The sequence below is a fragment of the Pseudomonas sp. W2Oct36 genome, assembly GCF_041060465.1.
In the GTDB taxonomy this organism is placed as follows: Bacteria; Pseudomonadota; Gammaproteobacteria; order Pseudomonadales; family Pseudomonadaceae; genus Aquipseudomonas; species Aquipseudomonas graminis_B.
The window spans coordinates 1-49,297 of the sequence record NZ_JAUERW010000027.1; the positions used below are offsets into that span (position 1 = coordinate 1).

Below are 49,297 nucleotides of genomic sequence, written 5' to 3' on the forward strand. Positions count from 1 at the left end.
AAGTTTTCAAAGTTTCCTGATCAACTTCAACCACTTGCGCTTCGTTCGACTTGGCGTCTCACGTCAGCGGGAGGCGAATTCTACAGCGTTACAACCTGCTGTCAACTGCCTTTTTCACCGCTGTCGATTCAAGCATCTGAACCGAAGCACTCCTCGCTGCTTACTTCGTCCAACCCTTTGATTATCAAGGAGTTTTCCGTTTCGTCTGCGCCGGAAGTGGGGCGAATTATAGACAGATCCAGAGGGGCGTCAACACCTAATTTGAACTTTTAATAAAAAAGCTAAAACTCCAATGAATTCCTGTACTTCCTTCTGTTTATATAGAGACCAGCCAATCAGACCCGCCAGAGCATCAGCTCTTAAACAACACCCGCTTCGCGCAGTTTCATCACATCAGCGTCTAATAAGCCCAGTACGCCGGTGAGAACCTCCCACGTATGCTCTCCCAACAACGGCGGCGCACGCCGATATTCAACAGGCGTCGCTGATAAACGGATAGGGCTGGCGACTTGAGGAACCGTCCCGCCCAACGCATGCGGCAAGTCCACCTGCAAACCGCGGAACTGCACCTGCGGATCTGCGAATACCTGAGCGACATCATTAATAGGCCCACACGGTACGCCAGCCCCTTCCAACGCCATGACCCATTCGGCCGTAGTCTTGAAGACGGTGGCCTGCCGAATCAGCGGGATCAGCTCGGCGCGATGCGCCACGCGCTGCTTATTAGTCGCAAATCGCGGATCGACGGCCCACTGCGGTTGCCCCGCCACTTCTGCGAATTTGCGGAACTGGCTGTCGTTCCCAACCGTGAGAATGAAATCGCCGTCGGCAGTGGGAAAATCCTGGTAGGGCACGATGTTCGGATGAGCATTACCCAGTCGCCTTGGGGAGACGCCTGTCGTCAGGTAATTCATCGCCTGATTCGCGAGGCAGGCGACCTGCACATCCAGCAATGCCATATCGATGTGCTGACCAACCCCTCCCTGATCCCGATGCGCCAGAGCAGCAAGAATCGCGGAGGTCGAATACAGCCCTGTCAGAATATCCGTCAGCGCCACGCCGACCTTGACCGGCCCCCCGCCATCTTCACCCTCGGCCCGGCCGGTAAGGCTCATTAGCCCACCGAGCCCTTGGATCATGAAGTCGTAACCTGCCCGCTTGGCGTAGGGCCCCGTCTGACCGAACCCGGTAATCGAGCAATAGATGAGCCTGGGATTTTCCAACTGCAGCGATTCGTAGTCCAGACCGTAAGCCTTCAATCCGCCAACCTTGAAGTTCTCGATGACGATATCGGACCTCGCCGCCAGCTCCCTAACCAGCCTCTGCCCTTCAGGCTGAGTGAAGTCTATGGTGACGGACTGTTTGTTACGGTTGGCAGACAGGTAGTAGGCAGCTTCGGACGTGTTTTCTCCGCGCGGATCCTTCAGAAAGGGCGGTCCCCAGGCGCGCGTGTCGTCGCCATTGCCCGGGCGCTCGACCTTGATCACCTCCGCACCCAGGTCAGCCAGAATCTGTCCTGCCCACGGGCCGGCGAGCACCCTAGACAAGTCCAGCACACGCAAATGCGATAAAGCGCCCATTGCAGGCTCCTTAATAGAAGGCCTGGATGCCGGTTTGCGCGCGCCCCAGGATGAGCGCATGGACATCATGAGTACCTTCGTAGGTATTGACCACTTCCAGGTTGACCAGATGCCTGGCGATACCGAACTCATCAGAAATGCCGTTGCCGCCCAGCATGTCACGGGCCATACGCGCGATGTCCAGCGACTTGCCGCAGGAGTTGCGTTTCATGATGGAGGTGATTTCCACTGCTGCAGTGCCCTCGTCCTTCATCCGGCCAAGACGCAGGCAGCCTTGAAGCGCCAACGTGATCTCGGTCTGCATGTCTGCGAGCTTTTTCTGAATCAGCTGATTAGCTGCGAGCGGACGGCCGAACTGTTGGCGGTCCAGCGTGTATTGACGCGCGGTGTGCCAGCAAAACTCGGCAGCCCCCAAGGCGCCCCAAGAGATGCCGTAGCGGGCGGAGTTCAGGCACGTGAAAGGCCCTTTTAGACCACGGACGTCCGGGAAGATGTTCTCTTCCGGCACGAACACGTTGTCCATCACGATCTCGCCGGTGATCGAAGCGCGAAGGCCGACTTTGCCGTGAATCGCTGGAGCAGTCAGGCCTTGCCAGCCTTTTTCCAATACGAAGCCGCGGATGTCCCCAGCGTCATCTTTGCCCCAGACAACGAACACGTCGGCGATCGGGCTATTGGTGATCCACATTTTGCTACCGGTCAGTCGATAGCCGCCTTCGACGGTCCGCGCGCGGGTGATCATCGCGCCCGGATCCGAACCATGATTGGGTTCGGTGAGGCCGAAGCAACCGATCCATTCACCGGAGGCGAGTTTTGGCAGGTACTTCTGTTTTTGCGCTTCAGTGCCGAATTCGTTGATAGGCACCATGACCAGGGAGGACTGCACGCTCATCATCGAGCGGTAGCCGGAATCAACGCGCTCGACCTCGCGAGCGATCAAGCCGTAACACACGTAGTTCAGACCGCTACCGCCGTACTGCTCCGGGATCGTGGCTCCGAGAAGGCCTATCTCACCCATCTCGCGGAAGATCGCCGGATCTGTCTTTTCATGCCGGAAGGCCTCAAGCACACGCGGCGCCAGTTTGTCGCTGGCGAACTGCTCGGCGCTGTCGCGGACCATGCGCTCTTCTTCGGTGAGTTGCTGGTCCAGCAACAGGGGATCGATCCAATTGAAACTTGCCTTGCCGCTCATGATTCTCTCCTCACCCAATGCGCTTCCGGACCTGCCGGAAAAGTAATGGAGCGAGCCTAGGCCTGAACCCTTCAAAGGAGCAAACGACGATTTCGCATCATCTTGTGCTAATTTCTCACTCCGAAGCACACCAATCAGCAGTCTGTCCGCCCTTCCGTGTGAGGCAAAGGTACATGCGCCGTAAAATCCCTAGCACCGCTGCGTTGGTAAGCTTCGAGGCAGCGGCGCGGCACGAAAGCTTCACCAAGGCGGCCGAAGAGCTTTCGCTGACCCAGAGCGCGATCTGCCGACAGATCGCCAGCCTGGAAGAGTTCTTGAATGTCGGCCTGTTCCGACGCTCGCGACGGGGCGTAAAGCTCACAGAGGCGGGCCTTTCCTACAGCCGACGCATTGCGACGCAACTCGATGCCGTTGAACGCGACACCTTGTCAGTGATGGGTCATCAGGGCGTCAATGCGATCGAACTCGCGGTGGTGCCTACATTCGGCACGCAATGGCTACTGCCGCGCCTGAAAGATTTTCAGAAGAAACACTCTGACGTCACTATCAACCTGACCAACCGCACGCGCCCCTTTTTGTTCGCGGACACCGAATTCGACGCGGCGATCTATTTTGGGGATGCTGACTGGTCCGGTACCGAATCCCACAGACTGATGGGCGAAAACCCGATGCCAGTCTGCAGCCCCGTGCTGCTTGGGGGACGCCACAGCATCAGCGCTCAAGAACTGGCTGAGATGCCGCTGCTGCAACAGACCACTCGGCCGTACGCCTGGAGGCAATGGTTCAACTCGCTGGACATGGGCGTGGCCCGCGACATGACAGGCCCCCGTTACGAGCTATTCTCAATGCTCGCGCAGGCCGCCATGCACGACATGGGTGTGGCGCTCATCCCGCCGTTTCTTATTCAGCATGAACTGGCCGAGAAGCGCCTGGTGATTGCCAACCCGCACCATCTCTCGAGCACCAAGGCGTACTACTTGATGATTCCGGAGCGCAAAACGGAATCGGCGTCCCTGAAAGCGTTTCGCGACTGGCTGATTCAACAGGCCGACACTTACTCGCTGCCTTAAACGCTCATCTGCGTCTTGAAGATTTCATGTAGTGCTCACACCTAAAAACCTACAGATATCCTGATTTGTCGCATTTACGACACACTTCTCAGCTCAGACCCTAACGCCCCAATAGTCATACGAATAGAGCCCTCCAGCCTGTTTTTAGGTCATTTGATAACCTCGTCGTCGGAAGCCATCTGCGGACTCAAAATTCATAAAAGATCATTAGCATCAGGCACTTGTGCGATTTAGTGCGTCAATCGGTCACAGGGTGACTTGTAGTACATTTTTCGTTCAGTTACAGAAACCCTTGAAGGCCTCTGACATCCCCTGCAAAATGCCGCGCCCGGCTGCTTTAACGGGCGTAGTGATCGCAATTCCAGCCCCCGGGCCGTAGCGCGCTGGCCTCATTAAAGACAATAAGATCACGCAGGAGATTTGACGTGCACATTGGAGTCCCCCTCGAAACCCAGCTTGGTGAAACCCGGGTCGCCGCCACTCCCGAGACCATCAAAAAGCTCATCGCCCAAGGCCACACAGTAACTGTTCAGAACGGCGCGGGCATTGCGGCGAGCGTGACCGACAGTGCCTATGAGGCAGCAGGCGCCTTGGTGGGCAGCGCCGCCGATGCATTCGGTGCCGAACTCATTCTCAAGGTCTCCGCTCCCAGCGACGCTGAACTCCCGCTGATCAAAAGCGGCGCAGTAGTTGTCGGGATGCTCAATCCTTTCAATAACGACATGATCACCAGGCTGGCCGAGCGCGGGATCACCGCCTTTGCCCTCGAAGCGGCGCCACGCACCTCGCGCGCGCAAAGCCTCGACGTGCTGTCTTCCCAAGCCAACATTGCCGGCTATAAGGCTGTCCTGTTGGCAGCGCATCACTACCCACGCTTCATGCCCATGCTGATGACAGCGGCCGGTACGGTGAAAGCAGCCCGGGTGCTGATTCTCGGCGCGGGCGTTGCGGGGCTCCAGGCCATCGCCACTGCCAAACGTCTGGGTGCGGTCATTGAGGCTTCCGACGTACGTCCGGCCGTCAAGGAGCAGATCGAGTCGCTAGGGGCCAAGTTCGTCGACGTGCCGTACGAGACAGACGAAGAGCGCGAGGCTGCCGTGGGCGTCGGCGGTTACGCCCGCCCGATGCCGGCCAGTTGGATGCAGCGTCAGGCAGTGGCCGTGCATGAGCGCGCCAGGCAGGCGGACATCGTGATCACCACGGCGCTGATTCCCGGTCGCAAAGCGCCGGTGCTGTTGAGCGCTGAAACGGTCGCGCAGATGAAACCCGGCTCGGTGGTGATTGATCTGGCTGCAGCGCAGGGCGGCAACTGCCCGCTGACAGTGGCAGACCAAGTGGTAGTCGAGCACGGCGTAACCATCGTCGGCCACACGAATCTGCCTGCCATGGTCGCGGCGGATGCGTCTGCTCTTTATGCACGCAACCTGCTGGACTTCATGAAGCTGCTCTTCAACCAGGAAGGACAGTTCCAGATCAACCTCGAAGACGACATCGTTGCCGCGTGCCTTATGTGCCGCGATGGCCAAGTCATCCGCAAGAACGGCTGAGGATAAAAATAATGGAAGAGTTCATCTCACCCGGGATCTACAACCTGATCATTTTCGTGCTGGCCATTTATGTCGGCTACCACGTGGTCTGGAACGTGACGCCTGCGCTGCATACCCCGTTGATGGCGGTTACTAACGCTATCTCGGCCATCGTCATCGTCGGCGCCATGCTGGCCGCAGCGCTGACAGTAACGCCACTGGGCAAAACCATGGGCACACTGGCGGTCGCGCTGGCCGCCGTTAACGTCTTCGGCGGTTTTCTGGTCACCCGGCGGATGCTGGAGATGTTCAAAAAGAAAGCGCCCAAGGTTAAAGACGAGGTAGCCAAGTAATGAGCATGAACCTCGTCACATTGCTGTACCTGGTCTCGGCCATCTGCTTCATCCAGGCGCTGAAGGGCTTGTCTCACCCGACCACATCGCGTCGAGGCAACCTGTTCGGCATGCTCGGTATGGGGCTGGCTGTTCTCACCACGATCGGACTCGTGCTCAAACTGGCCGCGTTGTCCACCGACGGTGCCAGCGCAGGCATCGGCTACATCCTTATCGGTCTGCTGGTCGGTGGCACTGCCGGTTCGATCATGGCCAAGCGCGTCGAGATGACCAAGATGCCGGAGCTGGTCGCCTTCATGCACAGCATGATTGGTCTGGCAGCCGTGTTTATCGCCATCGCTGCCGTGGTCGAGCCACAGTCGCTGGGCATCGTTCACCACCTGGGCGATCCGATTCCTGCGGGCAACCGCCTGGAGCTGTTTCTTGGCGCGGCAATCGGCGCGATCACTTTCTCGGGTTCGGTTATCGCCTTTGGCAAGTTGTCGGGCAAGTACAAGTTCCGCTTGTTTCAGGGCGCGCCGGTGCAGTTTGCCGGTCAGCACAAACTCAATCTGATTCTGGGCTTGGCAACACTGCTGTTCGGCATCACGTTCATGCTGACGGGCAGCCTGTTCGCGTTCAGCATCATGCTGATCCTCGCGTTCGTGATCGGCGTGCTGCTGATCATTCCGATTGGTGGCGCAGACATGCCCGTCGTGGTGTCGATGCTCAACAGTTACTCAGGCTGGGCAGCAGCGGGTATTGGCTTCTCGCTGAACAACTCGATGCTGATCATCGCCGGCTCGCTGGTTGGCTCCTCCGGTGCGATTCTGTCGTACATCATGTGCAAGGCGATGAACCGCTCGTTCTTCAACGTGATCGGTGGCGGCTTTGGTGGCGCAGCAGATGCCGGTGCCGCGAGCGGCACCAAGGAAGCCCGCCCGGTCAAATCGGGATCGGCTGACGACGCGACCTTCCTGCTGACCAACGCTGATACCGTGATCATCGTGCCGGGATACGGGCTGGCAGTCGCTCGAGCCCAACACGCGCTTAAAGAGTTGACAGAAAAGCTGACCCACGCGGGCGTCACGGTGAAGTACGCGATCCATCCGGTGGCCGGTCGGATGCCGGGGCACATGAACGTACTGCTGGCGGAGGCCGAGGTGCCTTACGATCAGGTGTTCGAGATGGAGGACATCAACTCCGAATTCGGTCAGGCGGATGTCGTCCTGGTGCTTGGCGCCAACGATGTGGTCAATCCGGCGGCCAAGAACGATCCAAAGTCGCCGATTGCCGGCATGCCGATCCTTGAGGCGTACAAGGCCAAGACCATCATCGTCAACAAGCGCTCCATGGCCAGCGGCTATGCAGGCCTGGATAACGAACTGTTCTATCTGGACAAAACCATGATGGTTTTTGGTGACGCCAAAAAGGTTATCGAGGACATGGTCAAAGCGATCGAATAACCGCTGCAAACCGCAATAAAACAACCCTCGGCGCAGGTAGTGGTCGAGGGTTTTTTACAGCCTGGGTAAAAGTGTTTCTCGCGCAGAGGCGCTAATTAGAGCCTTTATTGCGACCTTGGTAGCGGGACGAACAAGCTTCAACTCTCTAGACTTCGCTCACGCATCTTTGTCATGAGATCAAACAACATGCACCGTGAACGAATCCGTCTGCCCTCGCTGATGAGCAAGATAATGAGCGCGGCCGACGCCGCTTCCCTGATCAAGGACGGCATGACCGTCGGCATGAGCGGCTTCACCCGCGCCGGCGAAGCCAAGGCCGTACCCCAGGCGCTGGCTGAACGCGCCAAGACAGTTCCGCTGAAGATCAGCCTGATGACGGGCGCCAGCCTGGGCAACGATTTGGACAAGCAACTCACCGAAGCCGGCGTGCTCTCCCGGCGCATGCCGTTTCAGGTCGACAGCACCCTGCGCAAGGCCATCAACGACGGCACCGTGATGTTCATCGACCAGCATCTGTCGGACACCGTCGAGCAGTTGCGCAATCGCCAGATCAAGGCCGTGGATATCGCCGTGATTGAATGTGTGGCGATCACCGAGGAAGGGCACCTGGTGCTCAGCACGTCCGTTGGCAACTCGGCGAGCTTCGCCATCCTTGCTGAACACGTGATCATCGAGATCAACCTCGCCCAGCCTCTGGAGCTCGAGGGACTGCATGACATCTATATACCCACTTACCGACCAACACGCCTGCCGATCCCGGTGCTGAAGACGGACACCCGAATCGGCAGCCAGGCCGTGAAGATCGATCCGGCCAAGATCGTGGGGATCGTGATCAGCAATCAACCGGACTCGCCGTCGACGGTATTGCCGGCAGACACCGACACTCAGGCTATCGCGGGCCACTTGGTCGAGTTTTTCAAGAACGAAGTGCGGTTGAACCGCCTGACCAATCAGCTGATGCCGCTGCAGGCCGGGGTAGGCACGATCGCCAATGCCGTCATGACAGGGCTGATCGATTCGCCCTTTCATGGCATGACCATGTATTCGGAAGTGCTGCAGGACTCAACGTTCGACCTGTTCGAGGCGGGCAAGCTGGATTTTGCTTCGGGCTGCTCCATGACGCTGTCGGAACGTAAGCATGCTGCGGTCTATGAAAACCTCGAGCAGTACAGATCCAGACTGTTATTGCGGCCTCAGGAAATCTCGAACCATCCAGAGGTTGTCCGCCGCTTGGGCATTATTGGTATCAACACCGCCCTGGAGTTCGACCTGTACGGCAACGTCAACTCCACACACGTGGGTGGCACGCGGATGATGAACGGGATCGGGGGTTCGGGGGATTTCGCGCGTAACGCCCATCTCGCCATTTTCGTGACCAAGTCCATCGCCAAAGCCGGGGCGATCTCAAGTGTGGTGCCTATGGTCAGCCATGTAGACCACACCGAGCACGACGTGGACATTCTGGTGACTGAGATCGGACTGGCAGACCTGCGCGGCCTGGCGCCCCGCGAACGCGCCCGGGTCATCATCGACAACTGTGTGCACCCGGCCTATCGCGAGGCGCTGAATGACTACTTCCGCCGCGCCTGCGCAATTGGCGGTCACACTCCGCACGTTCTGCGCGACGCACTCAGTTGGCACCTGAACCTGGAAGAAACCGGCCGCATGTTGGCGATCTGAACACACAGTTTCAACGTGGCGGCGACCTTTCGTCGTCACAGTTCGCGAACTGAACGCAAATCCGGCAAAAACTGTACTGCTGTACGGGTGATTTGGCTGATGTAAAACCGCAAATCATCCGTGCGAGTATCCAAAAAGCACACTTCTGGTGCAGACCCGTACAGTTGCCCCACTTCCGAACAAAACAGTGGTCTTTAACAGTTAACTGGAGCAGCACAATACAAATGAACTGTGTCTAGAGAGAGAAGGGCAATGAGAGGAATATTGTCACCAATCAAGTCACTCTCTAATCCCGCCACAAGCGGAAGGAAGAAGCATCATGGAACGCACCGTCAGTTCCGAACTGTTCTACGAAGACACCGCAAAAACCGCACAAGCCTCGTTGCCGCTGCGCATGTTCGCCAACCTGATGCTCTGGCAGCGTCGCCTGTCCAGCCGTCATCAGCTGGCTCGTCTGGATGCACGCTTGCTGGCTGACGCCGGTATCAGCGAATCCCAGCGTTACGAAGAGCTGAGCAAGCCGTTCTGGCGCTAATCTAGCGTCTGCTGGTCGCAGGCTACGTGCCTCTCACCAGCATCCTGAATTGTTCAAACAAAACCCGTCAGCAGGTTACTGCTGACGGGTTTTGTCGCTTCAGGCCGGGAGAAATAGCAAGGCAACCCCAACCAGTACAGTTTCCACAACCTTTTCAACACACCCATACAGCCTAATAGTTACGGGCGATTTAGGCAGGTATTGGCTGTATCGCGGCAACTGGCATAAGGCCGGGATGGTTCGCGCGCCCGCTTATAAGCTAATCTTGCGCCACCTTGAGCACGCACTCGCGAGACAGCTATCGCTGAGCTTCCGATTTAAGCGTCAGTGGTTTTCGAATCCCGTTATTTTGGAGTGCCTACATGATGTCCCGCGTTCGTCTGTTAAGTGCCGCTTTCCTGATCGTTGCCGCCACTGGAGCCCAGGCTTCCAGTTTCGTGGTCACCACCGACACCATTGTCCGTGCGCTCGATGCTTCGTCCAATGCCACGTCAAAAATTTCCTCCTCCTTTCATGACGACAAGATCGTCCTGGCCGCCCGCGACGACGCTGCAAGCTTCGTTGCCAGCGAAGGCGAGATCCGTGGCGTGAAGCTTCAGGGCGCCTTGCAACACATCCGCGAGGTTGCACCGGGCCTGCAAGCGTCGGATGCGCAACTGGCGCAGGCGATTCTTGCCATCTGATTCAGTACCGCGACAGATTTATCCAGCCCACGCCCGGGCCTTTGCACTAGCTCTGGCCCGGGTGTTGCGCTAGCCTTGCAACCCATACCGCAGACCCCGAACAGCCCTGAATAGCCATGCATCCGTTGTCTCGCCCAGTGCTTGCCGTCATCGCCACCTTGAGTATTTCCACTCAGGTTCTGGCGTTTGACGTGACCACACAGAGCCTGGTCAAAACCGGATACGCCACCAGCCAGGTGACGACAGGGCCGTTCGATAGCAAGTTGATAATTGCCGCCCAGGATGATGCTGCAGTGTTTGTCGCCAGTGACGGCCAACTGCGAGGAGCACGACTGGAATCGGCGCTGGCGTACCTGCGTCAATCCCATCCAAAACTTCATGCAAGCGACCTTGAACTGGCGCAGGCAATCCTCGTCCAATAGTCACTTTTTTGTAACTTCCGTATTTTGGAGACGTTCCATGCGTACCCCGTTGATCGCTGCCGCCCTCGGCCTGCTCTTGCTGACTGACATGGCACAGGCGCAAACCCTCAAGGCCACCAGTAACATCGTCGTTCGCGCCCTCGGCCGCAGCATCGATTTCACCTCCGACACCACCTCATCCGTGCGCAACTGGAAACTCGTGCTTGAAGCCCGTGACGACGCCGCCAGCTACGTCGCCAGCAACGGTGATATCCATGGCGCACTGCTGGACGCAGCCTTCATGACATTGCGCGATCGTTTGCCTGAAGCGCGCAACGCCAGCGATCAGGACCTCGCCGAGGCCATCCTCGCACTGTGAAACACCTCGCTGTCTGGCTGCTGACGTCGGCGCTCACGCTGATCTGCACGAGCGCCTTCGCCGACCTCAGCCTGTCGCTGCATACCGACGGGCTCAGTCCTGCTCAACAAAAGGCCAGCCAGACATTGCTCGACGAAGCCATGGCGCACCTGCCGCCACTGTTTGTCAGCAAGCTTGATAGAAAGGTCGAAGTGCATTGGACCGACGACATGCCGTCCAATGCCTACGGTCGTGCAGACGGCCCTTACCGTCTGGACCTGAATCAGCACCTGCTCGCAGGCCTGACCGACGGCAGCGCTGCAACGACCCGAACCAACCGTCCTCATGGCACCGTGCGCGAAGAAATGCTCGCCACGGTGCTGCATGAGCTGACCCACATTTATGATCACGCGCAGCTCTGGTCCACTGAAGACCGCAAGCTGATTGTCGCGTGTACCCGGCAGGGCAAGAGCGTGGGCAAAGTCGGCCTGCGTGACAGTTGCCGGGGGCAGACCGACCGACGCTTCACGTTGAGTGATGATCCGCGCCTTCTGGATCTGGCGGGATGGCCGCAATACGTCGGCCGCCGCGGTGACAGGGAAGAGCGCAATGGCCAGGTCGCGCGCAGCCCCGACATCTACGAAATCAGCAGCCCGCTGGAATTCGTTGCGGTGAACATGGAGTATTTCCTCCTCGATCCCGCCTACGCCTGTCGCCGTCCGGCGCTGTACGACTATTACAAGGCTCGTTTCGACTGGGCGCCCGCGACGAAGGATCAGTGTCCGACGTCCTATCCTTACCTCAACGCCGGAAACGACTTCGCCCGACAGCCGTTGGGCAAGCTCGACCCCGAGCGGGTGTACGAAGTCGATTACCTGCTGGCCGAGGCCAACCAGAATCTGGCGAGCCGTTGGGGCCATAGCATGTTGCGGCTGGTGATCTGCAAGCCCGGTCGCCCGCGTGGCCCCGACTGCCGACTCGACCTTGATCAGCATTTGGTGCTGTCGTATCGCGCTTTTGTCAACGACCTGCAACTGTCCAGCTGGAGCGGCCTGACCGGCAAGTATCCGTCGCGCCTGTTTGTCCTGCCGCTGGGTCAGGTGATCGATGAGTACACCAAGACCGAACTGCGCGGCCTGGCCTCGGTCCCGCTGAAACTGTCCCGTGAAGAGATCAACGGTCTGGTTCAGCACGCTGCGGAGATGCACTGGGCCTATGACGGGGATTACTGGTTCCTGTCCAATAACTGCGCGGTGGAAAACCTGAAGTTGCTGCGCAGTGGCACTAACGATCCGCGGCTTGTCGGGCTGGACAGCATCATGCCCAACGGACTTCTGGAAGTGCTGAAGGGCAGGGGGCTGGCGGACACCAGCGTGCTGGACGATCCCAAGAAAGCGCTGCGCATGGGCTACCGCTTCGACTCGTACCGCGACCGTTATCAGGCGATGTTCGATGTGCTGCGCAAGACCACCAGCGTCAAGCAAACCACAGTGGAAGACTGGCTGGCTCTGACACCGCAAGAGCGACGCCCTTACTTTGCGCAGGCCGATTTGCGCACCAGCGCTGCAATGTTGCTGTTGGAGCAGGCCGGGCTGCGTCGTCAATTATTGCTGGCGCAGGATGAGGTCAAGCAGCGATACCTCAGTGCCGTGGAGCAGAAGGACAACGGCGTGTCCAAAGCGACCGGCACGCTGCAGGACATTCTGGCCAACAGCGGATTTTTGAGTCGCCCCGCAGAATTGCTCGGCAGCGGCGGCTACGGTCTGCCGCAGGAAGGCGAGTGGGAGCGTCTGGAAAACGAGAGCAGCCAGCGGCAGAAACAGCTGCAACGGCTCAGCGGCGATCTGGACACAGAGGTGAGGGCGCTGCTTGATCCCGACCGCGCCGCCGAGATTGCAGCGACCGAAGACAACCTCAAGCAGGTCGGCGAGCACCTGCGGGCATTGCACAAGGCATCGGGCGGGCTGGAGCTGCCTTGATCGTTGCGCAGCGGCACGGCCCGCAATGATTCAGGCAGTTTCCCCGGGCTCACCCGGCAAATGCTCGTCCAGGTGCAGCCAGGGCAGGCGGCTGTCGGTCCAGATGTGTCGATCGGCAGGCGTCAGCTCCGGATGATCAAGAGTCGCGATGGTCACGTCCATGGTCTCCGGACTGTTGCGGCTGAACAGTGCGACCTGCGCCCCACAGTTATTGCAGAAATACCTCACACACGTCGCACCTGAATCATAAGTAGTGGGACTGCCCGCCAGCCATTTGAAGGCTTCGACCGGCACGCTGGTCCACGTCATCACGATGCCGCCTGACGTGCGCCGACAAATCGAACAGTGGCAGTGGGCAACGTCATCCACGGGGCCATCGAGTTGGTAACGCAGATTGCCGCAATGGCATCCACCGGTATGCAATTCACTCATGAGCATTCTCCAGGTTATGTAGGGGTCTGACCGCATCCGAGGTCGATAACTCAAATTCCCGATCGTCAACTCGCGAAGTGCAGCGAAAGCTGGCTGAAAGCTTCCCCGTTTAGCATCACCTCACCGCCGGCGACAGACCGGTCGGCCAGGACGAACGCGCTTGACGTTCTCCGGCCCATCTACAACAACAATTAGGTGATTCCCGATGCTTGCATGTGCCCTGCAGTACCCCCTCCGTAATCCCCGACTCCACGCGCCGCTCGTTTTGAGCTGATCGATTCGTCTCGTCTGTTCCCCGCCGCGTAACGCTGGAGTATTGCTATGTTGACCTTCCTCGGCTTCGCCATGGTCGTCGCCTTCATGTACCTGATCATGAGCAAGCGCCTGTCAGCGCTGATTGCCTTGATCATCGTTCCTATCGTATTTGCCCTGTTCGGAGGCTTCGCCTCGGAAATCGGCCCAATGATGCTTGCGGGCATCACCAAGCTTGCGCCAACGGGCGTGATGCTGATGTTCGCCATCCTTTATTTCGCACTGATGATCGACTCCGGGCTGTTCGACCCGGCCGTGCGCAAGATCCTCAAGCTGGTGAAGGGCGACCCGGTAAAAGTGTCGGTCGGTACGGCGGTGCTGGCGCTGGTTGTCTCGCTGGACGGTGACGGCGCCACGACGTACATGATCTGCGTGGCCGCCATGTTGCCGCTGTACAGCCGTCTGGGCATGAGCCCGCGCATCATGGCCGGCTTGATCATTCTGGCCGGCGGCGTGATGAACATGACGCCATGGGGCGGCCCGACCGCGCGTGCGGCGAGCGCCCTGCATGTCGATCCATCCGACATCTTCGTGCCAATGATTCCGGCAATGCTGGCGGGCGTCGTGGCAATCCTGGTGATCGCCTACTTCTACGGCAAACGCGAGCGTGCGCGCCTGGGTGAACTGCACCTGCCCGGTGACGAAGTCGACCACAGCGACATCAGCGTTTCGCAGTTTCCCGAAGCCCGTCGTCCCAAGCTGATCTGGTTCAACGCTGCTCTGACGCTGGTATTGATGGTCGCGCTGATCATGGGCTTGCTGCCACTGCCGGTGCTATTCATGATCGCATTCAGTATCGCCATGATCGTCAACTACCCGTGCCTGCAAGCGCAGAAAGACCGCGTAGCGGCCCACGCCGGCAGCGTGCTGGCGGTGGTCGGACTGATTTTTGCTGCGGGGATCTTTACCGGTATCCTGTCCGGCACCGGAATGGTCGACGCGATGTCGAAGAGCCTGCTGGCAGTGATCCCGGACGCGATGGGCCCTTACCTGGCCGTGATCACTGCCGTTGTCAGCATGCCGTTCACCTTCTTCATGTCCAATGATGCGTTCTACTACGGCGTGCTGCCGGTCCTCGCCGAAGCTGCTTCGCATTACGGCATCAGCCCGGTGGAAATGGCACGTGCCTCGATCGTCGGCCAGCCCGTCCACCTGTTGAGTCCGCTGGTGCCGTCGACGTATCTGCTGGTGGCACTGGCGGGCATCGAGTTCGGTGATCACCAGCGCTTTACCCTCAAATGGGCCGTGCTGGTGTGCGTGTGCATTCTGATCGCTGCGCTGCTGATGGGGATTTTCCCGTTCTTCAGCAGTCTATAACGCAACTCAACGCTCCCTCTGGCGCCGCCGCGCCAGCGGGAATACGAACGCTTAAAGGAATACGTAATGGAATGGCTGACCAACCCTGAGATCTGGGTTGCTTTCTTCACGCTGACTGCCCTGGAAATCGTGCTGGGCATCGACAACATCATCATGATCTCGATCTTGGTCAGCCGCATGCCCAAGGCGATGCAGCCGCGCACCCGTATCTTCGGTCTGGCGCTGGCGATGGTGACGCGGATTCTGCTGCTGCTGTCGATCACCTGGGTCATGCGCCTCACCGACGACCTGTTCGTGGTATGGGGGCAGGGCATTTCCGGACGCGACCTGATCCTGTTCTTCGGTGGTCTGTTTCTGTTGTGGAAGAGCTCGCAGGAGATCTATCACGGCATGGAAGGCGAGGAAGAGTCGCTGGACGAGCCGAAAGGCAAGGGCGGCATGTTCCTGTACACCATCCTTCAGATTGCAATCATCGACATCGTATTCTCGCTGGATTCGGTCATCACCGCTGTCGGTATGGTGTCCCATGTACCGGTGATGGTCGCGGCGATCATCGTGGCGGTACTGATCATGATGCTGTGCGCGGGCGTCATCAGCGACTTCATCGAGAAGCACCCATCGCTGAAGATGCTGGCGCTGTCGTTCCTGATCGTCGTGGGTACCGTGCTGATTGCCGAGTCGTTCGATGTGCATGTGCCGAAGGGCTACGTCTACTTCGCCATGGCGTTCTCGCTGGCGGTCGAAGCGATCAACATCAAGATGCGCACGTCGATGGCGAAGAAGCGCAAGATGCAGGACCCGGTGAAACTTCACAAAGACGTGCCGGGTCAATAACGTCCGCCGCACAGACGTCAAAGCAACGGGGCTGTGAATGCCCCGTTTTTTATTGGCAAGGCGTGAAGGTGCTGCGTCCAAACACCTGATTTATTACAGATTTGTTTCAAGAAATAATCCGCTGTGCCATGCTGGCATTAAGGCCACAGGCCGACTAAAGCTTAGTTGAGCGCGCTGTTGATGCACCTCAAGCGCTTACGCTCGCTACACGCTGGACCTTTTAACTTTGCCCGATGGGCAACCTACAGGGGGCTCTCCATATGCTGACCCTGCTCGATTTGCTTTCCGCCGTCGCGCTATTGATCTGGGGCACACACATCGTTCGGACCGGCATTCTGCGCGTCTATGGCTCGCAGCTGCGCCGGGTCATTGGCCAGAACATGTCCAAACGCCCGCTGGCCTTTGTCGCGGGGATTTTGGTCACCGCCGTGGTGCAAAGCAGTAACGCCACTGCGATGCTGGTGACGTCCTTTGTCGGCCAGGGCTTGATGGGCCTGACGCCAGCGCTGGCCATTATGCTCGGTGCCGACGTCGGTACTGCGGTGATGTCGCGAATCCTGACATTCGACCTGTCGTGGCTGTCGCCACTGCTCATTTTTCTGGGCGTGGTCTTCTTTCTGTCGCGCAAACAAACCCGTGTGGGCCAACTGGGCCGTGTCGGCATCGGGCTGGGCCTGATCATTCTCGCCTTGCAGTTGATCGTCACTGCCGCCGCGCCGATTACCCAGGCCGCCGGGGTGAAAGTGCTTTTCGCGTCACTGACGGGCGACCTTCTGCTGGACGCACTGGTCGGGGCCATGTTCGCGCTGATCTCGTATTCAAGCCTTGCGGCGGTGCTGCTGACCGCGACGCTTGCAGGCGCGGAGATCATCAGCCTGCCGGTGGCAATCGGCCTGGTGATCGGCGCCAACATCGGCAGCGGCCTGTTGGCATTTCTCAGCACCAGCATGCAAAACGTGGCCGGCCGGCAAGTGGCGCTGGGCAGCCTGTTGTACAAGCTGATCGGCCTGTTGCTGATCACTCCGGTGTTGACCCCGCTGGTGGCCTGGATGGACACGCTGAACGTCAGCCCGTCGAGCCTGGTCATCAGCTTCCACGTGATTTACAACTCGCTGCGTTGCCTGATCATGCTGCCGACGGTAGGACCGATGGGGCGCCTGTGCGCGTCGATTCTGCCGCAGCAGGCCGAGATCAACGGTCAGACCAAGCCTCGCCATCTGGACCTGACCGCACTCGCCACGCCGAGCCTGGCGCTGGCCAATGCCGTGCGCGAAACCCTGCGCATGGGCGATCTGATCGACAGCATGCTCAATGCCATGCAAGAGGTGCTGCGTGGCAACCAGACGGCGGTCACTCAGGAAGTGCGTCGGCTCAACGATGATGTCGAGGTGCTCTACAACGCCATCAAGTTGTACCTGGCGCAGATGCCCCGCGACGACCTCAGCGATCAGGACAATCGCCGCTGGGCCGAGATCATCGAGCTTGCGATCAACCTGGAGCTGGCCAGCGGGCTGATCGAGCGCATGCTGCGCAAGGTCCAGCAGCAGAAGACGTCGCAGCGCCGGTCGTTTTCCGACGTCGGCCTGGAAGAACTGTCCGGGCTGCACGAGCAACTGATGGCAAATCTGCGTCTTGGCCTGTCGGTCTTCCTCAGCGGCGACCCGGAAAGCGCGCGCCAGTTGTTGCGCGAGAAACGTCGTTTCAGGGCACAGGAGCGGCGCCTGGCCCACGCCCATGTCAGCAGGCTGCAACGCAAGATCGTGCAGAGCATCGAGACCAGTTCCCTGCACCTGGAGCTGATTTCCGACATGAAACGCTTGAACTCGCTGTTCTGCAGCAGCGCCTACGCGGTCCTTGAAACCACTGACACAGGCGCCTTGTCCAGCGAGGGCAACGCGGATTAATCGTGGTGAACGCAGGGGCCGCTGCGAAGTCTGTTACACATACCGGCCCGCAAGGAAGCCCGTTTTTATGCGTTGCCTGCTGTTCGTTTGTCTGGTTCTGACATCCCTTTCTTCCATGGCCCTTGACCGGTTTCAGGTCGAGGGCTATGTGCTGCCCAACGGTTTGCAGTTGCTGCTAAAGCCTGCGGACAAAGGTCACGTCTCTATTCGTCTCGTTGTGGGTATTGGCTTCGATGACTTCAAATGCGAAGACAAAGAGTTGCCGCACTTGCTTGAGCATCTGCTTTTCAGCGGGATCGACAACAGCGGTGAGGGCGGCCTTGAGCAGCAGATGCAGGCACTGGGCGGCGAGTGGAACGCGTTCACCAGCAACACCGACACCACGTTTGTCATCGAGGCGCCGGCGCAAAACCAGCGCAAGGTGCTCGATCTTCTTCTCAATCTGCTGACCCACACGCAAATCAATCAGGCCAATCTGGACACTGCCAAGCGCATCGTCGCCCGTGAAGACGGTGGCCATTATTCGCATTTGCAACGCTGGCTGGACAAACGCGATCTGGGCCACAGCGCTAGCAGCCAGCTTGCCGTGGAGCTCGGCCTCAAATGCCCGGAGCGGGCCGAGGTTGATCACCTCACGCTGGAGCAAGTCGAGCATATCCACGACAACTGGTACGCCTCCAACAACATGACGCTGATCATCGTGGGCGAACTCGACAAGTTGCTGCCGGCGTATCTGGAACGCACCTTCGGCCAGCTTAATGCGGTCGATCCAACCGAACATCCGCCGCTTCGCTCGATGACCGAAAAGGCCGAGCCTGAGCGGACGCTGATCCGCGGCGCGTTGGGCGATGGCGCGAAGCTGCATCTGCTGTTCCCCGAGCCGGACATGGGCGAGCAGCACGATGAAACCTGGGATCTGGTGAAGGCTTATCTGGACTGGGCGCTGTACAGCGAACTGCGTCTGGACAAGGGTTATTCCTACGGTCCATGGGCTGATCGCGAAGCGTTCGGGGATACCGGTTTTCTCAGCCTCAACGCCGACCTGAACCGCGAAGACGTCGATTCGGCCACCGCCGCCGTGCGTTCGATGCTCCAGCGGCTGCGCAAGGAAGGCATGGACCCGGCGACCTTTGCGCGGCTGCAGCAGGCATCCATTGCCAGGCAGGCCTGGGCGGTTCAGGGCAATAGCGCGCTGGCCGACTACTACTGGGGTGCGTTGAATGATTACGACGATGGTCGATTCCAGGACCCGGCCAGGCGGACCCGTGGTGTAAGCCTGGATCTGGCCAATCAGGCGATGCGTCAACTGCTGGCGCAACCCGGGTATCTTCGCGTTGAAGAGCCACTGCTCAGCTACGATGAGCTGTACGCTGTCGGATGCCTGCTGACGGCGCTAGTGGCCCCGCTGATTCTCTGGCGGTGGCGGGTTTACAAGAAGCGGCCACTATAAGCGAGGCGCGTGACGCTCAAAGATTTCGTCGCGGTGGGCGCCGTCCAATTTTGGTTATTTTTATTCACCCAGATCCAGACCCACACCTAAGAGCGACGCGCCACGATGCCGGACATTAACGCAATCATTCACCACTCGCTGGTCCAGCGCGTGCTGGAGTTCATCAAGCGCTACCCCGGGCTGATTGCGTTCTTCGGGTTCTGTTCAGGCATTGGCAGCTTCATTCTGGTGGATCGACAGGCGAAGCTGGCCACATGGATTGCGGTCATTCTGCTGGTGAGCTGGATCTGGCTGATGGTGGAAAACAGCGCCGTCGCCCTGTTCGCGAAGATGTTCAAGCGAGAGATACCGCAGCCGCTGTTGCGCTACGCCACCCAGATGATCCACCAGGAAAGCCTGTTTTTCGTGCTGCCGTTCTTTTTCGTGACGACCACGTGGTACAGCGGACAGCTGGCGTTCACGGGGCTGCTCGGGGCTGCAGGACTGATTTCGATCATCGACCCGCTGTATTACAAATGGCTGGCCCCGCGCCGTTGGGCGTTCATGGCGCTGCATACCCTGACGCTGTTTGCCGCATTGCTCACGGCGCTGCCGATCATCGTTCACCTGACCACCGCCGAGAGCTACAAGCTGGCGCTGGGCATTGCGATGCTGCTGTCGTTCCCGAGCCTGGCGTCGGGTTATCCGATCAACAGCTGGAAACGCGGCGTTGGCCTGGTGGCGATGACGCTGGCGATCGGAGGGGTAGGCTGGATGGCGCGATTCTGGGTACCGCCGGCGACGCTCTGGCTGACCGAAGCCGCGATCAGCACGCGCTTCGATAACCAGAATCGGACCCCCGGCGAGAGTATTCAGGAAATCGGCGTCAACCAGCTGCGCAGCGTCGGGCTCTACGCCTACACATCGATCAACGCCCCGCGCGGCCTGAACGAACGGATTTATCACGTGTGGCGCCACAACGGCGAGGAAGCGGAGCGTATTGCTCTAGACATCAAGGGCGGCCGTGAGGAAGGCTATCGGGCCTGGACGCATAAGCAGAATTTCCCGTCGGACGTGCTCGGCAAATGGCAGGTGAGGGTGCTCACTGAGGACGGGCAGATGATCGGTGTGCTGCGCTTCGACGTCACTGAGCGCGACCAGCCGGCCGTCACTCGAAACAAGATCAAGCCGGCAGGCCTGAAGCCAGGCACCGACGCTGCGGCTCCGGATGACTCGGACGCAAAAAAACCTGCGGACAGCGCGCCAGCCGAGAGCACGTCTGCCCCGGCCAAAACCAACTAAGCTCGTCGCTATGACCCCACTGACCACGCAGGCTTCCTCCGCGCCCAAGGATCCAGGGCGCGTGTTGATGGACACTTCGAGCAATCCGGCTCAGCTGCGGATCGCCGGAGACTGGACGCTCGCGCATTACCGCGAACTCAAGCGCCAGACCGACGCATTAAGCGCCGGATTCGGCCCAACCACCCTCGTGGACATGGATGAGCTCGGCGCGCTAGACACCGCTGGCGCGTCGTTGCTGGTAGAGCTGCTCGGCGTGCAGCGCCTGCGTTTGCTGGCCGTGCAAGCGCCCAATCTGCCGGAGTCCAGCCGCGCGCTGATGCAGACCATCCAGAGCGCACTGGCTGACTACTGCCAGCCCGTCCGAGAGCCAGAGGCGGCCGTGGGCATGCAGCTGCTGGCGCGAATTGGCGCGGCGGTGGAGGTGATCTGGAAGGATACGCTGCAACTGCTCGGCTTCATCGGGCTCATCCTGCAGACCTTCGCTTCCACGCTGTTTCGCCCTCGGCGCTGGCGCACCACATCCGTTATCGCCCACATCGAGCAAATCGGTCTGGACGCAGCGCCCATTGTGGCGCTGCTGACGTTCATGGTTGGCGCCGTGGTGGCCTTTCTCGGCGCCACGGTGCTAAAGGCTTTTGGCGCGACGATTTTCACCGTTGACCTGATCGGCTTCTCATTCCTGCGGGAATTCGCAGTGTTGCTGACCGCCATCCTGCTCGCCGGTCGTACGGCCAGCGCATTCACCGCGCAGATCGGCTCGATGAAAGCCAACGAGGAGCTGGATGCGCTGCAAACCCTGGGGCTGAGTCCTACAGAGCTTCTGGTGCTGCCCCGCGTGCTTGCGTTGCTCATCTCGCTGCCCATGCTGACCTTCCTCGCGATGATCTGCGGCATTGTCGGTGGCGGCGTGGTCTGCGCGTTGTCGCTGGGCATCTCGCCGGCGATGTTTCTGTCGTTGATGCAGGCCGACATCGGCGTGCAGCACTTCCTCGTAGGTATCGCCAAAGCGCCGATATTTGCGTTCTTCATCGCCGCCATTGGGTGCCTGGAAGGCTTCAAGGTCGAGGGCAGCGCCGAATCGGTCGGGGCTCACACGACATCGAGCGTGGTGCAGTCCATTTTCGTGGTCATCGTGCTGGACGCCTTGGTCGCGATGTTCTGCATGGAGATTGGCTGGTGACCCGCCGCTGCGTACAACCCGTCGAGACGGTGATTGAGGTTCGCGGCCTGAGCAATCGCTTCGGCCCGCAAGTGGTGCACGAGAACCTCGATCTGGATCTGTATCGCGGAGAGATCCTTGGCGTGGTGGGCGGCTCCGGCGCCGGCAAGTCGGTGTTACTGCGCAGCATTGTCGGGCTGCAGAGACCCGACGCTGGACGTGTCCGCGTGTTGGGTCAGGACCTGCTGAATCTGTCCGACAAGGCGCGCTCTCAGGTTGAACGACGTTTCGGTGTCCTGTTCCAGAAAGGCGCGCTGTTCTCTTCGCTGACCATTACGGAGAACGTCGCGCTGCCGCTCATCGAACACGCCGGGCTGAGCCGGGAGGAAGCCGAGCATCTGGCCGGGATCAAAATGGCGCTGGCCGGACTGCCGCTGTCAGCGGCTCATAAATACCCCGCGTCGCTCTCCGGGGGCATGATCAAGCGCGCGGCGCTGGCGCGAGCACTGGCCCTGGATCCGGACATTCTGTTTCTGGACGAACCCACTGCCGGGCTCGATCCGATCGGCGCCGGCGCGTTTGACCAGTTGATCCTGACGCTGCGCGACGCCTTGGGACTGAGCGTGTTCATGGTCACCCACGACCTCGACACGCTTTATACAATCACCGACCGCGTCGCCGTGCTGGCGCAGAGGCGTGTACTGGTCGCGGACAGCATCGACAGGGTGTCTGCGACCAAAGACGCGTGGATTCACGAATACTTCCATGGCCCGCGCGGCCGCTCGGCCTATTCAGCGGCCACCTACCCACACGAGGTCTCATGATGGAAACCCGCGCCCATCACGTTCTGATCGGTCTGTTCACGGTCATCGTGGTCGCCGCCGCACTGCTGTTCGGTCTGTGGCTGGCGAAATCCAGCGTCGACTCGGCCTTCAAGGACTATCAGGTTGTCTTCAACGAGGCGGTGACCGGTTTGTCTCGCGGCAGTCCGGTGCAGTACAGCGGTATCAAGGTCGGTGACGTCGTGCAGTTGCGCCTCGATCCCCAGGACCCGCGCCGGGTGCTGGCACAGATCCGTGTTGCCGGGGAAACCCCGATCAAGCGTGACACCTACGCAAAACTGGCACTGGCCGGCATCACCGGTACATCGCTCATCCAGCTCAGCGGTGGCACACCGCAAAGCGAGGCGTTGAAAGGCGAGGGCGGCAACCTGCCAGTGATCATCGCCTCGCCGTCGCCCATCTCCCGCCTGTTGAACGACAGCGACGACTTGCTCAGCGGCACCAACACATTGCTGCATAACGCCAACGCGATGTTTTCTTCGAATAACGTGGAGACGCTGTCGCGCACGTTGCAGCATCTGGAGCAAACCACTGGAGCGATCTCCGATCAGCGCGACGACATTCGTCAGGCCTTAAAGCAGATGACGCTCCTGAGCAAGCAGGCCGGCGCGACCCTGGAGCAAACCTCTACGCTGATGCGCAACGCCAACCAGCTGCTGACCAGCGATGGCAGGCAAACCATCGCCAGCGCACAAGAGGCGATGAAGTCCCTCGAACAGAGCAGCAATACCATCAATGTGTTGCTCAAGAACAACCAGAATTCGGTGAACGAGGGGCTGCAAGGGCTGGGCGAACTGGGCCCGGCAATCCGCGAGCTGCGTGAGACCCTCAGCTCACTGAAAACCATCTCGCGCAGCCTGAATGCCAACCCGAGCGGCTACTTGCTGGGCAACGAGAAGAATAAGGAGTTCGAGCCATGAGGCGTGTCGGTCAATCCATTACTCGGCTGTTGTTGGCGGCAACGCTGTTGTCGCTCGGCGCCTGCTCGATCCTCCCCGAGCAAGCGCCTTCAGACGTCTACCGGTTGCCAACGGCATTGCCTGCGAGCAAAGGGACCTCCCCCGTGGCGTGGTCCTTGCGGGTGGTACGGCCCAAGTCCAGCGAGACACTGGACAGCCCGCGCATCGCGGTTATCCCCCAGGGTAATGTGATCAGCAGCTACAAGGGCGCGCGCTGGAGTGATCCGGCGCCGGTCCTGCTGCGCAACCGTCTGACCGATGCTTTCTATCGCGATGGGCGAGTGCAGTCGATCAGCACTGATGACAGCAATCTGCAGGCTGATTATGAATTGGGCGCGGAGTTGCAGGCGTTCCAGAGCGAGTATCGGGGAACCGCCATTGAAGTGGTGATCCGCCTTGATGCGCGGCTGGTCGACGATCGCCAGCGGATTGTGGCGAGTCGGCGCTTTGAAGTGCATCAGCCGGTGGCCGACAAGCAGGTGCCGGCGGTGGTCTCGGCGTTCGGCCAGGCCAGCGATACCCTGGCCGCCCAAGTGTTGCAGTGGACCGTTGAGCAGGGCGAGAGGCGTTACACCGCCGAGCCGAAGAACCAATAGCAGACGGCAATCGCAGCGACCACACCGGCGAATTCGGCCAGCAGCGCGCAGCCCACTGCGTGTCGCGCGCGCTGGATGCCCACGGCACCGAAATACACCGCCAGTACATAGAACGTGGTTTCGGTGCTGCCTTGAATGGTCGCCGCAACGAGGGCCGGGAAGCTGTCGACGCCTTGGGTTTTCATGGTCTCGATCAGCATCGCCCGCGCCGCGCTGCCGGAAAACGGCTTGACCAGTGCAGTCGGCAGGGCATCGACGAAACGGGTGTCCATGCCCATCCATTGAATGCCGTGACGAATCCCCTCAAGAATCAGATCCAGCGCGCCTGATGCTCGCAGTACCCCAACAGCGCAGAGCATCGCGACCAGATAGGGCAGCAGGTTCTTGGCGACGTCGAAGCCTTCCTTCGCGCCCTCAACGAAGGTTTCGTACACCTTCACCTTGCGAAGCGCGCCGATCACCAGGAACAGCATGATGATGCCGAACAGCGTCACATTGCCCAGTACCGATGACAGGCTCGACAGCGCAGCAGCGGACAACCCGGCCAGTACTGCCATGAAGCCGCCCAGCAGCAAGGCGCCGGGAATCAGGTAAGCGAGCACCACCGGGTCCCACAACTTGAGGCGCTGCATGAAGGCCACTGACAGCAGGCCGACCAGCGTCGAGGCGCTGGTGGCGAGCAGGATGGGCAAGAACACCATGGTGGGGTCAGCCGCGCCTTGCTGAGCGCGGTACATGAAGATGGTCACGGGCAGCAGCGTCAGCGAAGAGGCGTTGAGCACCAGAAAGAGGATCTGCGCATTGCTGGCGATGGTCTTGCTGGGATTGAGCTCTTGCAGCGAGCGCATGGCCTTGAGGCCGATGGGCGTGGCGGCGTTGTCCAGACCCAGCGCGTTGGCGGCGAAGTTGAGGGTGATCAGGCCCAGCGCCGGGTGGCCGCGCGGCACTTCAGGCATCAGGCGATGAAACAGCGGCGCCAGGACCCTGCCCAGCCAGTCGACGATCCCGGCCTTTTCGGCGATGTTGAGAAAGCCCAGCCACAGGGTCAGGGTGCCGAACAACAGCACCATGACTTCCACCGACAACTTGGCCATGGCGAAGATGCTCTCGACCATGGCGGCAAAAACGCCGGCATTGCCCCCGACCAGCCATTGCGCCAGCGCAGATATAGCCGCGACCACGAAAAACCCAAGCCATAGGCCGTTCAGCATACAAATCCCCTCGCAAGATGCGGCGATGATAACGGCGGGGGCAGAAACAACAAACCCCGGCCGGGGCCAGGGTTTGATGATTCACGCCAGACAGTGATTACTCGACCGTCGATTGACCCGCCGGCAGAGGGTCCTTGCCACGCCAGTGTGGCAGGGAGTTCCAGTAGCGCTCGCCTTTGGCGTCGTCGTACATGCCTTCCCAGCGCGAGATCACCAACACAGCCAGTGCGTTGCCGATCACGTTCAGCGCTGTGCGCGCCATGTCCATGATGCGGTCGACGCCGGCAATGAACGCCAGGCCTTCCAGCGGAATGCCCACGCTACCCAGGGTTGCCAGGAGCACCACAAACGATACGCCCGGCACACCGGCGATGCCTTTGGAGGTCACCATCAGGGTCAGGACGAGCATCAACTGCTGGCCGATCGACAGATCAATGCCGTACAGCTGCGCGATGAACAGCGCTGCGATGCTTTGATACAGCGTCGAACCGTCGAGGTTGAACGAGTAGCCGGTGGGCACCACGAAGCTGCTGATGGCTTTGGGCGCGCCGTACGCCTCCATCTTCTCGATCACGCGCGGCAGCACGGTTTCGGAGCTGGCGGTGGAGTAGGCCAGCACCAGTTCGTCTTTGAAGATGCGCATCAGCTTGAGCACCGAGAAGCCGAACAGGCGCGCAATCAGGCCCAGCACCACGAAGGCAAAGAAGGCGATGGCGACGTACACCAGAATCACCAGCTTGGCCAACGGCAGCAGCGAGGCGAAGCCAAAGTTGGCGACGGTCACGGCGATCAGTGCGAATACGCCGATTGGCGCGTAGTTCATGATCATGTGGGTGACCTTGAACATGGTCTCCGAAACGCCCTGGAAGACCTTCACCAGCGGATCACGCACTTCGGCATTCAGGCTCGACAGACCCAGCCCGAAGAACACCGAGAAGAAGATGATCGGCAGCATGTCGCCACGGGCAACCGCCGCGAAAATGTTCGACGGAATGAGGTTGAGGATCGTCGCAACGAAGGCATGGTCATGCTGCACTTCAGCGGTGGTCTTCTGGTACTGCGAGATGTCCACCGTGCCCAGAGTGCTCATGTCGATGCCAGTGCCGGGATGGAAGACGTTGGCCAGCAGCAGACCGACGACAATGGCAATCGTGGTGACGATTTCAAAATAGAGAATGGTCTTCAGACCGATACGGCCGAGCTTCTTGGCGTCGCCAACGCCTGCGATACCGACGACCAGGGATGAGATCACAATCGGGATAACGATCATCTTGATCAGGCGGATAAAGATGTCGCCCGCTGGCTGCAGCACATTGCTGATCCACCAGGCTTTCTCGGTGCTGAAATGGTTCAGAACGGCGCCAATGGCGATGCCGAGTACCAGGCCGATGAGGATCTGCCAGGCGAGGCTCAGTTTTGCCTTCTTCATGTCATTACCTTGTTGTCGATGCCGGGACATCCCCCAACCACACGTTCATCATTGCGCTTGCCAGCAAGCGCGACGCCGCGGTCGCCGTCAGGACTGTCTCGTGAGTGGCCGCAGGCGAGCATCCGAGCTCTGAGCAGGCGAAAAAGGCGCAACTATTCCCACGGTGACCGCCATCGTCTAATGCCGTAAACGACTACCCCATGCCGAATCGGCATAATGCAAATCAATCACTTACGCTGCATTGCGCCAAAAGAGGGCGGATTTGCCTGACACAGGAATGCTGAGAAGTGGCTAATACGTCGCCTGCCGCGGATTCGCTTACGGTTTTGTGGCGAGGGTAGGGATTGCGCACGGACGGCAGACAGCCGTTCAAAAGAGGGATTTCCGGGCGATATACGGTCGTAGGAAACGTGGAAGAGGCTATGTAGGACGCTTGAGGGCGGGCGACTTTGGAGGGAATAGCGATCGTTTGCGCCTCACAAGTCCACGGTCGATAGAGGCTAAGACCGTATCGGACGATGGACCTGTGTTGCGGCTTGCCTGACCCGGCCCACGCGTGGGAGTACTCCTTGTACACCTAGGACGCTTCAATCACTCCGTTGATCGTAACGCCCCGGCCCCTTGGTCATACGCGCACCGTCTTCGGGCTGCGCGTCTATCAGGAAGGTCTGTCAGGGACAGGTCTCCCGTCATTCGAATCAATACCAGTTCGGATCTTTCTTGAGCTGTTCTTTCAGAAGGCCTTGCATGCCTTCATCCGGCTTGCCCAAAAACCGGTAATCCGCATGGCGCGCGGGTGATTTGTCTGCGGGAAGTCCCGCAGGCACTTCGACCAACATCGCGTACGCATGGGACTTGTTCAGGCTGAACGCCACAATGAGTCGCTTGGTGCGGCAAGTGTCCTGGGTTTCGCAGAGCGGCCCTACCAAGTACTTGTCGCCGTCTTCGGTCACGGCATTCATCTGCTCAGCGGCGCCGGAGAGATTGATCACCCAATCGGGCAGTCGCTCTTCCTTCTTCACTACGCTCGACCACGTTTCGCGGTACTCGGAATCCGAGCTCAAAAGCTCGTTCACCCGAGATTGACCGTCGTTGGCCGCCATAGCTGTAACGCTGGCGCTCCCAAGGAGCGCCAGTATTAGTGCATGGAAATGCTTGAAGCCCATATTCAGCCTCGGCCGCGACGGCCAAAGAAGAACGACACCACGAACATAACCAGGAAGACCACGAACAGGATCTTGGCAATACCGGTAGCAGTACCTGCGATACCACCAAAACCAAGGACGGCTGCAACGATAGCGATGATCAGAAATGTGATTGCCCAACTCAACATGGTGAATCTCCTTACTGTTTATTGATTTTTTGCTACGTCGAGGCGTCGGGATGACCCTCGGGGTAGATCGCGTCTTCGACCCGGAGGATCAGAAAACCCAGCTTTGCTGACGTGGCGCTTCATCAGTAGTAGCGGCCGCGTCATCAACTTGCATGCTCAGGGCCACATCCGAGGCCTTCAACGCACTTGCCTTGGCAAAGGGTGCGGTGTAGGCGTGGGAGTAGTGCGCTTGAGTCACTTCATGATTCTGATTCCAGTGATTGAACTGCTGCACAACAATGAGCGTAATCATCAACGCCAGACTGGCAAACAGACCTTGCTGCAAATGCAGAGGGGAGATACGCAGTTTGTTGGCGAGATGTTGAGCGTTCATTCAGCTGACTCCTGGCAATCTTGTCGGCCGTCTGTCCGGGCCTTTGTTATCAGGGATATTGCACGCTGTGTGCCAGCTTTCAGATAATCAATTAATCCTTATAAATCAATGAGTTAAATTGCCTACTCAGAAGTGTCGTACACGCAAGCTGCACGATTGAACATTTGCCATCGTGCGGAATGCACGAATGTCCCGACACCACGTGTGCGACCGAATTCATTCCGGATGCGAATTATGTTCTGACATCCGTCGTTCGGCCGCCGTGCAACGCTCTAACCCGCACTGCGCGCTGTCACGCGCAGAGTGTCGGCGTCTACGCCTTTGACCCCGCGGATGTTGCGCGCGATCTCGACCGCCAATTCCTTCTCGGCGTAGTTAGCCACCACACCGTCCAGCGTCACTACACCGTTTTTGGTCTCAACCTTGATGTTCAAACCGTCGAGAGTGCGGCTATATATAAGACTGGATTTCACCTTGCTGGTGATCCATGCGTCGCTGAACTCTTCGCGAACACTGTTGGCCTGCTGCTCGCTTTGCTCCTTGATCGCCTGAGTATCCCGCGCGCTGACGCTGATAAGGTTGTTCACCTCCGTCACGCCGTCCGTGTTGGTGGCCAGGCTTCCGGCCAACAGCTTGGCCTCCGCGTCTTTCGCCTGGCCCTTGAGGGTGACGACCCCCTGGGCGGCGCTGACGTCGATATTCAACGCCTCTGTCACGCTGTTCCACAGCAGCTTGGATTTGATGGTTGCAGTCAGCGTCGCGTCGTCGAAGCGCTGAGCCATGGTGGCTTTGGTGCCCGGATCGGCAGCGACCTGCGGGTCGATCTCAAGCTGGTTATCGACCTTGTTGATTCCCTGAATGTCGCCCGCTATCTGCGCCGCCAGATCCTTGTCGACCTGGTTCTCGACCTTTCCCTTGAGGATCGCAGTGCCTTGTTCCACGTCCACGCTGATCTTGAACGGGCTCAAATGCCGGTTAAGGGCAAAGGCGGTCCAGATCGAACCCTCCTGGCGCGCCTCGGCCAGCTGGGTCTGCAGATCGGCGGCTGCTGCGTGGGCGATGACGGGCGTCAGTCCGAGCAGGCTGGCAGTGGTAATGGCCAGGGCGATCTTCTTCAACGTGGGCATGGGAATCTCCAGACAATTGCAAAAAGGTACCCCTGGACAGACTGGTCTTTCGCCCAGATGTTCGGCGTGGCCTGATTTTGCCTGAACAAGGATCCGTGTTGACCACTGGGGACATGAGCTGTCATGGATCAGCGCATGACGGCTTTTTCAGAAGATCGCTACCATGCAGCGCAAAGAATCAATCAGAATGAACCATGCAACTTGCCCGATGTTTCCGGGACTAACACAGACTATTCATTGAGGAGCGTAGGAAACATGGAAGCAGCCGCTGAGAATCAGGGCCGTATTCTGCTCGTGGATGATGAGTCCGCCATCCTTCGCACCTTCCGTTATTGCCTGGAAGATGAAGGCTACAGCGTAGCCACCGCCAACAGCGCGGCGCAGGCGGAATCGCTGTTGCAGCGTCAGGTATTCGACGTATGTTTCCTCGACCTGCGTCTGGGTGAGGACAACGGGCTGGATGTTCTGGCGCAAATGCGCGTGCAGGCGCCCTGGATGCGCGTGGTGATTGTCACCGCGCACTCGGCCGTCGACACCGCCGTGGATGCGATCCAGGCCGGCGCTGCCGATTATCTGGTCAAGCCCTGCAGTCCGGATCAACTGCGCCTCGCCACCGCCAAGCAGCTCGAAGTCCGCCAGTTGTCCGCGCGACTTGAAGCCCTTGAAGGCGAGGTTCGCAAACCAAAAGACGGCCTGGATTCCCACAGCCCGTCGATGATGGCGATCCTCGAAACCGCCCGCCAGGTCGCCAACACCGACGCCAACATCCTTATCCTCGGTGAATCCGGTACGGGTAAGGGCGAATTGGCCCGGGCGATTCACGGCTGGAGCAAGCGCGCCAAAAAGGCGTGCGTGACCATCAACTGCCCATCCCTCACCGCCGAGCTGATGGAAAGCGAGCTGTTCGGCCATAGCCGCGGCGCCTTCACCGGTGCCAGCGAGAGCACACTCGGTCGGGTGAATCAGGCAGACGGCGGCACATTGTTCCTTGATGAAATCGGCGACTTCCCGCTCACGCTGCAGCCAAAATTGCTCCGCTTCATTCAGGACAAGGAATATGAACGCGTCGGTGACCCGGTGACCCGTCGCGCTGACGTGCGCATTTTGGCGGCAACTAACCTGAACCTCGAAGACATGGTCCGCGAAGGGCGCTTCCGCGAGGATCTGTTGTATCGCCTGAACGTGATTACCCTGAATCTGCCCCCTCTGCGCGAGCGAAGCGAAGACATTCTGACGCTGGCGGACCGCTTCCTGGCGCGCTTCGTCAAGGAATACAGCCGCCCGGCGCGCGGCTTCAGTGAGCAGGCTCGCAGCGCGCTGCTCAACTACCGCTGGCCCGGCAACATCCGCGAGCTGCGCAACGTGATCGAGCGGGCGAGCATTATCTGCCCGCAGGAAAAAGTCGAAATCACCCACCTCGGCATGGCCGAACAGCCAGCCAACAATGCCCCGCGCGTCGGCGCAGCGTTGAGCCTTGATGAGCTGGAGAAAGCCCACATCGGCGCGGTACTGGCCACCAGCGATACGCTGGATCAAGCCGCACGCACACTGGGCATCGACGCATCGACGCTGTACCGAAAACGTAAGCAGTACAACCTGTGACAGGGCGCCGATGATGTTTGCGATGAAGTTGCGCACCCGACTCTTTCTGAGTATTTCGGCCCTCATCACCGTCGCCCTCTTAGGGTTGGTGCTGGGGCTCGTCAGCGTTATGCAGATGGCCAAATCTCAGGAATCGTCGATTCGGCACAACTTCACCACACTCGATATCGGCCTGAAGCTGCGACAGAACCTGGGCGATCAGCTGGTCCTGCTGCTTCAGGAAAGCCCTGATCAGGCGGATATCAAGCGCAATCAGGAACAGTTCCAGAACCTGCTTGATCAGGGCATCGAACATGATCAGCAAACCGGCGTTCCCAGCGGGTTCGAAACCGCCCGGGTGAACTATGCCCGCTTCGTCAAAACCATCGAGCAGTCCAGCGCACATGGTGACGCGATCCGCGACGATGAGGCTGTGACCGAGGCGTTTAACACGTTGCGCAATGGTCTGCTCGACGCCCACCGCCAGGCGCTTGAGAACATCAGCCAGGCAGAAAGCGCCTCAAGATCGCGAGCGCTCTGGGTCTCGGCGTTGCTGGGATTGGTGGGGCTGGCAGTGCTGGTTATCGGTTTCGTCACCGCCCACGGCATCGCCCGGCGTTTCGGCGGCCCCATCGAGCAGTTAGCCAAGGCGGCGGACCGGATTGCCCAAGGTGATTTCGACGTCACGCTGCCCACGTCCTCATCTGACGAAATGAACCTGCTGACCCACCGTTTCGGCATGATGGCCGACGCCCTGCGCCAACATCAGAAAACCAACGTCGATGAGTTGCTCGCCGGTCAGCAGCGTCTGCAGGCGGTGCTGGACAGCATCGACGACGGCTTGCTGATGATCGACCGCCAGGGTCGGCTTGAACACCTGAACCCGGTTGCGCAACGGCAGCTGGGCTGGGAAGAAAGTCGTCTGGGCCAGGGTCTTGGCGAAGCGCTGCAACGTCCCGAACTGGACGAACAGCTTTACCTGGTATTGCGCGGTGGCACGCTGGAACGGGCGCCCGATGACCTATCCATCGAGATCGACGGCGAAGTTCGTCTGCTCACCTATAGCCTCACGCCGGTCAGCCACACCAAAGGGCACATCGTCGGCGCCGTGATGGTGCTGCACGACGTCACCGAACAGCGGGCGTTCGAGCGCGTGCGCAGTGAGTTCGTGCTACGGGCCTCCCACGAGTTGCGCACGCCCGTCACCGGCATGCACATGGCCTTCGGACTGCTTCAGGAACGCGTGCATTTCCCGCCGGACTCGCGCGAGAAGGACCTGCTCGACACCGTTAACGAAGAAATGCAGCGGCTGATGCAGCTGATCAACGACCTGCTCAACTTCTCGCGCTATCAGAACGGTCTGCAAAAGCTGGCACTCGAGCCCTGTGATATCAGTGAATTGCTCGAATCGGCGCGTCAGCGCTTTGCCGACACCGCCCACGACCAGGACGTCATGGTGCTATTGGAAACCCAAGAGCCGCTGCCACGGGTACAGGCGGACAAAGCGCAGCTCGACCGAGTGCTCGACAATCTGCTTGATAACGCCCTGCGCCATACCCCGAAATCCGGCCTGATCCGCCTGCAGGCAAGGCGTCATGGGGAGCGCTTGATCATCAGCGTGGAAGACAACGGCGAGGGCATTGCCTACGGCCAGCAGGCCCGGATCTTCGAGCCGTTCGTTCAGGTTGGACGCAAGAAAGGCGGCGCAGGCCTGGGGCTGGCGTTGTGCAAGGAAATCGTTCAGTTGCACGGCGGACGCATGGGCGTTTACTCCCGACCGGGGCAGGGCACGCAGTTTTACATGGCGCTGCCGCTGTAATACGGTCTCGCTGGACTACGCCACGTCATCCGCACGACGCCCGGCGCTGCGCCTGCCCCCGGTGATCAGTTCGGTGAACTTGGTCGCGCTCAGCGGCCGTGCGAACAGCCAGCCCTGGCCGTAAATCACCCCTTCGCTTTTCAGCAGCATTGCTTGGGACTCAAACTCGATGCCTTCGGCGATCACCCGCAGTTGCAGCGCATGGGCCATGCGAATGATGTGCGGCGCCACGCCACTGCTGGCGGCATCGTGACCGAGGGCGTCAATGAACGCTTTGTCGATTTTCAGGCAATCCACCGGCAACGTCTGCAGATAGGCCAGGCTGCAATAGCCGGTGCCGAAATCATCGATCAGCACCTGATGGCCCCGATCGCGCAGCGCCTGAAGATGGTTGCGGGCGACCACCACGTCCACCAAACCGCGCTCGGTGACTTCAAACGCGATCTGCCGAGGCGCTACCCGGTGCAACGCCAGCAGCTTCGCCGTCACCCGACCGATGCGTGGGGCCATGACGTCGCACGCTGCCAGATTGACCGATACGTACAGGTGCGGATTGGCGCGTAACAGATGGCCCAGCTGTTCAAGCAACTGCTGAAGCACGAAGTCGGTGATCTGGCGGATCTGCCCGGTGTTTTCCGCCAGCGGGATAAAGAGGTCAGGGCTGGTCAGCGTGCCGTCCGGTCGACGCCAGCGCACCAGGGCCTCAGCGCCCACGCACAGCCGGGTATTGAGGTCGAAAATGGGCTGATACAAAACCTTCAGCTCGCCGCGGCGCAGTGCTCCATGCAGCTCACCGCCCAGCGACTGACGCTGACGCACCAGTTGCAGAACGAGAATGCCGATGAACAATGAAATCAACAGACTGGCCGGGACCAGCAGCCACCACGCACCGGTGATCTTCTGTTGCAAGGCACTGCGCGGCGTTATCAAGACCAGTTGATACTCCGGGCTCTGGGTCGGCATCCGGTAGACGAGTTTGTCCTGAGTGGTCATCAGCGTTTCGGTGGAGGTCGGCGACCAGTCCGGTGTGGGCGGCCATGCCTGAGCGGGGCCCAGGACCGGGACTGCTTTGGACCCGCGATCGAGCACCACCACCAGACTGCCGCCCGCCGGCAGGTCGACGACGTCAGTCAAATGGCCGCGGGAGGTGGACACACGAAACTCTCCGCGCCCAAGCATCAATGAAGCCAGGTTGTCGTCAGGCTGGGTGGAGGTGTTGAGCCAGTAGTCGTAGGTAGGGCCGCGAATGTCCGGTGGCCTGGGCTTGCCAATCAGGCTCTGCCGCGTCCAGCTGGAGCAGAACTGGCTTTCGCTGACGTACGCCGCTTCGTAGATAAAACGGTAGCGCGAGTTCACCTGACGCAACTGCCCGATCATCTCAGGGCTGCACCCGCGCAGCGATTGCGCTTCAAGCTGATCGAGCCCGGCCCTCAACTGGCCAAACAACTGCTCCAGCCGCACCAGAAAGCGCTCGCCCTGAGCATTCATCTGCGCACGTTCGTCCTGCCGGGCCTGATGCATCGCCAGCCCGAAGCTGCCCGCCAGCAGGATGGCCGCGCTTAACAGCGCGGCCATTAATGCCAGAAGCCAGGGACGATAAAGGAAAGAGCGCAGTCGCGGCGTCGCCGTGAGCATCGACAGTCATCCAGAGGGTGGGATTTCCATAACCACTGCGGTATAGCAACAAGCGCAGCAATAGCCCGGAAAAAAGCGACATTAGCGGAATTTAGTGCTTGAAGTTAAGTACTTGCAGAATAGCCGCACTTTGCAGATCCGGCTCACCGTCAAATTTCTGTGGTCGGTAGTGCATCTGGAACGCAGCCAGCGTGTGACGTGTCGCAATGTCCAGCTCTCCGGTCTGCGGCGTCGGGTAACCCAGCAGCGCCAATTGCTGCTGAAACCACACGATATTTGGCACGACGCCCATCAGCTGCGTCTGACGCTGTGCGACTTGCTGTTCATCCGGCCAGATTCCCAGACCTTCCTGGGCCAGCCGCTTCCAAGGGAACAACGGGCCCGGATCGAGCTTGCGCAGGGGCGCGATGTCACTGTGGCCAATGACGTGGCGCGGTTCGATGTGATTGCGTTTGACGATGTCTTTGAGCAGCACGATCAGCGCTTGAATCTGCGCCTCGCTGTAGGGATACCAAAGCCGGCCGGTGGGCGTGTCGCGGTAGCCCGGGTTGACGATCTCGATGCCGATGCTGCTTGAGTTGAGCCAGGTGCGCCCGTCCCATTCGCTTTCGCCGGCATGCCACGCGCGCTGGGATTCGTCGACCAGCTTGTAGGTGGTGGCTGGACCGTCGCCGATCAGGTAATGCGCGCTGACCTCACCGTGGGTCAGCAATGCCAACGACCGATCGAGGGAGGCAGAGGTGTAATGGACCACAACAAACTGCACGCGACTGTCGAAATTGACGGAAGGATGGCTGGTATCGATCTTCGGACCGCTGCTGCAAGCGCTCAGCAGCAACAACAGAAACAGGGCAGAAATAGACTTCATGGGGGCACGACGTGTAGGCAAATAATGCAACAGTGTAACGTAACGTCGGTGACGCATTCAAAAATGCATCATCCCCACGCAGCCAACCAGACGAACCGTCTCAGCCCTGCTCGATGCGGTTTCGCCCCTCGTCCTTGGCGCGGTACAGCGCCTGGTCAGCACGCTTGAGCACAACATCACTGCGCTCACCCTGGGAGAACGCCGTGATGCCCATGGACACCGTGACCGTCACCCGCTCGCCCTTGAAGTGAAACGGGCACTGTTCGATGCCTTCGCGCAGACGCTCCAGCAGCGCCAACCCCTCATCCATCGGCGTGGTCGGCAGCAGGAGCACGAACTCTTCCCCGCCAAATCGCGCAATGAAGTCCGAAGCCCGCAATCGCTTTCGCAGCTGCCCGGCGATGATCTTCAGCACCTTGTCACCCGCCAGATGCCCGTAGCCGTCGTTGATACGCTTGAAGTGATCCAGGTCGAGAATGCCGAGCAGCAGGCTTGATTGCTTACGCTGCAGCTGGTCAATCTCTCGCTCCAGCCGCTCATTCCATGCCGCGCGGTTTGGCAGGCCTGTCAGCGTATCGATCAGGGCCTTTTGCCGTTGCTCTTCCAGATGAACCCGGAAGCCCAGCGCCTCCTGCTCCATGGTGGCCACGCGACTGGAGAGGGCTTGCAGGCGGGTAGCGACTTCCTGCTCGCGTTGATCGCGTTGCTGCTGATGATGATCCATGGTGCCAATCAGCCCTTCGAGGCGCCTCTCCAGCACCTGCTTCAAGCTGTCGAGATCGGCCGCCTGCTGCACGCTGATTTGCAGGTCATCGACGTGCTCGCGCAGTTGATGGTCCAGTTGCCGTGACGCCGATTGCTGATCGGCATGGTTTTCGCTGGCTGCCAGCAAGCCACTTTGGAACGACTCCAGCCGCTCATTGAGCTGTTTGAGATAGGCCTCGAATTCATGCTGGCCGCTGTCAGTGACGGCGAGCATCAGCACAGCAAGGTCGTCGAGGATCGGCAGCAGTTCGTACCAGTTCAGCCCATGCTCCAGCCGGACGCGCATGGCATCGGCTTGCGCACGATGGTGTTCGGGCAGCGTCAGTTCATCGAGCAGACCCAGCAGCGTTTCTTCGATGTGGGCGGCGACCGAGCTGTAACTTGGTTCGGGCGAGGAGGGCAGCGCGTAGGGGCTGTCTTCTTCGGCGGCGGTCTCATCAGGCTCGTCGTCTTCAGCGAGGATATCGATGTCGTCGGTAATAGCGACGGTTTCGTCGGTCTCTTCAGGGTCGGGAGAGGGCGCTTCAGCCGCAGGCTCGGAAGCTTCGGCGTGTGAAGACTCGGCGGCGGAGGGCTGCGGGACGTCAGCGGTGTGGAGCGGCGCCTCGGGCTCTTCGTCTGACTGGGCCGGCTCGGGCTCGGACATTACCCGCTCGACTGCAACTTCCGGGTGGGACTCCGGGATGGCGCGCTCAGGCTCTTGGGCGACAGGCTGGGGAACCGGCGGGACGGTGCTGCGAAGTTCCGCCTCCAGTTCGGTGTTCTCTGGGGCAGCCTCCGGCATGGCGGATGAATGCTGCAGCGCATCATCAGAAACCTGCACCCCGGCCGGTTCGTTAACTGGATGGGCCAACGGGGCTGAATCATCACCTTCGCTGCCAGCCTCACGGTGACTGCCGAACAATCGCTGCAGAAAACCCGGACGGGACGCTTCATCCGGGTGTTCGATCTGCGACAGCGCCTGCCCTTGAAGTCCGCTCAACTCGCTTAACAGCAGCGGCAGCTCACGGGCCTGATTGATGCGATCTTCCAGGCCCTTGGCGAATCGCTTGAGCGGCTTGCTGACGTCCTTCGGCAACGGCAATGCCTGCAGTTGCGCGACCAACGACGTCAACGCCGTGCCCATTTGCTCGACGCGCTGCTCGCGACGCTGCTCGGATTCCAGCACCGCTTTTTCCAGGCGCGGAATCAAGGCGGCCAGGCCTGCGTCCATGTCGTCCTTGCGAACAATCTCACGCATTTCCTTCATGCATGCATCAACGGCCTTGTCGGCACCTTCGGCCGCCAGGCTGCTGCGCACGAGGCCTCGACGCAGCAAGTCGAGCCGCGCATTCCAGCGCCGCTCCAGTTTGTCTTGCTGCTCGATGCTCTTGAGGTACTTTTCTTTCCAGCGCTGCGCTTCGTCGGTCATTCCACAGGTCCGCGAGGAGATGTGCTTGTTATCGGCAGCGAGTCACCGATTAATGAGGCCGGCAAGCGAATCTCCACCGCGACGGGCAGATGATCGGAAATGGGCTGGGCCAGCACCTGCACTTTTTCAAGGGTCAGGGTCGGGCTCAGGAGGATGTGGTCCAGGCATCGCTGGGGACGCCAACTGGGGAAAGTCGCCTCAACCTGCGGGGCAAGCAAGCCGAGATCGCGCAGTGGCGAGGTTTGCAGCAGGTCATTGGCGTGGGTGTTCATGTCGCCCATCAGCACCTGATGCCGATAGCCGCCAATCAGCTCGCGAATGTACGCCAGCTGCCGTGTGCGGGTCCGTGCGCCCAGTGCCAGATGCATCACCACCACGACCAGTGCATCCGGGCCTTCGCCGAAACGAACGAGAATGGCGCCACGCCCGGCCGGGCCCGGTAGCGGATGGTCTTCGATGTCCCACGGACGCAAACGGCTGAGCACGCCATTGCTGTGCTGGGCGAGGCGCCCGAGGTTTCGATTGAGTTGCTGGTGCCAGTACGGAAACGAACCGAGCTGGGCGAGGTGTTCGACCTGATTGATGTAGCCCGAGCGCAGGCTGCCACCATCGGCTTCCTGCAACGCGACCAGATCATAGTCACGCAGCAGATCGCCGATTTTCTGCAGGTTCCCGGCTCGACCGTTGTGGGGCAGCAGATGCTGCCAGCCCCGGGTCAGGTAGTGCCGGTAGCGTTCGGTGCTGTTGCCCACCTGGATGTTGAAGCTGAGCAGGCGAAGCCGACCGTCGGCCGGCAGGCCCGTCTCGTGAAGATGATGCTCGTTGACCTTCGGCGTGTGCCGGGCAACGACCCGTCCAGTAGTTCCCCAGCGCGCCATGGTCAGCCCTTACTTGGCGGTCAGCGTCGCGCGTTCTTTGGCGATCAGCTGATCGGCCACTTGCAGCGCCTGCTCCGGACCACCGGCAGTGCCGAGGTCAAAGCGGTACTTGCCGTTGACGATCATGGTCGGGACGCCCGTGATTTCGTACTTCTTGGCCAGTTCCTTGTATTGGGCGATCTTGCCCTTCACAGCGAACGAGTTGAAGGTTTCGAGGAACTTGGTCTTGTCGACGCCCTGGGTGGCGACGAACTCGGCCATGTCATTCGGGTCGGTCAGACGCTTGCCGCCTTTCTGAATGGCGTCGAACACGGCGGTGTGGACTTTCTTCTCTACGCCCATGGTGTCGAGGGTAATGAATAGCTGGCCATGAGCGTCCCAAGGGCCGCCGAACATGGCGGGGACGCGGATGAAGTGCACGTCAGCGGGAAGTTTTTCAGCCCATGGATTGATGACGGGCTCGAAGGCGTAGCAGTGCGGGCAGCCGTACCAGAACATTTCGACGACTTCGATCTTGCCCGGCTCGGAAACAGGAACAGCGCTTTTCAGCTCGACGTATTGCTTGCCGGCTTCGATGGGCTCTGCTGCTTGAGCGGTCAAACCGAACAGGCTGGTAAAAATCAGAGCGGCGCTGAGAATCAGATTACGCATGCTTAACTCCTGGGCATGGAAGGTCACTTCGGTGGCCGCGGTTCGACCGGCCGAGGTGATATGAGTTCGCAAGTGTAACGCCTGCGGCCACAAAAAAGGGCAGCCGTTCGCTACCCTTTTTGGCCCGTCCGGGCAGGTCTGCCGGCAATTTGTTTTACCAACCGTGTCCGTCAGGATCGCGCGCCTGACGCTCAATGCAGCCCTTGAATGTACGCCGCCAGCGCCTCGATATCCTTATCGTTCAGCTTTGCGGCGATGGTGCGCATGACAAGGGTGTCGCCGTCATTGATGCGGTCACCTTTGCGGAACGCTGTGAGCTGTTTCTTGATGTACTCGGCGTGCTGCCCGCTCAGGTGCGGAAAGCCTGCCGTTGCAATGCCCGCGCCGTTTGGTGAATGGCAGCCGATGCAGGCCGGCATGCCCTGATCGAGCTTGCCGCCGCGAAACAGCGCTTCACCAGGCGCGACGAGATCGGGATCGGCAGTGCCGACGCTGCCTTTCTGACCGGCGTAATAAGCGGCGATGTCGGCCAGGTCCTGACCGGTGAGCGGGTTCAGCTGGCCGGTCATTTCCAGCACAACCCGATTACCGTCCTTGATGTCGTGCAGTTGCTTGAGCAGATACCGCTCGCCCTGGCTGGCGAGCTTCGGGAAGATGGGCACCAGGCTATTGCCATCGGGTCCGTGACAAGCGCCGCAGACAGCCGTCTTTGCTTGCCCGGCGACCGGGTCGCCCACTGGCGAGTCAGCGGCCTGCGCCAAGCCATTCAGGCTCAGGGTCAACAGCAGACTCGAGAGAAATGCGTTCATGGGTTGATCCGATGCGGCTGAGAGGGTCGCCTTCACGGCTAACTGTCTTGGGGGGGCGGCCTGTATTTGTGGGTCTGAGGTTACGCGCCATGGGGGTTTCGCTTCGGCAATGCCCTCGCCGGGGTCGGACAAGGCACACATGAAATCTGCGGCATTATATACTCGCGCCCATTGAACGGAAAACGACACCCCGTTGCCGCGCACGCCGCAACGCCCTCACCGGATATCCCATGCAACTCAAGAACCCAATTCTCGGCCTGTGCCAACAAGCCAAGTTCATGCTCAGCGCTGCCAAAGTCGACCAATGCCCGGATGACGAAGGCTTTGAAGTCGCCTTCGCCGGCCGCTCCAACGCTGGCAAATCCAGCGCGTTGAACACCCTGACCCATGCAAGTCTGGCGCGCACCTCGAAAACCCCGGGGCGTACCCAGTTGCTGAACTTCTTCAGCCTGGATGACGACCGCCGCCTGGTCGACTTGCCGGGCTACGGTTACGCGAAGGTGCCGATTCCGCTGAAGCTGCATTGGCAGCGCCACCTGGAAGCCTATCTGGGCGGCCGTGAAAGTCTGAAGGGGTTGATCCTGATGATGGACATCCGCCACCCGATGACGGACTTCGATCTGCTGATGCTGGATTGGGCCATCGCCAGCGGCATGCCGATGCACATTTTGCTGACCAAAGCCGACAAGCTGACCTTCGGCGCGGCGAAGAACACCCTGCTCAAGGTCCAGTCGGAAATCCATCGGGGTTGGGGTGACGCCATTACCATCCAGCTGTTTTCGGCACCCAAGCGCATGGGCCTGGAAGAGGCTTATACCGTGCTGGCCGACTGGATGGAGCTGGAAGACAAGGCACCGGTGGCCTGAATCGCAGGCAAAAAAAACCCCGGACTTCATGTGGGGAGGGGAAGTTCGGGGTCCAAGTCCAGACCTCTCGGGAGGGATCCGGATATCTGCCAACACTTAACACAACATAGGAGCATGAATGGCTACGTCAGCCATTCGCAAACTCAGACCGGAGTTTGTCCGCCGAAGTTCAAAAGCGGCGGAAATTTTATGGATGCCGCAGTTCCGATTCCGAACAGAATCGGAATGACAAGGCCGTATTAATGCGCCTCGTCCCAGTTATTCCCCACACCCACTTCGACCAGCAGCGGAACATCCAGCTCGGCTGCGCCGCTCATGTGCACGCGGATGTCCTTGCTGATCTGTTCGACCAGATCTTCACGCACTTCCAGCACCAGTTCATCGTGAACCTGCAGGATGACGCGAGCATCCAGCCCTGACGCTTCCAGCCAGCCATTCACCGCTACCATCGCTCGCTTAATGATGTCCGCCGCCGTACCTTGCATCGGCGCGTTGATCGCCATGCGTTCGGCACCTTTGCGCAGCGCCTGGTTCTTCGCGTTGATGTCCGGCAGGTAAAGGCGACGACCGAAGATGGTCTCCACGTACCCTTGTTCCGCCGCCTGAGCACGGGTGCGCTCCATGTAATCCAGCACGCCCGGATAGCGCGCGAAATAGCGATCCACGTACGCCTGGGATTGCTTGCGATCGACACCGATCTGCTTGGCCAGCCCGAATGCGCTCATGCCGTAGATCAGACCGAAGTTGATCGCCTTGGCGCTACGGCGCATGTCGTTGGTCACGTCCGGCAGTTCGACACCAAACACCTCGCCCGCCGTTGCACGGTGGACGTCCAGGTCGTTGCGGAAGGCGTGCAGCAAGCCTTCGTCCTTGGCCAGATGCGCCATGATCCGCAGTTCGATCTGCGAGTAGTCCGCCGCCAGCAGCTTGTAGCCTTGGGGCGCGACAAACGCCTGACGAATGCGACGACCCTCGGCGGTCCGGATCGGGATGTTCTGCAGGTTCGGGTCGCTGGAGGACAGACGCCCGGTCACCGCCACCGCCTGATGGTAGGAGGTGTGAATTCGCCCGGTGCGCGGGTTGATCTGCTCCGGCAGGCGGTCGGTGTACGTGCTCTTCAGCTTGCTCATCGAGCGGTACTGCATCAGCACTTTCGGCAGCGGATATTCCTGCTCGGCCAGTTCCGCGAGCACCGCTTCAGCCGTGGACGGCTGGCCGGTGGCGGTCTTGCTGATGATCGGCATGCCAAGCTTTTCGTAGAGAATCACACCGAGCTGCTTGGGCGAGCCGAGATTGAATTCTTCACCGGCGATGGCGAACGCTTCGCGCTCAAGCTCGGTCATTTTGTTGCCCAGCTCGACACTCTGATTGCCCAGCAGATTGGCATCGACCAGTGCACCTTGACGCTCGATACGCGCCAGCACAGGCATAAGTGGCATCTCGATGTCGTTCAGCACTGGCGCCAGGCTCGGGGTCTTGGCCAATCTGTCCTGCAGCACCTCGTGCAGGCGCAGCGTCAGGTCAGCCTCTTCAGCCGCATACGTACCCGCCTGCTCCAGCGCGATCTGGTCGAAAGTCAGCTGTTTTGCGCCCTTGCCCGCGATGTCCTGAAAATTGACCGGTGTGTGATCCAGGTACTTGGCGACCAGGCTGTCACGGTCGTGACGCGTCGCAGTGGAGTCGAGCACGTAGGATTCAAGCATCGTGTCGAACTTGACGCCCTGCACGTTGATGCCCTGGCTCTGGTCACCATCGATGGCGCAGTTGGCCAGCAGGTTGATCGCAAACTTGGCATGCTGGCCGACCTTGATTTTGCTCGCGTCCTCCAGCATGGGCTTGACCGCTTTCAGTACCGCGTCGCGATCCAGTTGCTGCTGCACGCCCATATAGGAATGGGTGAGCGGGATGTAACAGGCTTCGTGGGTCTTGATCGCAAACGACAGGCCGACGATTTGCGCGCGTTGGGCATCGGTGCCGTTGCTCTGCACCACAAAAGCGAACAACTGAGCGGCTTTCAACTTCTTCAGCCAGTCGTCGAATTGGGTTTGCTCGAGAATGAGTTCGTAGTTGGCCTCGATGACAGGCGCTGGCTCGGCAGCAGGGACGACTTCCGCGCCTTCCTGGCGAGCGTCACGCTGCAGATCAGTGATCCAGCTCTTGAATTCCAGCTCGGTGTAGAGCGCCATCAGCGCCTCACGGTCAGGCTCGCCGCAGTGCAGGGCGTCGAGCTCTATGTCTAGCGGCACGTCGATCTTGATGGTCGCCAGCTCGTAGGACAGGAAGGCCATTTCCTTGTGTTCTTCGAGCTTGGCCGGCAGGGATTTAGCGCCCCGAAGCGGCAGCGCTGCCACTTTGTCGAGGTTCGCGTAAAGCTCTTTCAGGCCACCGTTGATGCCCACCAACAGGCCCGCTGCGGTTTTCTCACCGACACCGGGTACGCCAGGGATGTTGTCGACCTTGTCGCCCATCAGCGCCAGGTAATCGATGATGTGTTCCGGGCCAACACCGAACTTCTCCTTCACGCCGGCGACGTCCAGCACACTGCCGGTCATGGTGTTGACCAGCGTGATGTGGCCATCGACCAGCTGCGCCATGTCCTTGTCACCGGTAGAGATGACCACCGGACGGTCGGCGGCCGCGCTGCTGCGCGCCAAGGTGCCGATCACGTCATCGGCCTCCACGCCTTCAACGCACAACAGCGGATAGCCGAGGCCTCGCACGCAGTTGTGCAGGAAGTCGATCTGCACGCGCATGTCGTCCGGCATGCTGGGGCGGTTGGCTTTGTATTCGCCGTACAGCGCGTCGCGGAACGTTCCGCCCTTGGCATCGAAAACCACGGCAAACGGGCTTTCGGGGTACTGCCTGCGCAGGCTTTTGAGCATGTTCAGCACGCCCTTGACCGCACCGGTGGGCAGGCCTTTGGAGGTCATGAGCGGCGGCAGCGCATGGAACGCGCGGTATAGATAAGAAGAACCGTCCACCAGGACGAGGGGCGCAAGACTCATGTGCAAGATCAACCTTTTCGGCGGGGTCGGCGCTAGAATGCGCGGACCGTTGACGACAAAGGCACAAGGTTATCATGCGCGCGCTGAATCGCCTGTTACTGCTCGGCGGGTTGATCGCCTGTCCGTGGCTGGCGGTCGCGGCGGACGATGAAGCGCCGTCGGCAGAGCCTGATGTGACGATTCGTCAGGACAGCGATGGCTTCATCAAGGAGTATCGTGCGAACGGATTCGTGTACGCCGTGAAGATCACGCCCAAACACGGCAAGCCGTATTATCTGGTGCGCGCCGATGGCACAAGTGGTCAATTCATCCGTTCGGATCAACCGGACATGCTGATACCCCAATGGGTACTATTCAGCTGGTAACGCCCTACATTCACTCTCTTGCTGGCAGTCTTCTATGTCCGTTTTTACTCCCCTGGCTCGGCCTGAGCTGGAAGCTTTTCTCGCCCCGTACGGGCTTGGCGCCCTGCGTGATTTTCAGGGCATTGCCGCTGGAAGTGAAAACACCAATTTCTTCATCAGCCTCGAGCAGGGCGAATTCGTGCTGACCCTGGTCGAGCGCGGTCCGGTTCAGGAGATGCCGTTCTTCATCGAACTGCTGGACGTTCTCCACGACGCCAACTTGCCCGTACCCTACGCGCTGCGCACCACCGACGGGCAGGCCCTGCGCGAGCTGAAAGGCAAACCGGCGCTGCTGCAACCGCGTCTGTCCGGCAAGCACCCGGCCCAGCCCAACACCCAGCACTGCGTGCAGATCGGCGAATTCATGGCGCACATGCACATGGCGACGCGCAGCGAGACTATCGAGCGCAAAACAGATCGTGGTCTGGACTGGATGCTGGAGGAGGGCGGTAATTTCATTTCCCACCTGGACCCGGCCCAGGGCGCATTGCTGACCAAAGCCGTCGAGGAAATTCAGCGTCGCAAGGCGGCAATCATGGCGCTGCCGCGGGCCAATCTGCACGCCGACCTGTTCCGCGACAACACGCTGTTCGAAGGCACCCACCTGACGGGCGTGATCGATTTCTACAATGCTTGTTCCGGACCGATGCTGTACGACGTGGCGATTGCCGTGAATGACTGGTGCTCGTTTGAGAACGGCACCATCGATGCGCCGCGCGCCCGGGCGTTTCTGGGTGCTTACGCTGCGCTGAGGCCATTCACGGCCGCCGAAGCCGAGCTGTGGTCGACGATGCTGCGTGTGGGTTGCGTGCGCTTCTGGCTGTCACGCCTGATCGCCGCCGAAACCTTCGCCGGTCAGGACGTGCTGATCCATGATCCGGACGAATTCCGCAAACGCCTGGAACAGCGGCAGGAAACCCACATTCCGTTGCCGTTTGCGTTGTAGACATCATAAACGCTTCGTGAGCAAGCTCACTCCCACAGGGACCGTGGTTCAACTGTAGGAGTGAGCTTGCTCGCGAAGGCGTTGGCACAGGAGTTAAAGACTCTCCAGACACCCCGCCAGGTCATCCGCCAGCTTGCTCATCAATTGCTCGTAACCCTCGGCAGTGGCGGGTGTGTAGCCGCCCAATCCGTCCAGTTCAGCCAGTTTGACCGGCAAGCCCGCACTCAACGTGTCGGCCAGACGCGGGCGAAGGGGCGGTTCGCTGAACACGCAGGTCTTGCCGAATTCGGTCAGCCGCGCGCGCATGGCGGCGACGTGCTGGGCACCCGGCTGAACCTCGCTGCTGACGGCAAATACGCCCGCATGCTTGAGCCCGTAGGCTTCTTCGAAATAATCAAACGCCTCGTGGAAGACGAAATACTGCTTGCCTGAAATGCCGGCGACACGCTGTTTGATCTTGGCGTCCAAAGCGTCAAGGCGTGCGTCGAAGGCCTTCGCGTTGCTCTCATAACGTGCCGCATTGGCGGGATCTGCCTGACTCAAGTCAGCGGCCATCTTTGCCGCAATCACCCGCGCGTTGACCGAAGACAACCACAAATGTGCATCGACGCTGCCCGGGCGGTGATCGTGGTCATGCTCGTCTTCGTCATCATCGTGGTGCTCGGCGCTGGCGGTGAAATGGCGCAGGTGCATACCGGGCAACGACTCGACCGGGACCGATGCTTTGCTGCGCCCGGACAGCACGCGAGGCAGGAATGTCTCCATATCAGGGCCGATCCAGTAGAGCAGATCGGCTTCCTGCACGCGCCGTACGTCGGACGGGCGCAGCGCATAGTTATGCGGTGAGGCGCCCGGCGGAAGCAGGACTTCCGGCACAGCAATCCCGTCCTGTACGGCAGCAGCGATCAACTGCAGCGGCTTTATGCTGGTCAGTACGCGGACGCTGGCTTCGGCGGCAGTGACGGTTGAAAAACCGGTAATAAATACGACAAAAAGTAAAAAAAGTCGGGACACGATAACCACTCATGGGGGCAGGAACGGGTAACATAATAACGTCTCTCTCAAAGGCCGTCGCCGCTCATGTCTAAAACACCCCTGGCCAGTCGCCCCCACGATCACTCTCACTGCGTGCACAGTGCGCTCACTGAAGCCGACACGCTGTGCGCGGGCAAAGGCCTGCGGCTGACGGCCCTGCGTCGTCGCGTGCTGGAACTGGTCTGGCAGAGCCACAAGCCGCTGGGCGCCTACGACATCCTCGCCGTTCTCAGCGAAGAAGATGGCCGCCGCGCCGCACCACCTACGGTGTACCGCGCGTTGGACTTCCTGTTGGAAAACGGCCTGGTTCACCGCATTGCGTCGCTGAACGCCTTCGCCGGCTGTAACCACCCGACCCACGCGCATCAGGGCCAATTTCTGATCTGCCGCGAGTGCCACGCCGCCATTGAGCTGCAGCACGGCAGCATCAGCTCGGCCATCGTCGACGCTGCCAATGAGGTCGGCTTTGACGTCGAAGCCCAGACCGTTGAAGTGGTCGGCGTCTGTGCCGGGTGCAAGGCCGCCTGATGAGCGATGCACTGATCCGCCTGAAGGACGTCAGCGTGACGCGCGCCGGCCAGAGCGTGCTGGAACATATCCAGCTGAGCGTCAGCTCAGGCGAAATCGTCACCCTGATCGGCCCCAACGGCGCGGGCAAGACCACTCTGGTGCGCGCCGTTCTGGGGCTGCTCAAGGCAGACTCGGGCGAAATTTGGCGCAAACCGAAACTGCGCGTCGGTTACATGCCGCAGAAGCTGCACATAGACGCCACGCTGCCGCTGTCGGTCCTGCGTTTCCTGCGTCTGGTCCCCGGCGTTGATCGGGACACCGCGCGGTCAGCGCTGATCGAGGTCGGCGCAGAGAAGGTCATCGACAGCCCGCTGCAAGGGATTTCCGGCGGCGAGATGCAGCGCGTGTTGCTGGCGCGAGCGCTGCTGCGCAAGCCGGAGCTGCTGGTGCTCGACGAGCCGGTGCAAGGCGTTGATGTCGCCGGGCAGGCCGAGCTGTACGCGCTGATCACTCAGCTGCGCAATCGGCATCAATGCGGCGTGCTGATGGTTTCCCATGACCTGCATCTGGTCATGAGCACCACCGATCAGGTGGTCTGCCTCAATCGCCACGTGTGCTGCTCCGGTCACCCCGAGCAGGTGAGTAATGATCCCGCCTTCGTGGAGCTGTTCGGCCTGAACGCCCCGAATCTGGCGATCTATCACCATCACCACGATCACGCCCACGACCTGCATGGCGAAGTCTGCCAACCCGCGCCGGCTCACGTCCACACCCACAATCACGACCACGGGGACAGCTGCAAGCATGGCTGATTTTCTTCTTTACGCCTTGCTCGCAGGCCTCGCGTTAGCGGTAGTGGCAGGTCCTCTGGGGTCTTTCGTGGTCTGGCGGCGCATGGCCTATTTTGGCGACACGCTCTCCCATGCCGCGTTGCTCGGCGTGGCCTTGGGCTTTCTGCTGGACATCAGCCCGACGATCGCCGTGACCGTAGGCTGCCTGCTGCTGGCGGTGTTGCTGGTGACCCTGCAGCAGCGCCAACCGCTGGCGTCCGACACACTGCTGGGGATTCTCGCACCAAGCACTTTGTCGCTGGGTCTGGTGGTGCTGAGCTTCATGCGTGACGTGCGTATCGACCTGATGGGCTATCTGTTCGGCGACCTGCTGGCTATCAGTCCGAACGATCTGGCGTGGATTCTCGCGGGCAGTGCGTTGGTGCTGGTGCTGATCTGTGCGCTGTGGCGGCCGCTTCTGGCCATCACCGTGCATGAAGAGCTGGCGACGGTCGAAGGGCTGCCGGTGGCGGCCCTGCGCATGACGTTGATGCTGCTGATCGCCGTGGTCATTGCGGTGGCCATGAAGATCGTCGGCGTTTTGCTGATTACCTCACTGCTGATCATCCCCGCCGCTGCGGCACAACGTCACGCCCGTTCGCCGGAGCAAATGGCTGTGGGTGCGAGCATCATTGGCGTGATTGCGGTGTGCGCGGGTCTGGCGCTGTCCTGGTTCAAGGACACCCCGGCAGGCCCGTCTATCGTGGTCTCGGCGGCGGCGCTGTTTCTGCTCAGCTTCCTTTTGCCCAAGCGGTAGAACCTTGGGTAGCAGGCAGAGTCATACTCCGCAATAATCCAATGGCGGCAATGTGCAACGACTCCTTGCGCGGCCACCGATAGTGATCAGTTATTTTCGGTGCAAGTCAGTTGTGTGTAGACTTGCTCGTTTTTTGCGCAAATAGAGAATCGCAGGAATGAAGCCGTTCGCATCCCGTTATCTGCTGCTTGCTGCATTTTCCATCCTGTTGGGTGCTTGCCAGAGCAAGCCCGTCGAGCAGCCCGCATCTGTGGCTGCGCCCGATGCCTATCAGCAGCTGGAACAGAACATCGCCAGCAGCGAGTTGGCAACCGCCGAAGATCAATTGGCGGCGCTGCAAAGCAAATCTCCGGACGATCCCCGACTCGAGCAGTACCAGCGTCAATTGGCTGAGGCCTATTTGAGCCGCAGTCAGATCGTGCTGCAAAAAGGCGACATGAATGCCGCCGCGACCGCGCTCAGTCGTGCTCGTGCCCTGATGCCAAAGGCTCCGGCGCTGACCAGTGGCGTCAACGGCGCTATCGCCCACGCGCGTAAGGCCGAGCTGGAAAAGGCCGAGGCTGATCTGCGGGCTGCGGAAGCCAGGCGCAAGGCGAAAGTGATTGACCCGAGCGCCGAGAGCACGACCATCGAGTTGAAGCTCAGTGACATGAAACAGCTGCGCCGTCAGTTGAGTGACATCGCTGAAGACGTCACTGCCTTCAACTGCGACGTCACGGTGCAGGTGCCGCGCACAGACGACTACCCTTGGCTGGCAACGCTGCTGACCAAGCGAGTGACGAAGATCAACCCGGATTTCGAGTTGCAGATGCAGCGTGAAATCGAGCGGACCGAACCTGCGAAGATCGTGTTGAAGCCCGCTCAGCCCTGATCGATTTTTGATCAAAAGAAAAGGCGTTGCCCTCGCGGGCAACGCCTTTTTTGTTTGCGCTCCTTTCATGGCTTCGGAAAAGGCCTCAGCGAAACAACCGCGCAAGAAGTTGCGCACTCGTTTGTTGAAAATTGGGGGGTTAATGCTCTGCAGGCCCCGTCGTTTGTGGTCTGTAGGCGAGTGCGCCAAAAATTTCGCCGCGGGGGGCCAAATTTTTAGCCCATTTTTTTGGGTTTATGGTTTTTTCTTAGATAAAAAAATTTTTTTTTTTTTTTTAAATTTTTTTTTTTTTTTT

General features: G+C 60.0%; 46 protein-coding genes and 1 pseudogene. 30 read left to right on the top strand and 17 right to left on the bottom strand.

The genetic code is table 11. From position 1 onward, the window contains the following. Positions 1–273 (top strand): annotated as a pseudogene (locus tag QWI18_RS23715) (hypothetical protein); the annotation flags it as partial. A gap of 86 nt (positions 274–359) precedes the next feature. Here QWI18_RS23715 and QWI18_RS23720 read toward each other — a convergent pair. Together QWI18_RS23720 and QWI18_RS23725 are read right to left on the bottom strand one after the other, a co-directional pair. After that, a complete protein-coding gene (locus QWI18_RS23720; RefSeq protein ID WP_369320015.1) occupies positions 360–1,580 on the bottom strand; it encodes a CaiB/BaiF CoA transferase family protein in 1,221 nt (406 codons plus the stop codon). Between the two features lie 10 nt (positions 1,581–1,590). Next, entirely contained in the window at positions 1,591–2,772 is a 1,182-nt protein-coding gene (locus QWI18_RS23725; RefSeq protein WP_296307517.1) for an acyl-CoA dehydrogenase, read from the bottom strand. 173 nt (positions 2,773–2,945) lie between these two features. On the opposite strand from QWI18_RS23725, the gene QWI18_RS23730 reads away from it, so the two are divergent. From QWI18_RS23730 to QWI18_RS23775, 10 genes are all read left to right on the top strand, one after another. Continuing rightward, entirely contained in the window at positions 2,946–3,842 is an 897-nt protein-coding gene (locus QWI18_RS23730; RefSeq protein WP_192130532.1) for a LysR family transcriptional regulator, read from the top strand. A 425-nt stretch (positions 3,843–4,267) separates the two neighbouring features. Continuing rightward, positions 4,268–5,389: a Re/Si-specific NAD(P)(+) transhydrogenase subunit alpha gene (locus tag QWI18_RS23735; RefSeq protein WP_192130533.1), complete on the top strand. Its 1,122-nt coding sequence runs from the start codon at positions 4,268–4,270 to the stop codon at positions 5,387–5,389. Positions 5,390–5,400: 11 nt separating this feature from the next. After that, on the top strand, positions 5,401–5,721 hold the full coding sequence (locus QWI18_RS23740) for an NAD(P) transhydrogenase subunit alpha (RefSeq protein ID WP_074892477.1): 321 nt from the start codon (positions 5,401–5,403) through the stop codon (positions 5,719–5,721). Next, positions 5,721–7,166 (top strand): NAD(P)(+) transhydrogenase (Re/Si-specific) subunit beta, encoded by a 1,446-nt coding sequence (locus tag QWI18_RS23745; RefSeq protein ID WP_192130534.1) that lies wholly within the window; start codon positions 5,721–5,723, stop codon positions 7,164–7,166. The genes QWI18_RS23740 and QWI18_RS23745 overlap by 1 nt, the downstream gene beginning before the upstream one ends. 186 nt (positions 7,167–7,352) lie before the next feature. After that, positions 7,353–8,846, top strand: a complete 1,494-nt coding sequence (locus tag QWI18_RS23750) for an acetyl-CoA hydrolase/transferase family protein (protein WP_192130535.1) — start codon at positions 7,353–7,355, stop codon at positions 8,844–8,846. Positions 8,847–9,165: 319 nt separating this feature from the next. Continuing rightward, on the top strand, positions 9,166–9,381 hold the full coding sequence (locus tag QWI18_RS23755; protein ID WP_093466716.1) for a DUF1127 domain-containing protein: 216 nt from the start codon (positions 9,166–9,168) through the stop codon (positions 9,379–9,381). Between the two features lie 365 nt (positions 9,382–9,746). Continuing rightward, positions 9,747–10,064 (top strand): DUF2388 domain-containing protein, encoded by a 318-nt coding sequence (locus tag QWI18_RS23760; protein ID WP_133774179.1) that lies wholly within the window; start codon positions 9,747–9,749, stop codon positions 10,062–10,064. 116 nt (positions 10,065–10,180) lie between these two features. Beyond that, positions 10,181–10,486 carry a DUF2388 domain-containing protein gene (locus tag QWI18_RS23765; protein ID WP_192130536.1) on the top strand — a complete coding sequence of 102 codons (306 nt, stop codon included), beginning with the start codon at positions 10,181–10,183 and terminating at the stop codon, positions 10,484–10,486. Between the two features lie 37 nt (positions 10,487–10,523). Then, the gene (locus QWI18_RS23770; RefSeq protein WP_065987895.1) at positions 10,524–10,844 is read left to right on the top strand and encodes a DUF2388 domain-containing protein; all 321 of its coding nucleotides are present in this window, start codon (positions 10,524–10,526) and stop codon (positions 10,842–10,844) included. After that, on the top strand, positions 10,841–12,802 hold the full coding sequence (locus tag QWI18_RS23775) for a DUF4105 domain-containing protein (protein WP_369320016.1): 1,962 nt from the start codon (positions 10,841–10,843) through the stop codon (positions 12,800–12,802). Before QWI18_RS23770 ends, QWI18_RS23775 begins: the two co-directional genes overlap by 4 nt. Positions 12,803–12,832: 30 nt before the next feature. Here QWI18_RS23775 and QWI18_RS23780 read toward each other — a convergent pair whose 3' ends face one another. After that, positions 12,833–13,234, bottom strand: coding sequence for a GFA family protein (locus QWI18_RS23780; RefSeq protein WP_192130538.1), 402 nt, complete (start codon positions 13,232–13,234; stop codon positions 12,833–12,835). A gap of 321 nt (positions 13,235–13,555) precedes the next feature. On the opposite strand from QWI18_RS23780, the gene QWI18_RS23785 reads away from it, so the two are divergent. The 9 genes from QWI18_RS23785 to QWI18_RS23825 all read left to right on the top strand — a co-directional run bounded on the left by QWI18_RS23785 (position 13,556) and on the right by QWI18_RS23825 (position 23,888). Then, positions 13,556–14,863, top strand: a complete 1,308-nt coding sequence (locus QWI18_RS23785; protein WP_065987898.1) for a CitMHS family transporter — start codon at positions 13,556–13,558, stop codon at positions 14,861–14,863. Between the two features lie 66 nt (positions 14,864–14,929). Then, positions 14,930–15,697: a TerC family protein gene (locus QWI18_RS23790; protein WP_065987900.1), complete on the top strand. Its 768-nt coding sequence runs from the start codon at positions 14,930–14,932 to the stop codon at positions 15,695–15,697. Positions 15,698–15,957: 260 nt separating this feature from the next. Next, on the top strand, positions 15,958–17,601 hold the full coding sequence (locus QWI18_RS23795) for a Na/Pi cotransporter family protein (protein WP_065987902.1): 1,644 nt from the start codon (positions 15,958–15,960) through the stop codon (positions 17,599–17,601). 67 nt (positions 17,602–17,668) lie between these two features. Then, a complete protein-coding gene (locus tag QWI18_RS23800) occupies positions 17,669–19,051 on the top strand; it encodes a pitrilysin family protein (protein ID WP_192130539.1) in 1,383 nt (460 codons plus the stop codon). Positions 19,052–19,156: 105 nt separating this feature from the next. Continuing rightward, entirely contained in the window at positions 19,157–20,332 is a 1,176-nt protein-coding gene (locus QWI18_RS23805; protein ID WP_369320017.1) for a DUF5924 family protein, read from the top strand. A 67-nt stretch (positions 20,333–20,399) separates the two neighbouring features. Then, positions 20,400–21,512 (top strand): ABC transporter permease, encoded by a 1,113-nt coding sequence (locus tag QWI18_RS23810; protein ID WP_065988270.1) that lies wholly within the window; start codon positions 20,400–20,402, stop codon positions 21,510–21,512. Beyond that, a complete protein-coding gene (locus QWI18_RS23815) occupies positions 21,509–22,315 on the top strand; it encodes an ABC transporter ATP-binding protein (protein ID WP_369320018.1) in 807 nt (268 codons plus the stop codon). The genes QWI18_RS23810 and QWI18_RS23815 overlap by 4 nt, the downstream gene beginning before the upstream one ends. After that, positions 22,315–23,253, top strand: coding sequence for an MlaD family protein (locus QWI18_RS23820; RefSeq protein WP_369320030.1), 939 nt, complete (start codon positions 22,315–22,317; stop codon positions 23,251–23,253). The genes QWI18_RS23815 and QWI18_RS23820 overlap by 1 nt, the downstream gene beginning before the upstream one ends. Continuing rightward, complete coding sequence (locus tag QWI18_RS23825) at positions 23,250–23,888, top strand: ABC-type transport auxiliary lipoprotein family protein (RefSeq protein WP_369320019.1); 639 nt, start codon at positions 23,250–23,252, stop codon at positions 23,886–23,888. The genes QWI18_RS23820 and QWI18_RS23825 overlap by 4 nt, the downstream gene beginning before the upstream one ends. Here QWI18_RS23825 and QWI18_RS23830 read toward each other — a convergent pair. From QWI18_RS23830 to QWI18_RS23855, 6 genes are all read right to left on the bottom strand, one after another. Beyond that, the gene (locus QWI18_RS23830; protein WP_369320020.1) at positions 23,861–25,099 is read right to left on the bottom strand and encodes a nucleoside recognition domain-containing protein; all 1,239 of its coding nucleotides are present in this window, start codon (positions 25,097–25,099) and stop codon (positions 23,861–23,863) included. The genes QWI18_RS23825 and QWI18_RS23830 overlap by 28 nt on opposite strands. Before the next feature lie 97 nt (positions 25,100–25,196). After that, positions 25,197–26,528, bottom strand: coding sequence for a glutamate/aspartate:proton symporter GltP (gltP, locus tag QWI18_RS23835; protein ID WP_065987919.1), 1,332 nt, complete (start codon positions 26,526–26,528; stop codon positions 25,197–25,199). Between the two features lie 698 nt (positions 26,529–27,226). Continuing rightward, positions 27,227–27,631 (bottom strand): inhibitor of vertebrate lysozyme family protein, encoded by a 405-nt coding sequence (locus QWI18_RS23840; RefSeq protein WP_369320031.1) that lies wholly within the window; start codon positions 27,629–27,631, stop codon positions 27,227–27,229. 65 nt (positions 27,632–27,696) lie between these two features. Beyond that, complete coding sequence (locus QWI18_RS23845) at positions 27,697–27,861, bottom strand: DUF1328 domain-containing protein (RefSeq protein ID WP_002555679.1); 165 nt, start codon at positions 27,859–27,861, stop codon at positions 27,697–27,699. 88 nt (positions 27,862–27,949) lie between these two features. Then, a complete protein-coding gene (locus tag QWI18_RS23850; RefSeq protein WP_192130544.1) occupies positions 27,950–28,234 on the bottom strand; it encodes a hypothetical protein in 285 nt (94 codons plus the stop codon). A gap of 272 nt (positions 28,235–28,506) precedes the next feature. After that, positions 28,507–29,361, bottom strand: a complete 855-nt coding sequence (locus QWI18_RS23855; RefSeq protein WP_192130545.1) for a BON domain-containing protein — start codon at positions 29,359–29,361, stop codon at positions 28,507–28,509. Positions 29,362–29,616: 255 nt separating this feature from the next. Between QWI18_RS23855 and algB the strand changes: the two genes are divergently transcribed. Further along, complete coding sequence (gene algB / locus QWI18_RS23860) at positions 29,617–30,963, top strand: sigma-54-dependent response regulator transcription factor AlgB (RefSeq protein ID WP_065987926.1); 1,347 nt, start codon at positions 29,617–29,619, stop codon at positions 30,961–30,963. Between the two features lie 10 nt (positions 30,964–30,973). Further along, positions 30,974–32,761, top strand: coding sequence for a KinB sensor domain-containing domain (locus QWI18_RS23865; protein ID WP_065987929.1), 1,788 nt, complete (start codon positions 30,974–30,976; stop codon positions 32,759–32,761). A 15-nt stretch (positions 32,762–32,776) separates the two neighbouring features. Here the strand turns inward: QWI18_RS23865 and QWI18_RS23870 are convergent, their stop codons facing one another. The 6 genes from QWI18_RS23870 to QWI18_RS23895 form a co-directional block, all read right to left on the bottom strand. Next, on the bottom strand, positions 32,777–34,396 hold the full coding sequence (locus QWI18_RS23870) for an EAL domain-containing protein (RefSeq protein ID WP_369320021.1): 1,620 nt from the start codon (positions 34,394–34,396) through the stop codon (positions 32,777–32,779). Positions 34,397–34,487: 91 nt separating this feature from the next. Beyond that, positions 34,488–35,264, bottom strand: coding sequence for an N-acetylmuramoyl-L-alanine amidase (locus QWI18_RS23875; RefSeq protein WP_296306787.1), 777 nt, complete (start codon positions 35,262–35,264; stop codon positions 34,488–34,490). Between the two features lie 100 nt (positions 35,265–35,364). Continuing rightward, positions 35,365–37,440 (bottom strand): diguanylate cyclase, encoded by a 2,076-nt coding sequence (locus QWI18_RS23880; RefSeq protein WP_369320022.1) that lies wholly within the window; start codon positions 37,438–37,440, stop codon positions 35,365–35,367. Continuing rightward, positions 37,437–38,318: an endonuclease/exonuclease/phosphatase family protein gene (locus QWI18_RS23885; RefSeq protein WP_369320023.1), complete on the bottom strand. Its 882-nt coding sequence runs from the start codon at positions 38,316–38,318 to the stop codon at positions 37,437–37,439. Before QWI18_RS23885 ends, QWI18_RS23880 begins: the two co-directional genes overlap by 4 nt. Before the next feature lie 9 nt (positions 38,319–38,327). Further along, complete coding sequence (locus tag QWI18_RS23890; RefSeq protein ID WP_037017094.1) at positions 38,328–38,969, bottom strand: thiol:disulfide interchange protein DsbA/DsbL; 642 nt, start codon at positions 38,967–38,969, stop codon at positions 38,328–38,330. Positions 38,970–39,160: 191 nt separating this feature from the next. Beyond that, complete coding sequence (locus QWI18_RS23895) at positions 39,161–39,778, bottom strand: cytochrome c (protein ID WP_369320024.1); 618 nt, start codon at positions 39,776–39,778, stop codon at positions 39,161–39,163. 230 nt (positions 39,779–40,008) lie between these two features. Here QWI18_RS23895 and yihA point away from each other — a divergent pair, with 230 nt between their 5' ends. Then, positions 40,009–40,644, top strand: a complete 636-nt coding sequence (gene yihA / locus QWI18_RS23900) for a ribosome biogenesis GTP-binding protein YihA/YsxC (protein ID WP_296306797.1) — start codon at positions 40,009–40,011, stop codon at positions 40,642–40,644. 239 nt (positions 40,645–40,883) lie between these two features. On the opposite strand, the gene polA is transcribed toward yihA, so the two are convergent. After that, positions 40,884–43,649 carry a DNA polymerase I gene (polA, locus tag QWI18_RS23905; protein ID WP_369320025.1) on the bottom strand — a complete coding sequence of 922 codons (2,766 nt, stop codon included), beginning with the start codon at positions 43,647–43,649 and terminating at the stop codon, positions 40,884–40,886. A 74-nt stretch (positions 43,650–43,723) separates the two neighbouring features. Between polA and QWI18_RS23910 the strand changes: the two genes are divergently transcribed. Together QWI18_RS23910 and QWI18_RS23915 are read left to right on the top strand one after the other, a co-directional pair. Beyond that, positions 43,724–44,014 carry a DUF2782 domain-containing protein gene (locus tag QWI18_RS23910; protein ID WP_065987944.1) on the top strand — a complete coding sequence of 97 codons (291 nt, stop codon included), beginning with the start codon at positions 43,724–43,726 and terminating at the stop codon, positions 44,012–44,014. A gap of 34 nt (positions 44,015–44,048) precedes the next feature. Beyond that, on the top strand, positions 44,049–44,999 hold the full coding sequence (locus QWI18_RS23915) for a homoserine kinase (protein WP_369320026.1): 951 nt from the start codon (positions 44,049–44,051) through the stop codon (positions 44,997–44,999). A gap of 93 nt (positions 45,000–45,092) precedes the next feature. Here the strand turns inward: QWI18_RS23915 and QWI18_RS23920 are convergent, their stop codons facing one another. After that, complete coding sequence (locus QWI18_RS23920; protein ID WP_369320027.1) at positions 45,093–46,022, bottom strand: zinc ABC transporter substrate-binding protein; 930 nt, start codon at positions 46,020–46,022, stop codon at positions 45,093–45,095. A 57-nt stretch (positions 46,023–46,079) separates the two neighbouring features. On the opposite strand from QWI18_RS23920, the gene QWI18_RS23925 reads away from it, so the two are divergent. The 5 genes from QWI18_RS23925 to QWI18_RS23945 form a co-directional block, all read left to right on the top strand. After that, on the top strand, positions 46,080–46,562 hold the full coding sequence (locus QWI18_RS23925; protein WP_074892445.1) for a Fur family transcriptional regulator: 483 nt from the start codon (positions 46,080–46,082) through the stop codon (positions 46,560–46,562). Next, entirely contained in the window at positions 46,562–47,356 is a 795-nt protein-coding gene (gene znuC / locus QWI18_RS23930; protein ID WP_065987952.1) for a zinc ABC transporter ATP-binding protein ZnuC, read from the top strand. The genes QWI18_RS23925 and znuC overlap by 1 nt, the downstream gene beginning before the upstream one ends. Then, the gene (gene znuB / locus QWI18_RS23935) at positions 47,349–48,131 is read left to right on the top strand and encodes a zinc ABC transporter permease subunit ZnuB (protein ID WP_065987954.1); all 783 of its coding nucleotides are present in this window, start codon (positions 47,349–47,351) and stop codon (positions 48,129–48,131) included. The genes znuC and znuB overlap by 8 nt, the downstream gene beginning before the upstream one ends. 157 nt (positions 48,132–48,288) lie before the next feature. Further along, positions 48,289–49,002, top strand: a complete 714-nt coding sequence (locus tag QWI18_RS23940; RefSeq protein ID WP_296306809.1) for a PA5502 family lipoprotein — start codon at positions 48,289–48,291, stop codon at positions 49,000–49,002. A 7-nt stretch (positions 49,003–49,009) separates the two neighbouring features. Further along, positions 49,010–49,297 (top strand): hypothetical protein (locus QWI18_RS23945; RefSeq protein ID WP_369320029.1); only part of this gene is annotated, 288 nt, incomplete at its 3' end.

Excerpts from the sequence above, each read along its gene's own strand:
- QWI18_RS23720 (WP_369320015.1), bottom strand. The coding sequence starts at position 1,580 with ATGGGCGCTTTATCGCATTTGCGTGTGCTGGACTTGTCTAGGGTGCTC.
- QWI18_RS23725 (WP_296307517.1), bottom strand. The coding sequence starts at position 2,772 with ATGAGCGGCAAGGCAAGTTTCAATTGGATCGATCCCCTGTTGCTGGAC.
- QWI18_RS23730 (WP_192130532.1), top strand. The coding sequence starts at position 2,946 with ATGCGCCGTAAAATCCCTAGCACCGCTGCGTTGGTAAGCTTCGAGGCA.
- QWI18_RS23740 (WP_074892477.1), top strand. The coding sequence starts at position 5,401 with ATGGAAGAGTTCATCTCACCCGGGATCTACAACCTGATCATTTTCGTG.
- QWI18_RS23745 (WP_192130534.1), top strand. The coding sequence starts at position 5,721 with ATGAGCATGAACCTCGTCACATTGCTGTACCTGGTCTCGGCCATCTGC.
- QWI18_RS23750 (WP_192130535.1), top strand. The coding sequence starts at position 7,353 with ATGCACCGTGAACGAATCCGTCTGCCCTCGCTGATGAGCAAGATAATG.
- QWI18_RS23755 (WP_093466716.1), top strand. The coding sequence starts at position 9,166 with ATGGAACGCACCGTCAGTTCCGAACTGTTCTACGAAGACACCGCAAAA.
- QWI18_RS23760 (WP_133774179.1), top strand. The coding sequence starts at position 9,747 with ATGTCCCGCGTTCGTCTGTTAAGTGCCGCTTTCCTGATCGTTGCCGCC.
- QWI18_RS23765 (WP_192130536.1), top strand. The coding sequence starts at position 10,181 with ATGCATCCGTTGTCTCGCCCAGTGCTTGCCGTCATCGCCACCTTGAGT.
- QWI18_RS23770 (WP_065987895.1), top strand. The coding sequence starts at position 10,524 with ATGCGTACCCCGTTGATCGCTGCCGCCCTCGGCCTGCTCTTGCTGACT.
- QWI18_RS23780 (WP_192130538.1), bottom strand. The coding sequence starts at position 13,234 with ATGAGTGAATTGCATACCGGTGGATGCCATTGCGGCAATCTGCGTTAC.
- QWI18_RS23785 (WP_065987898.1), top strand. The coding sequence starts at position 13,556 with ATGTTGACCTTCCTCGGCTTCGCCATGGTCGTCGCCTTCATGTACCTG.
- QWI18_RS23790 (WP_065987900.1), top strand. The coding sequence starts at position 14,930 with ATGGAATGGCTGACCAACCCTGAGATCTGGGTTGCTTTCTTCACGCTG.
- QWI18_RS23795 (WP_065987902.1), top strand. The coding sequence starts at position 15,958 with ATGCTGACCCTGCTCGATTTGCTTTCCGCCGTCGCGCTATTGATCTGG.
- QWI18_RS23800 (WP_192130539.1), top strand. The coding sequence starts at position 17,669 with ATGCGTTGCCTGCTGTTCGTTTGTCTGGTTCTGACATCCCTTTCTTCC.
- QWI18_RS23805 (WP_369320017.1), top strand. The coding sequence starts at position 19,157 with ATGCCGGACATTAACGCAATCATTCACCACTCGCTGGTCCAGCGCGTG.
- QWI18_RS23810 (WP_065988270.1), top strand. The coding sequence starts at position 20,400 with ATGGACACTTCGAGCAATCCGGCTCAGCTGCGGATCGCCGGAGACTGG.
- QWI18_RS23820 (WP_369320030.1), top strand. The coding sequence starts at position 22,315 with ATGGAAACCCGCGCCCATCACGTTCTGATCGGTCTGTTCACGGTCATC.
- QWI18_RS23825 (WP_369320019.1), top strand. The coding sequence starts at position 23,250 with ATGAGGCGTGTCGGTCAATCCATTACTCGGCTGTTGTTGGCGGCAACG.
- QWI18_RS23830 (WP_369320020.1), bottom strand. The coding sequence starts at position 25,099 with ATGCTGAACGGCCTATGGCTTGGGTTTTTCGTGGTCGCGGCTATATCT.
- gltP (WP_065987919.1), bottom strand. The coding sequence starts at position 26,528 with ATGAAGAAGGCAAAACTGAGCCTCGCCTGGCAGATCCTCATCGGCCTG.
- QWI18_RS23840 (WP_369320031.1), bottom strand. The coding sequence starts at position 27,631 with ATGGCGGCCAACGACGGTCAATCTCGGGTGAACGAGCTTTTGAGCTCG.
- QWI18_RS23845 (WP_002555679.1), bottom strand. The coding sequence starts at position 27,861 with ATGTTGAGTTGGGCAATCACATTTCTGATCATCGCTATCGTTGCAGCC.
- QWI18_RS23850 (WP_192130544.1), bottom strand. The coding sequence starts at position 28,234 with ATGAACGCTCAACATCTCGCCAACAAACTGCGTATCTCCCCTCTGCAT.
- QWI18_RS23855 (WP_192130545.1), bottom strand. The coding sequence starts at position 29,361 with ATGCCCACGTTGAAGAAGATCGCCCTGGCCATTACCACTGCCAGCCTG.
- algB (WP_065987926.1), top strand. The coding sequence starts at position 29,617 with ATGGAAGCAGCCGCTGAGAATCAGGGCCGTATTCTGCTCGTGGATGAT.
- QWI18_RS23865 (WP_065987929.1), top strand. The coding sequence starts at position 30,974 with ATGATGTTTGCGATGAAGTTGCGCACCCGACTCTTTCTGAGTATTTCG.
- QWI18_RS23870 (WP_369320021.1), bottom strand. The coding sequence starts at position 34,396 with ATGCTCACGGCGACGCCGCGACTGCGCTCTTTCCTTTATCGTCCCTGG.
- QWI18_RS23875 (WP_296306787.1), bottom strand. The coding sequence starts at position 35,264 with ATGAAGTCTATTTCTGCCCTGTTTCTGTTGTTGCTGCTGAGCGCTTGC.
- QWI18_RS23880 (WP_369320022.1), bottom strand. The coding sequence starts at position 37,440 with ATGACCGACGAAGCGCAGCGCTGGAAAGAAAAGTACCTCAAGAGCATC.
- QWI18_RS23885 (WP_369320023.1), bottom strand. The coding sequence starts at position 38,318 with ATGGCGCGCTGGGGAACTACTGGACGGGTCGTTGCCCGGCACACGCCG.
- QWI18_RS23890 (WP_037017094.1), bottom strand. The coding sequence starts at position 38,969 with ATGCGTAATCTGATTCTCAGCGCCGCTCTGATTTTTACCAGCCTGTTC.
- QWI18_RS23895 (WP_369320024.1), bottom strand. The coding sequence starts at position 39,778 with ATGAACGCATTTCTCTCGAGTCTGCTGTTGACCCTGAGCCTGAATGGC.
- yihA (WP_296306797.1), top strand. The coding sequence starts at position 40,009 with ATGCAACTCAAGAACCCAATTCTCGGCCTGTGCCAACAAGCCAAGTTC.
- polA (WP_369320025.1), bottom strand. The coding sequence starts at position 43,649 with ATGAGTCTTGCGCCCCTCGTCCTGGTGGACGGTTCTTCTTATCTATAC.
- QWI18_RS23910 (WP_065987944.1), top strand. The coding sequence starts at position 43,724 with ATGCGCGCGCTGAATCGCCTGTTACTGCTCGGCGGGTTGATCGCCTGT.
- QWI18_RS23915 (WP_369320026.1), top strand. The coding sequence starts at position 44,049 with ATGTCCGTTTTTACTCCCCTGGCTCGGCCTGAGCTGGAAGCTTTTCTC.
- QWI18_RS23925 (WP_074892445.1), top strand. The coding sequence starts at position 46,080 with ATGTCTAAAACACCCCTGGCCAGTCGCCCCCACGATCACTCTCACTGC.
- znuC (WP_065987952.1), top strand. The coding sequence starts at position 46,562 with ATGAGCGATGCACTGATCCGCCTGAAGGACGTCAGCGTGACGCGCGCC.
- znuB (WP_065987954.1), top strand. The coding sequence starts at position 47,349 with ATGGCTGATTTTCTTCTTTACGCCTTGCTCGCAGGCCTCGCGTTAGCG.
- QWI18_RS23940 (WP_296306809.1), top strand. The coding sequence starts at position 48,289 with ATGAAGCCGTTCGCATCCCGTTATCTGCTGCTTGCTGCATTTTCCATC.